The sequence below is a fragment of the Pseudomonas sp. LB3P25 genome, assembly GCF_054897985.1.
On sequence record NZ_CM142711.1, the window covers coordinates 6,195,001 to 6,252,199 of the forward strand.

The following is a 57,199-nucleotide window of genomic DNA, read 5'->3' on the forward strand; positions in this document are numbered from 1 at the left end:
TGATGCTCTTGAAGCCGTATTTCCACGGAACCACCAAACGCAGAGGCGCGCCGTTCTGATTAGGCAACTCCCGTCCATACATACCCACAGCAAGAATCGCCAACGGGTTCATCGCCTCATCCAGACGCAGCCCTTCCACATAAGGCCAGTCGATCAAGGCAAAACCGGAACGTTGCCCGGGCATGCTCTTGGGATCTTCCAGGGTTTCGAAGCGAATGAATTTGGCTTTGGAAGTCGGCTCGACTTCCTTGAGCAAGGCCGAGATGGGAAACCCGATCCATGGAATGACCATCGACCAGGCCTCTACACAGCGAAGACGGTAGATGCGCTCCTCCAACTGATAAGGCTTCATGAAGTCTTCCAGTGCATACCGTCCCGGCTTGCCCACCTCCCCGTCTACTACCACGCTCCAAGGCTCGGTTTTCAGCGCGCCGGCGTTGGCGGCTGGATCACCTTTATCGGTGCCGAACTCGTAGAAGTTGTTGTAATGGGTCGCATCCTTGAATGGCGTGATCGCCTCATCCTTGACGTTGACCGCCCCCCATTTGGTAGAAGGCAGTTTTTCGGCAAACCAGGAAGGCGCCTTGCCAGGCTCGACATCCGCATAACGCGCAGCATCCTCAGCACTGGCCCAACGCGGCAGACTGCTCACAGCCAAACCGGCAACGGCGGCACCGAGAACATTGCGACGTGATAGATAGAAGGACTCAGGCGTGACGTCCGACTCATGGCAGTCAGACGCTTTGGAGACTTTGATCAGCATGACAACTCCGCAGCATTGGAGAACAGATGCACCAATAGACTGCGGAGTATGAGGGAAGTTAAGCGTTTTTGTGCCGACGAAGACGTAACAGATATTGAACCGGGCCAGAGGCTGCATAAGCGAGGAAAACCAGCAGCAGGATGCGCGGCGGATCACTGAAAACCACGGCAAACACCAACACCACGGCGAGAATCGCCACGAAAGGTACACGCCCCTTCAAGTCCAGCTCCTTGAAGCTGTTGTACTTGATGTTGCTGACCATCAGCATGCCGGCGGCAGCGACCATCAGCGCAACCAGGAACGACATCTTCGAGCCCTGAATGCCGTAATCACTGAACGCCCAGACAATGCCTGCGACAACACCAGCAGCAGCCGGACTGGCCAGACCGATGAAGTAGCGCTTGTCCGCAGTGCCGACCTGGGTATTGAAACGTGCCAGACGCAACGCCGCGCCTGCTACATAAATGAAGGCGACCATCCAGCCGACCTTCCCCATGTCACCCAAGGCCCAACCGAACGCCAGCAATGCCGGCGCGACACCAAAGGCGACCATGTCCGACAGCGAGTCGTACTCGGCACCGAAGGCGCTCTGGGTATTGGTCATACGGGCAACGCGACCATCGAGGCCGTCGAGTACCATTGCGACAAAAATCGCGATCGCTGCAAAAGCAAAATACTTGCTCGCACCAATCGAATCACCGGCACTCAAGGCGCTCTGGGCACTCATCGAGTTGATGATGGAATAAAACCCTGCGAACAGATTCGCAGTGGTGAACAGATTCGGCAGAAGATAGATACCACGATGCCGGACTTTACGACCTTCAGCGTCATGCCCTTCCTCGATGTGTTCATCGATGGGCAGCAGGCTTTCGGCGTCAGAAGCCTGGTTTGGCTCTTCGGGACGTTCGCTCATGGACATTACCTTGCAACGGGGTGGAAAGTTTGGACAGGTGTCTGGGACGACGGTTCGACCGCAAACGATGCAGCTTTATACCAGAACCGGTCACCCAAACGAAAAAACGCGGCCTAGGCCGCGTTTTTCGTACAAGTGCGCGACTTAGTTTTTAGCTTTGTCGACGATCTTGTTGGCACCGATCCACGGCATCATGGAGCGCAGTTGCTCGCCGATGATTTCGATACCGTGAGCGGCGTTGTTACGACGCTTGGCGGTCATCGAAGGATAGCCGGTAGCGCCTTCGCTGATGAACATCTTGGCGTATTCGCCGTCCTGAATACGTTTCAGGGCGTTGCGCATAGCCTGACGGGATTCGGCGTTGATCACTTCCGGACCGGTCACGTACTCGCCGTATTCAGCGTTGTTGGAGATCGAGTAGTTCATGTTGGCGATACCGCCTTCGTACATGAGGTCAACGATCAGCTTCAGTTCGTGCAGGCATTCGAAGTAGGCCATTTCTGGCGCGTAGCCAGCTTCAACCAGGGTTTCGAAACCGGCTTTAACCAACTCAACGGTACCGCCACACAGAACGGCTTGTTCGCCGAACAGGTCGGTTTCGGTCTCGTCCTTGAAGGTGGTTTCGATGATGCCGGTACGACCGCCACCAACGCCAGCGGCGTAAGACAGCGCAACGTTTTTGGCGTTGCCGGAAGCATCCTGATAGATAGCGATCAGGTCAGGAATGCCGCCGCCTTTGACAAACTCGGAACGCACGGTGTGGCCCGGCGCTTTCGGCGCGATCATGATCACGTCGAGGTCAGCGCGCGGAACAACCTGGTTGTAGTGGATCGCGAAACCGTGGGAGAAGGCCAGGGTGGCGCCTTTCTTGATGTTCGGCTCGATTTCGTTCTTGTACAGAGCGGACTGGAACTCGTCCGGGGTCAGGATCATGACCAGGTCGGCAGCCGCTACGGCGGAAGCAACGTCGGTCACTTTCAGGCCATGAGCTTCGGCTTTGGCAACAGTGGCCGAACCTTTACGCAGACCAACAGTAACGTCAACGCCGGAGTCTTTCAGGTTGCACGCTTGAGCGTGGCCCTGGGAACCGTAACCGATGATGGCAACTTTCTTGCCCTGGATGATCGACAGGTCGCAGTCTTTTTCGTAATAAACTTTCATGAAATTCCCCTATATATCCAGGCCGTTCAGGCCATTCGCTAATTTGGTTTAGATGCTGAGTACTTTGTCGCCGCGGGCAATACCGGTTACGCCGCTGCGGACGGTTTCCAGAATCGAGGCGGTGCCAATGGACTGAATGAAGCTGTCGAGCTTATCGCTGGTACCGGTCAATTGAACGGTATACACGCTAGCGCTGACGTCAACGATCTGCCCACGATAAATATCGGTAGTGCGTTTGATCTCGGCGCGCTGGGCGCCGGTGGCCTTGACCTTGACCAGCATCAGTTCGCGCTCGATGTGAGCACTCTCCGACAGGTCGACCAGCTTGACCACTTCGATCAGCTTGTTCAGGTTTTTGGTGATTTGCTCGATAACCTCATCGTGGCCAACCGTGGTCAGCGTCAGACGCGACAGGGTCGGGTCTTCGGTAGGTGCCACGGTCAGGCTTTCGATGTTGTAGTTGCGCTGCGAGAACAGGCCGACTACACGAGACAGAGCACCCGGTTCGTTTTCCAGAAGCAAGGAAATAATGTGCCGCATGATTATGTACGCTCCGTCTTGCTCAGCCACATATCGCGCATGGAGCCGTCTTTGATCTGCATCGGATAGACGTGCTCGCCAGCGTCGACTTTGATGTCGATGAACACAAGGCGATCCTTCATGGCGAACGCTTGCTCCATCATCGGCTTCAAATCTTTCAAGTCCGTGATGCGCATACCGACGTGACCGTAGGCTTCAGCCAACTTGACGAAGTCCGGCAACGATTCCATGTAGGAGTGTGAGTGACGCGCGCCATAGCTCATGTCCTGCCACTGACGGACCATGCCGAGCACACCGTTGTTGAGCAGGATGATTTTCACCGGCAAGTCATGCTGCAAGCAGGTCGACAGCTCCTGGATATTCATCTGGATGCTGCCTTCACCGGTCACACACGCCACATCAGCGTCCGGGAAGCTCAGTTTCACGCCCATTGCTGCCGGGAAACCGAAGCCCATCGTGCCCAGACCACCGGAGTTGATCCAGCGATTTGGCTTGTTGAAGCGGTAGTACTGCGCCGCGAACATTTGGTGCTGACCCACGTCGGAAGCCACATAGGCATCGCCCTTGGTCACTTCGTACAGAGTTTCAATCACGGTCTGCGGCTTGATGATACTGCCGTCACCCTTGTTGTAAGGGAACATGTCGCGATCACCGCGCCACTCTTCAACTTGCTTCCACCAGGCAGCGACCGAGTCCTTGTTAGGGGTCTCGCCGATTTCCTTGAAGGTAGCGACCATTTCGGTCAATACACTTTCCACCGGACCTACGATAGGAACATCGGCCTTGATGGTCTTGGAGATCGAAGCCGGGTCGATATCGATGTGGATGATCTTGGCACTTGGGCAGAACTTCGACGCGCCGTTGATAACACGGTCATCGAAACGCGCGCCGACTGCCATGATCACGTCCGCATGGTGCATCGCCAGGTTGGCGGTGTAGCTGCCGTGCATACCCAGCATGCCAAGGAACTGGCGGTCGCTGCCCGGATAGGCGCCAAGGCCCATCAAGGTATTGGTGACCGGCGCGTTCAGCAGTTGCGCCAACTCGGTCAATGGCTCGGAGCCGTTACCCAGAATGACGCCACCGCCGGCATAGATGATCGGCCGCTTGGCCGCCAACAACATTTCCACGGCTTTGCGGATCTGCCCCGAGTGACCACGAACCGCCGGGCTGTAGGAACGCAGCTTGGCTTTTTTCGGGAAGATGTATTCGAATTTCTCGGCCGGGTTGGTCATGTCTTTCGGAATGTCGACAACGACAGGACCAGGACGACCGGACTGCGCCAGGTAGAAGGCCTTTTTCATGACTTCCGGGATTTCCGACGCATGCTTGATCATGAAACTGTGTTTCACGATCGGCCGGGAAATACCGATCATGTCGGTTTCCTGGAACGCGTCAGTACCGACCATGGTGCTAGGCACCTGGGCGGTCAGGATCACCATTGGGATCGAGTCCATGTACGCGGTGGCAATACCGGTAATCACGTTGGTCGCGCCGGGACCTGAAGTCACCAGTACGACGCCAGCCTTGCCGGTTGCGCGCGCATAGCCGTCAGCCATGTGAGTGGCAGCCTGCTCATGACGTACGAGAATATGTTGAACGGCTGGTTCTTTGAACAGCGCGTCATAGATATGCAATGCGGCACCACCCGGGTACCCATAGATATACTTGACGCCTTCGTCACGCAAAAAGCGGACGATCATCTCACCGCCAGATAAAAGCTCCACGTTGTTCACCTCTAAAACGCCAGAATACCGCCCACATAACAGAGGACGGGTCTTAATAGGTTTACTTCTCAGCAGAGCATGAGCGACGGTGGTCGCCGACTACGTCAGCACTGACTGAGCAAGTATTGGGATCGTCCCAAGTGTTGCGGGCCTTTCCCACCCAGCGCGAGGTAACGCGTTGCGGGTGTAACAGGTCGGCGCGGATGTGCGCCTCATGATCTGCTGAGCGGGTCTGCTTCTGGCAGTCCCTCTACAGCGGACTTTGGATTCTTCTGTTTCGTCCTCTCCAAGTCAAGTCGTCTATGTGCTTTATTGAAGTAAGCACATGAGAAAGCAAGAAAAAACCGCTAAACAGCAACTGTGTTAGCTTCAATTGCGCAACCCATGACAAGGAAAAGGCATGCGAACGATCTTCTTCATGGTCACTCTGCTGATCAGCCCTTTATGCATGGCCGCTCAGATCTACAAGTGGGTCGACGCTCAGGGCATTACCCACTTCGACGCCCAACCACCCCAAGACCGGGAAGCCACCACCGTGGTCACACCCTCCGCGCCAGCCAGCAACCAGGCCCCACTGCCACGCAGCGGCGCCATTGGCGATCAACAGGCCATCGACAAAAAAGTGAAAAAGCAGGTCGCCGAACAGCAAGCCCAGCTGAAAGTGTTCTGCGAACAGGCGCGAACGAACCTGGCTCAACTGCAGAACAATCCGCGAATACGGGAGGATGTCGAAGGTGAGACGCGCCGCCTGACCGACCAGCAACGTCAGGAGCGCATTGGTGAAGCACAGAAACAGATTGCGAATAACTGCCAGTAGATACCTGTAGGAGCTGTCGAGTGAAACGAGGCTGCGATCTTTTGATGTTGCTTTAAAAACAAGATCAAAAGATCGCAGCCTCGTTTCACTCGACAGCTCCTACATAGCTCCTACAAAGGATCGGAGTTAGCGGGAGGCTGTGATCAGTAGGTCAAACTCTTTGAGCAGTACCTGCAGCTGCCGGTCCTTGCCCTGGACATTACGGGCGGCGAAGACCATTTCGGCCATCTCCTGAATTCCCGAAGCGTTTGGCAAGGGCAGATTCTGCTCGAGGATCACCTTCATCCGCGGAAGGAAGATCCATTGCAGCCACTGCTCGAAATCCAGCGTGTCGACCGAGAATGGCTCGACGCTGGAAAGCGCTTCGGCGGAGGGCGAGACTTCGTCCCACCATCCCTGAACCCGCAGCTCGCGCTCGATCAACAGCAGCTGTTCGGCAATCTTCGGAAAGCGTGCATCCATCACAGCGAAACCTTGGCCTTCTGACGAGCCAATGCTGCACCCGCGGAATCACCCTGTTTCTCACGCGCCTGAGCGATCAATTCCCACAGGCTGGCCTGAAGTGCCGGGCGACCATTGGCGAAGGTCAGGCCACGACGAGCAAACTGCTCGGCTTGTGGCGCATCGCCTTGAGCCATGCGCACCTGAGCCAGACGGTAAAGCACTTGCGGCTCACGTGGCGCGACACGCTGGGCGCGCTCGAGGCTGGAGGAAGCACCGTTGAGATCACCGCTCGCCTGTTGCTGCTGAGCAGTAGTCAGCAAGGCCAGAACCGGACCGTCCAATTGCTCGTCGGCAGACAAGCCACCAGAATTCGCCGAAGGAATTCCGCTCGGCGTCGACGGCATGCTGTAGCTGCCCTGATTGATCGGTGCCGACTGGACCGGCGCATTATCGATCGGCCCCGGGGTAATCGGGCCTGGCGTGATCGGTGCAGTGCTGATCGGTGCCGACGTCACCGCGCCGCCACCTGGCACCATCACGACTACACCCGTGTCACCTTGTGGAATCGCCTGAGTTTGGGCTTGCGCAGGACGTTTAGTTGTCGTCTGACGGAAACCGCCATTCGCCTGAATCCGCTCACTGTTCGAAACGCCGCTACCAGAATCCACAACCGGAATCGAACCACGTTGTACGGTGGAGCAACCGCTGAGCAAAGCCACGGCGGTAACCGCTGGAATCAACCACTTGTTCACTTGAAACCCTCTTTGCTTAATTCATCCAGCCTTTGACCCAATCCATCACCGTTTCAACGGAAGCAGGAACTCCGCCACCGCAAGCGGCGCCGGGAGGCGGTTCACTGCCGCGAATATACGGCATCTGCACCGCACCTGGACAGTTAGCATCAGAGCCTTGTCCGGTACGCGAATCTACCCAGGCCTGAACAATATTGTCTGGCTGCGGCATGTCCAGCGGCAACGGATCGGCCTTGCGCATGAAACTGGTCCAGACCTGCAGCGCACCGGTGGCACCGGTGAATGGTGTCTTGCCGTTGTCATCGCGACCCAGCCAGACCACTGCCAGCAGGTCCTGACTGAAACCGGCGAACCAGCTGTCCCGCGAATCGTTACTGGTGCCGGTCTTGCCGGCCAGCGTCAGGGTTTTTGGTAACACGTTGTAAACCGAACTGCCGGTACCTTCACGCATGACCCGCTGCATGGCGCTCTGGATCAGGTAAATGGAGGCCGGATCGAAACGTTGCTGAATCTGGAACGGATAACGCTTGAGCGGTTCGCCTTCGGCGGTCAATACGCTACGGATCCCGCGCATCGGCGTATTGAAACCACCATTGGCCAGGGTCTGGTACATGGTCGCCACTTCGATCGGGGTCATTCCACCGGCCCCCAGCAACATCGACGGGAATGCCGGAAACTCTCGAGTTATGCCCAGGCGCCCCAAGGTCTTCAGGACATTCGGCACGCCCACCGCCAACCCGAGACGGGCGGTCGACAGGTTGTAGGAATGTGCCAGGCCCTGGTACAGGAAAACGGTGCCATGGGAACGACGATCATAGTTCTGCGGTTTCCAGACCTGACCGTCCGCGCCTTTGATCGAGAAAGATTCGTCCGACAGCCAACTGGTCAATGTGTACTGACTCGGCTTCTCAAGGGCTGTCAGATACACCGCCGGCTTGATCAACGAACCGATCGGTCGTACGGCATCCAGTGCACGGTTGAATCCGGCAAAACTCGCCTGACGACTGCCGATCATGGCCTGGACTTCGCCGGTTTCCGGATTGGTCACGACCATGGCGGCTTCAACGTCATCGGAGCCTTTGCGTCCGGCCAGACGTTTGAAGGTGTCGTTGACCGACGCTTCGGCTTTCATCTGCAGGATCGGGTCGAAGCTGGTGAAGATCCGCAAGCCTTCCTCGGTCAAATCTTCGTCGCGATAGTCTTCGCGCAACTGACGCTTGACCAGATCGAGGAAGCCGGGGAACGAGCTGTCGGCCAGCTTGCCGCGAGTCGTCACACCCAGTGGCATTTTCTTCGCAGCAGCGACCTGATCGGCGGTGGCAACACCTTGTTGCTCAAGTACATCGAGCACGAGATTGCGCCGTTCAAGCGCCCGTTCAGGGTTGCGACGAGGGTTGTAATAGGACGGCCCCTTGACCATGCCCACCAGCATCGCGACTTGATGCAGCTTCAGTTCAGACAACGGCTGCCCGAAGAAAAACTGGCTTGCCAAGCCGAAACCGTGCACCGCGCGCTGCCCATCCTGACCGACGAACACTTCATTGAGGTAAGCCTCAAGAATTTCTCGTTTGTCGTAATGCAGCTCAAGCAACATCGCCATCATGGCTTCGGTGAGTTTACGGGTCAGGCTGCGTTCGCTGGTCAGGTAGAAGTTCTTGACCAATTGTTGCGTCAGCGTACTGCCGCCCTGGGTCATCTTGCCGCCAGAGGTGTTGACATAGATGGCTCGGGCAATCGACTTGGGCGACACGCCCCAGTGGCTGTAGAAATCCCGGTCTTCCACAGCGACCAGTGTTTCCAGCAAATACGGCGGGACCTGATCAATTTTGATCAAAATGCGATCTTCGAGATTTTTCGGGTAAATCCCGCCAATCAGTAGCGGTTCCAACCGCACCACAGAGAGTTTCGAACCGTTGGTCGCCGAAAGTTCGGCCACGTAGTCGCCAGAGAAACGCACCCGTACTGGTTGCGCTTGCTCCATGCCTTCATAGAACTGGAAGCCACGGGTATTCAAGTCGACGGTATTGCCGCTGACCGCCGCCGCGCCGGGTCCATTGCTCACGCTTTCACGTCGATAGCCCAAGGCATCGAGCTCGGTCAGAAAATCGTCCTTGCTGAGCTTTTGTCCGACGAACAGCTCCAGCGGGCGTGCGTACACCTTGGCCGGAATGGTCCAACGCTTGCCGGAGAACTTCTCCTGGACGATCGCGTCGAGGTAAACCGCGAACCCGGCCAGCACCACAAGGCCGACCAGACTGAGTTTAAGGGCCCAGCCCAGCCAGGGGCGCAGGCCCTTGGAAGGTGGTTTTTTTGGGGTGCGGGGGGATCGAGTACGAGTCATGGCGGCGGATTATACGCACTTTATTCATACTCAACAGGAGCCCTCCGAGGTTTGCGTCAGACGGACTTGCGGCCATAATGACGGCCGTGAATTTTCCCCAGACTCTGAAGGATCGCCTGTGAGCCAGTCCCTGATCGCTGCCCTGCAAAACCCGGCCCTCTACCCGCATCCCGTAGACGGGTTCCAGGTCATCGAAACCCATATTTCCTGGGTAATCCTCACCGGCCCCTTTGCTTATAAAGTGAAAAAGCCAGTGAATTTCGGCTTCCTGGATTTCACCAACCTCGACGCTCGCAAGCATTTTTGCGGGGAAGAGCTGCGTCTTAACCAGCGCCTGACCAATGATTTGTACCTCGAAGTGCTGCCAATCACCGGCAGCGCCGAAGCCCCACAACTGGGCGGCGAGGGTCCGGTCGTCGATTACGCACTGAAAATGCGTCAATTCCCACAGAGCCAGCTGCTCAGCACGCTGCAAGCCAACGGCGAATTGACCCCCTTGCACATCGACGAGATGGCCGCGCAGATCGCCCAATTCCACCTCAGCGCACCGAAAGTGCCTGCCGAACACGAAGCCGGCACGCCGGACAGCGTGATGGCGCCGGTGCGCCAGAACTTCGAACAGATCCGCCCGTTCCTCAGCGACAAGGTCGATCTGCTGCAACTTGATGCGCTGCAAGCCTGGGCCGAAAGCAGCTTCGAACGCCTCAAGCCACTGTTCGCCCAGCGCAAGGCCGACGGTTTCATCCGCGAATGCCACGGTGACATCCACCTGGGCAACGCCACCGTGATCGACGGCAAGGTCGTGATCTTCGACTGCATCGAGTTCAACGAACCGTTCCGCTTCACCGACGTTTACGCCGACACCGGTTTCCTGGCGATGGACCTGGAAGACCGCGGCCTGAAGAGTCTGGCGCGTCGCTTCATCAGCCAATACCTGGAACTGACCGGCGATTACCAGGGCCTTGAGTTGCTGAACTTCTATAAAGCCTACCGCGCACTGGTTCGCGCCAAGGTCAGCCTGTTCAGCATGCCGGCCGAGGCCGACCCGGTGCAGCGAGCCACCACCCTGCGCCAGTACCGCAATTACGCCAACCTGGCGGAAAGCTACAGCACCATTCCTTCGCGCTTCATGGCCATCACCCACGGTGTTTCTGCCGTCGGCAAGAGCCACGTGGCCATGCGTCTGGTGGAAGCGTTGGGCGCCATTCGCCTGCGTTCCGATGTAGAGCGCAAACGTCTGTTCGGCGAACAAACCATGCCAAACGACCCTCAGGCCGGCATCTATAGTGCCGACGCCAGCGCCGCCACTTACACCCGCCTGCATGAAATTGCCACCGTGATCCTGCGCGCTGGTTTCCCGGTGGTAGTCGATGCCACTTACCTCAAGCGCGACCAGCGTGACGGCGCAGCGAAAATTGCCGAAGCCACCGGCGCGCCCTTCCTGATCCTCGATTGCAATGCGCCGCAAGCGGTGATCGAGAGCTGGCTGGCTCTGCGTAAGGCAGAAAAAAAGGACCCGTCCGACGCCAACCTGGCCATTATCGAAGCCCAGCAAGCCACTCGTGAGGCTCTGACGCCAGCAGAGATTCTCTGCAGCAAACGCATTCAGACCAATGAAAGCGGAACCCTCGACACCGTCGTTGCACAGATTCGCCAGCGCCTGCCGGGTCTGTAAGAAACTATTTCAGCCGTGAAGCCTTCGCTGGCTTCACGACTGCCAAATAGTGGCACTATAATGGCGTCACAAAACCAACAGGTGATGTGACATGAGCCAGCCGAAACTTCTCGACACCCCGCTTTATGCGTTGCTGCACAAAGACGACATCACAGGTTTCAACAACGAGCGCCCCAAAGACGGACCTATCGACATGGTCGGTGGCGATTTCCGGGGACTGGATCTGCGTGAACTGAACGCCGACGGCGTCGACTTTACCGATGCCTATTTCCGCTCCGCCGACTTGCGCGGCATCGACTTTCGCAACGCTTCCCTGCAAGGCGCGAGCCTTGCTCACGCACAGATCTCAGGCGCCTACTTCCCGCCAGAACTGAGTGCTGACGAGATCCTGATGTCGATGAATTTCGGTACACGCCTGCGATATCGCACCCGCTGAATGCGACCTTTGACTGACACGTTCGGCGCCCCCGCTTTGCGCTGAACGCCGGGCTTGTTTTGCCTGGAAACCTGATTCCGCCGCCCTCTCTTCCTACCGCGTTCGCGGACTGTCATGCAGCTTCGGGACTTCGTCTCTTAGAAGCTTTTGCGTCGAAACCGACCAAACAATCACGCTTTTCCTACTGATGGCTACACTCCTGAGAGGCTCGCCCACGCACCGTTCGGCCGTCGCAAGGAGGCTTGATGAATGATGAACTGCAGCACCTGAAGAATCTTGGCAAGACGTCGGCGCAGTGGCTGCATGCCGTGGGCATCCACAGCGCCTCGGACTTGCGTCGCCTGGGGGCGGTGGATGCTTATCGGGCCGTGCGCACGCGCGGGTTTCGGGCGTCCAAGGTGTTGTTGTATGCCATCGAAGGTGCCCTGATGGATGTGCACTGGAATGACATTCCCGCCGAGCGCAAGGACGCCTTGAACAAACAGCTGGAAGCTATCTCGTCACGTCACAAGAACTGAACGGACGCAGCAGCCATGTACCTACTTGGGGAACAACCGGCTTACGCCGACGCGCTGATCAACCGACTGCAACATATTCCCGTCCGGCTGCTGGAAGGTTTGATGCCCTGCGGACCGAGCCTGGAATTTTCAGCCGTCGATGATCTGGCCGTCCTGTTACCCGGCAATCAACTGTTTGTGCTGAACAATGGCCTGCTGCATGGATGCATCGACGATCGGGCATTGTTCTATCTGCACGAGGGAGATCTGATCGGCTTGCGCCAGGGAGTGGAATTACCGCGCTGCCGCTTTCGCAGCGACAGCCCTCTGGCACTGACGCCTTACCTGCGATCCGAGGTTTTTCAGCATATCTATGCTGACCCGGAGCGTTCGGAGTTGTTCGTTCAATACATGGCGGGTCAGTCCGCCCTGCTGTCCGACGCCGTCGCCCGCCTGAAACAACCTGAGTTTCAAAGCACCAATGGCTTTCAGCGGGTGGCCAGTGGCAAAGTGTTGATCCGTCAGGGCGATGAGCCGGATCACGTGTTCGTCATCATTGATGGCCACGCCGAAGCCTTTGTCGACGGGCATAAAGTCGGCGATGTACCCAAGGACGAAATTTTCGGTGCCATGGCGGTGTTCACTGGCGAGAAGCGTAACGCCAGCGTGATCACCAGCGAACCCAGCACCGTCATGTTGATCCCCAAGGACCTGTTTCTCAGCCTGACCCAAAGCAATCCGAAGATCGCCCATAGCCTGATCGTGAGCATGGCCCGACGTATCGACCTGCTGAACAAGCAGATCACTCAGCTGAGTTCGCTCAACCGCACAGGCTGAAACCCAATGATTACGGGCGTTTCAAACGAACGGACAACGTATTTCAAATAATTGAGAAATCAGCGGTTGACTTGGTAATGAGAATCGCTATGATTATCACAACTGGTCGCGAGACTGGTCGATATTTGAAAAGCCCTTGGTTCGGACTCTCAGATATCTCCTCATCAGGCTAATCACGGTTATTTGACCCGGCTCTTGCCGGGTCTTTTTTTGCCTGGAGAAAAGTCGTTCGATCACTTGCCAAATTGCTTACGCATTTGCGCGCAGTAATCCTGCGGCGGCGTGGCAGGCGTGTACCAGACGTAATCAGCCATGGCCGGGGTGACCTCGCCACCCTGCTCCGCCAGCATCAACACCGCAGGCGCCTGAGGCGCTCCCAGATCAAGCACATGAATCGGCACGCCGACATCCTTGCGCGCATGATAAGCGCCGGCAAATAGCAGTGAAGGCGTGGGTGCAGCCAGCAGGCGTTCGGCCATCCGTCGGTCACGTTGCTGCTGGACCGCCAGCATCGCCGGCATCTGCGATTTCGGCAGCAGGCCGCAGTGGGAGTCGCTGACTTGCTCCAGTAACTTGTCCTTGACTGCAGCTGCGTTGGAACGCGAACCACTCAATGCCGGAGGATTGGCGTAAACGGCACGGATTTCAGACGTGTCCAGATTGGCTGCCAGCAGCGGGTATGGCTGGGTCAGGGCGAAACGAACGATCGGCCCGTACAGATTCCAGTCCCAACCAGACTGCCAGGCTAATGCACCGGGTAAATCCACCGGTGGTGTCGAGGCGTGACGAACGTCATCGACGCGCAGCTGTTGATCCGGCGTGAGCATTTCCAGCAGCAGACTGCCTTGAGGTCGCCGCTCACTTAGCGACTGCAATAACCACAATTGCAGTTGATGGTGATCGCGATTGTCATGTTGCTCGCCCACGATCAGCCGTGAAGGCGACTCCAACCGCTCAACCAGTTCCTCTGCCGTGAGGGTCTGACCGCTGCGCAAGTCCCGAATCTCGCCGACAACCGGTGGAGGAGCAGAAACATGCTGACAGGCACTCAGCATCAGCAAGACCAGCATCAAAAACCCACGCATGTGTTCATCCCTATAAAAAGCTCAGCGGGCGATGATTAGCGGATGCCCACGCTCCGGGTGTTGCTGCACCAGCACTTCCAGCCCGAACACTGCCTTGAGTGGTTCGGGGCGCAACACCTGCTCCGGTGTATCGAGCGCCACCGGGCGACCGCCTTCGAGCAATAACAGGCGATCACAATAGCGCGCTGCCAGGTTCAGATCATGCAGGATCACCAGCACCGCCGCGCCACGATTGGCGAACTCGCGTACGGCTTGCAACGTGGTGTGCTGATGAAGCGGGTCGAGCATCGACGTTGGCTCATCGAGCAACAACGTTTGCCCCGCTTCGCCCGGCCAGAGCTGCGCCAGAACCCGCGCCAGATGCACCCGCTGACGTTCGCCACCGGACAAGGCCAGATAGCTGCGGCCACTCAAATGCCCGGCATCGGCAGCCTGCAATGCCGCGGCAACGATCTCGTCATCGCGGACCCGACCGCTTTGATGCGGCAAGCGGCCCATGCCGACCACTTCTTCGACACGAAAGGCGAAGTCCAGGGTCGACACCTGCGGCAATACCGCCAAACGCTGTGCTCGCGTCGCTCCGGTCCAGTCGCTCAACTTGCGCTCGTCGAGCCAGACGCTGCCATGATGAGCCTGTAACTCGCCGCACAAGGCGCCGAGCAAGGTGCTCTTGCCGGCACCGTTAGGTCCCAGCACACCGAGGACTTCGCCTGGTTTGAGCTCAAGCGTAATGTCAGTCAGGACAATCTTTCGGCCCCGACGGATTTGCAGATTCTGCGTTCGCAACATCAGGCACGCCCTCTGAGCAATAAATACAGAAAGAACGGCGCCCCGATAAAAGCCGTGACGATCCCGATCGGCAATTCGGCCGGTGCCAAGGCCAGTCGCGCCACCAGATCGGCAAACAACAAAAGACTGGCACCCGCCAATACTGAGGCCGGCAACAGCACCCGATGATCGGGGCCGGCCATCAGTCGCACCAGATGCGGCACCACCAGACCGACAAACCCGATCATCCCCGCCGCAGCCACCGCAGCACCGACACCCAGCGCCGTGCAAAACACCAATTCGCGCTTGAGCCCTTCGACGTCGATGCCCAAGTGACCGGCCTCCGATTCCCCCAGCAACAACGCATTCAAGGCCTTTGCCCGGCGCGGCAGCCACAACGCCACGCCGACACTGATCAGCAGCAATGGCCACAGCCGCGAATAGCTGGCGCCATTGAGACTACCCAGGTTCCAGAACGTCAGGGTGCGCAGCGTCGCGTCATCCGCCAGATAGGTGAACAGCCCCACGGCGGAGCCGGCCAGCGCAGTCAACGCAATACCGGCCAACAACATGGTCGCGACATGGGTCTGCCCGTTGCGCCGGCCCAGTCGATACACCAACGCCGTCACGCCGAGCCCGCCGAGAAACGCGCACAGCGATAACAGATAAGCCCCGAAAGATTCAGGCAGACCGCCAAACACAGAGCCACCGACGATCGCAATTGCCGCGCCCAATGCTGCACCGCTGGAGACGCCGACCAGCCCCGGATCGGCCAGGGGATTACGAAACAACCCCTGCATCGCCACGCCGGACAATGCCAACACACCTCCCACGGCCAAACCCAACAAGGTTCGCGGCAAGCGAATCTGCCCGAGGATCAGCTCGGCCTGTTCGAGTCCGTCGGGCGCGATCGGTACACCCACCAGCCGCAGGGCTGCACGCAAGGTGTCGAACAACGGCAAGCTCACCGGCCCTAGCGCCAACGACAGCCAGATGGCCAGCAAACACAGCAGGATCAGACCAATGAATAAAGCGCGGGGTTTAACCAGGATGGTCATTGGCCGGCCGTACCGGGGTAAAAAGCGTCAGACAGTTTTTTCAACTCATCGGGTAACCGCGGCCCCAAGCCCCCCACCAACAACGTCGGATCAAGCTCCATGACTCGCCCGTCCTTGGCCGCGCGAGTCGAGGACAGGATCGGGTTCTCCTTGAACAACGCCGCACGGGCCGCATCGCCGGTCAGTGCGCGATCGGCAAACACCAGCACCTCAGGATCCAGACTGACCAGGGACTCCACAGAAAACGGTTTGTAGCCGGTATGCGTGGCCAGATTGTGCCCACCGGCCTGTTGCAGCAACCAATCGGCGGCAGTGTCCTTGCCGGCGATGAGTGGTTTGCCGCCCGCGTGGCCAAGCAACAACAACACGCCCGGCGATTTTTCCTTCAACTGTGCCCGAGTGACCCGGATCTTTTGTTGATCGAGTTGCCGTTGATAAGTCTGAAACACCTGCGAAGCCTGATCTTCAGCGCCAAGCAACTTGCCCAGACGCTGCAAATTGCCCTGCAACGTCGGCAGATCCGGCTGGGCCGAGAACAGTTCGACCTGCACGCCTGCACTGCGAACCTGCGAAAGTACCGGTGGCGGTCCCATCTCCTCGGTGCCGACCAGTATCTGCGGGCGTAAGCTCAAGATGCCCTCCGCCGACAACTGCCGCTGATACCCGATGCTCGGCAATGCCTTGAGCGATTCCGGGTGCTGACTGGTGGTGTCGACACCCACCAGTTTCGATTCACCGCCCAGCGCGCTGATCCATTCCGATAAAGCGCCACCGGCACAGACCCAACGTTGTGGCAACTCGGCCGCTGCGGCATGGTGGCTGACGAAGAGTCCGACACAGAGCGCAGCAACGCGGGTACTCAGGCGCATAAACAGCTTCCTTCAAGGGTTTTCCCGGGCATCGAGATGACAGGCCAAGTATCCTCGGCATCTGGCACCTGGACCCAACAGGCAAGGCAGCCATTTGATAATTGTTTGCATTTGAACGTCAAGCTCGGACATATCCAGTCACGAGCCGCAGGACTTGAGGATAGACATGAAGTTTCTTTGTGCAGGCGTTGAGCTGGCCGACGCCAGCAGTCGCGGCTTCGACATCGACGGCCAGAAGCTCTTTGCCGTGCGCCGTGGCGGCCAGGTCTACGTCTACGTCAATCGCTGCCCGCACCGTGGCGTCGGACTGGAATGGAAGCCCGACCAGTTTCTCGACCCCAGCAACAGCCTGATCCAGTGCGCGACCCACGGCGCACTGTTTCTGATCGAAGACGGCGAATGCGTCGCCGGCCCTTGCGCCGGGCAGTCCCTGACCACCGTCGCCTGCCGCGAAGACGAGCAAGGGATCTGGGTCAGTCTTTAGCCATTCAGCAACACATCCAGACGCCGATCGACCACCATTTCTTCGTGGGTCAAGTGCACGCCATAGGCCAGCACCTCGACCCCGCACGACACCGCCTCACGCAAGGCTGCGGCGTAGGCCGAATCGATTTCTTCTGCAGGACGCACGGCGTCGATGCCGGTGAGATTGACGCAATACAACTGCACCGCACGAATTCCATCCCGGGCCAGATGCGCCAATTCGCGCAAATGCTTGGCTCCGCGCTGGGTCACTGCATCGGGAAATGCCGCCACCGGAGAACCATCGAAGCCCAGGGTGACGCTTTTGACTTCTACATAAGCCGGCCCGCTCGGGTAATCGAGACGGAAATCGATGCGGCTGCTTTCCTGACCGTAGGCCACCTCGCGCTTCAGCTCGGTAAAGCCGTTCAGTTCGGTGATGACGCCAGCTCGCAGTGCTTCTTCGATCAAGCCGTTGGCCCGTCCGGTATTCACACAAAACAAGCGTCCCTGCGGGGTTTCGCCGATTTCCCAGGTACCCGGCAACTTGCGCTTGGGGTCGTTGGAACGGCTGAACCAGACCTGCCCGCCTTCGACCTGGCAATTGAGCATCGAGCCGGTGTTCGGGCAGTGAATGGTCAGCAATTCGCCGTTAACGGTTTCGATATCGGCGAGAAAACGCTTGTAACGACGAATCAAACGACCTTCTTCGAGTGGCGGATGAAAACGCATCAGCCTTGCCAGCTCTTCAAGCCGCGCGCAATCCGCTCGACCGCTTCCTGTAGGCGCGGAAGACTTTGCGTGTAGGCAAACCGCACATGGTGGCCGGCCTGATAACGACCGAAGTCCAGACCCGGAGTAATCGCCACGTGTTCGGTTTCGAGAAAATGTCGGCAGAACGCGAAGGCATCGCCGCCGAACTTGCTGATATCGGCATACAAGTAGAACGCGCCTTCAGGTTCAACGGCGATACCAAAGCCCAGCGCTCGAAGGGCTGGCAGCAGGAAATCCCGACGACGGCCGAATTCGGCACGACGTTCTTCCAGAATGCTGATTGTGGCCGGTTCGAAGCAGGCCAGAGCGGCGTGCTGAGCCATGCTCGGGGCGCTGATGTAGAGGTTCTGGGCGAGTTTTTCCAGCTCACCGACCGCCGCTTCCGGCGCCACCAGCCAACCGAGACGCCAACCGGTCATGCCAAAATATTTGGAAAAACTGTTCAGCACAAAGGCACTGTCATCGACTTCCAGCACGCTGGCCGCATCGGTGCCGTAAGTCAGTCCGTGATAGATCTCGTCCACCACCAGATGACCGTGACGCTCTTTGATCGCGGCAGACAGGCCCGCCAGCTCATCGCGGGTCAGGATCGTCCCGGTCGGGTTGGCTGGCGACGCCACCAGGGCACCGACGCTGTCGTGGTCCCAATGGCGCGCAATCAGGTCCGGCGTCAGTTGATAGCGCACGTCCGGACCTACAGGGACAAGCTGCGCCGCGCCTTCCACCAACCGCAGGAAATGCCGGTTGCAGGGATAGCCTGGGTCCGCCAGCAGCCAGTGCTTGCCCGGATCCACCAACAAGGCGCTGGCCAGCAGCAGCGCACCAGAACCGCCAGGCGTGATGAGGATTCGCTGCGGGTCGATGCTCAAACCGTAACGCTGCTGATAAAAGCCGGAAATGGCCTCACGCAACTCGGGAATGCCGCGCGCGGCGGTGTAACGGGTCTTCCCCGCCGTCAGGGCGGCCTGGCCGGCCTGAATGATCGGCTCGGCGGTGGTGAAGTCGGGTTCGCCGATTTCCAGGTGGATCACGTCGTGGCCAGCGGCTTGCAGTTCATTGGCCCGCGCCAGCAGCGCCATGACATGGAAAGGTTCGATCGCGCGACTGCGGGCACTGTAGGACTGAGCCATTAGCCTTCCTTCAACGGGGAAAAAAACCAATTCTACCCAAGCGCAGGAACGAGCGAGAACCTAAAGCGGTCAGACCGTTATAACGCTGGTCTCAAACGACTCAAGCGTGTGCCCCAGGTTTGACTAAAATCAATAATTGATCAGGTCTCCAGCGCCACCAGACAAGGCTTTGCAATCATTTGCAAGCACAGCGGGCCACTACCTCGACATCCGGGAGTAGCGCGGTCCGATTTGATCTGGTAAGTTCGCCCGCTTGCAGCCGCAGGGCCGGCAGGTGTCGGTGATGGAGCAATCCTGCGCAATGGATTACAAGAGTAGAGGCGGTCCATTTCATGCCCACCCAAGCAAAGCAGCAAAACCAGTCGATCAGCGGCTTCGAACCCTACAAAGAAGTAAAGGGCGAGGAATACATGGGCAAGCCCATGCGCGCTCACTTCACCAAGATCCTGAATAAGTGGAAACAGGACTTGATGCAGGAAGTCGACCGTACGGTTGATCACATGAAAGACGAAGCGGCCAACTTCCCGGACCCGGCAGACCGTGCCAGCCAGGAAGAAGAATTCAGCCTCGAGCTGCGTGCCCGCGACCGCGAGCGCAAGTTGATCAAAAAGATCGACAAGACGCTGCAACTGATCGAAGACGAAGAATATGGCTGGTGCGAGTCCTGCGGCGTCGAAATCGGCGTCAAGCGACTGGAAGCCCGCCCTACCGCCGACATGTGCGTTGACTGCAAGACCCTGGCGGAAATCAAGGAAAAGCAAGTCGGCAAGTAATCTCGACTTGAACGAAAAACGGAGCGTGCGAACGCTCCGTTTTTGTTTCTGACATTTACCCCAGCAGAAAACCTGTGGGAGGGAGCCTTTGTGGCGAGGGGATTTATCCCCGTTGGGTCGCGTAGCGGCCCCAAACTCTGTAATCGCGATGCGCCAGATAGAACGCATCCACCGGGTTTACGACTGCTCCGCAGCCGAACGGGGATAAATCCCCTCACCACAAAGGCTCGCTCCCACAGGGACTTGCGCATGACCAGACAAAGTAAACTTTCCCCATGACCGCCATCGCCTCCCCTACCTACATCGGGCGCTTCGCCCCCACGCCCAGTGGACATCTGCATTTCGGTTCGCTGGTCGCAGCGCTGGCCTCGTACCTCGACGCGCGCTCGGTGGGTGGCCGCTGGCTGATGCGCATGGAAGATCTCGATCCGCCACGGGAAGAGCCCGGCGCTCAAGCGGCGATCCTTAAAGCCCTGGAAAGCTACGGTTTCGAGTGGGATGGCGAAATGGTCCGACAGAGTGACCGGCACGATGCCTACGCCGAAGTCCTCAATCGCCTGTTCAACCACGGTCTTGCCTATGCGTGCACCTGTTCGCGCAAAACACTTGCGCCCTATCACGGGATTTATCCGGGGCTGTGCCGCAACGCCGGCCACGGCACCAAAGATGCTGCGATTCGCCTGCGTGTCCCCGAGCTGGAATACCACTTCATCGACCGGGTGCAAGGCGAATACCGCCAACACCTGGGCCGGGAGGTCGGCGATTTCGTGATCCGTCGCCGCGACGGGCTCTACGCCTATCAACTGGCGGTGGTGCTGGACGATGCCTGGCAAGGCATTACCGATATCGTCCGTGGCGCCGACTTGCTCGACTCCACACCGCGCCAGCTCTACCTGCAAGAACTGCTAGGCCTGCCGCAACCGCGGTATCTGCATATCCCGCTGATTACCCAGCCTGATGGCAACAAACTCGGTAAGTCCTACCGTTCTCCGCCGTTGACCGAAGATCAGGCAACCCCCTTGTTGCTGCGTGCGTTACGCGCATTGGGGCAGAACCCCGGTGCCGAGCTGGCTTACGCCACACCACGGGAAGTGCTGAACTGGGGCATTGCCCACTGGGATGCAGTGTTGATCCCGCGCACACTCAACCTGCCCGAAGCGCAACTACAGTGATCACACTTGCAGTGGCGCGCCCATCCGTTACCATCGCCGCACGTTTTCGGGCACGCGCATAAAAAAGAGAGGCCGGGATGTACATCTATCGCTTGGTCCTGCTCCTGGTAGTGGGGATTTATCTGTTCTCCCCGGCCATCATGGATTGGTGGATCGACGCCACTGGCGCCTGGTATCGCCCTTATCTGCTCTGGCTGATTCTGATCGTCGTGACCTTCATCCTGCAGAGCCAAAAAGATGCCGATGAGCTTTAGCCTGACCCAGATGATCCTGATCAGCGCCGCGTACCTGGCGGTGCTGTTCGGCGTAGCCTGGGTCAGCGAACGGGGCATGATCCCCCGGGCGATCATTCGCCACCCGCTGACGTACACCCTGTCGCTGGGCGTTTACGCCAGTGCGTGGGCGTTTTACGGTACGGTGGGCCTGGCCTATCAATATGGCTACGGATTTTTATCCAGCTATCTGGGCGTCTCCGGCGCGTTTCTGCTGGCGCCGGTGCTTTTGTATCCGATTCTGAAGATCACCCGCACTTATCAGCTGTCGTCGCTCGCCGATCTGTTCGCCTTCCGCTTCCGCAGCACCTGGGCCGGCGCACTGACCACGATCTTCATGCTGATCGGTGTGTTGCCGTTGCTGGCGTTGCAGATTCAGGCGGTGGCCGACTCCATCGGCATCCTCACCCGCGAGCCGGTGCAACATCGCGTGGCCCTGAGCTTCTGCGCACTGATTACGCTGTTCACGATTTTCTTTGGCTCGCGCCACATCGCCACCCGCGAGAAACACGAAGGCCTGGTGTTCGCGATTGCTTTCGAGTCGGTGATCAAACTGATCGCCATCGGCGGCGTTGGCCTCTATGCGCTGTACGGCGTATTCGACGGTCCGCAACAACTGGAACTGTGGCTGCTGCAAAACCAGACCGCCCTTGCCGCTTTGCATACGCCATTGCAGGAAGGCCCATGGCGCACGTTGTTGCTGGTGTTCTTCGCCTCGGCGATTGTGATGCCGCACATGTACCACATGACGTTTACCGAAAACCTCAACCCGCGCTCACTGGTCAGTGCGAGCTGGGGCTTGCCACTGTTCCTGCTGTTGATGAGCCTGGCGGTACCGCTGATTCTCTGGGCCGGACTGAAACTCGGCGCCACCACCAACCCGGAATACTTCACGCTGGGCATTGGCATCGCCGCCAACAGCAAGGCCCTGGCGCTATTGGCCTATGTCGGTGGATTGTCGGCGGCCAGCGGGTTGATCATTGTCACCACCCTGGCGCTGTCCGGGATGGCGCTGAACCACTTGGTGCTGCCGCTTTATCAGCCGCCCGCCGAAGGCAATATCTACCGTTGGCTGAAGTGGACCCGCCGGGCGCTGATCGTCGCGATCATCATGGCCGGTTACGGTTTTTACCTGCTGCTGGGCGCGGAACAGGATCTGGCGAATCTGGGCATTGTCGCCTTCGTCGCCACCCTGCAGTTCCTGCCGGGCGTGCTGTCGGTGCTGTACTGGCCGACCGCCAACCGCCGTGGCTTCATCGCCGGTTTGCTCGCGGGGATTCTGGTGTGGCTGGTGACCATGCTGCTGCCGCTGGTCGGCAATCTGCAAGGCTTCTACATACCGCTGCTGAACATGATCTACGTGCTGGACGACACCAGTTGGCACATGGCGGCGATCGCCTCGCTGGCTGCCAACGTGCTGATGTTCACCCTGATCTCGCTGTTCACCAACGCCAGCAGCGAAGAGGCTAGCGCCGCCGAAGCCTGTGCCGTGGACAACGTGCGCCGGCCGCAACGCCGCGAACTGCACGCCGCCTCCCCCCAGGAATTCGCCACGCAGCTTGCAAAACCCTTGGGCGCCAAGGCTGCGCAGAAAGAAGTCGAACAGGCCCTGCGCGACCTCTATCTGCCTTTCGATGAGCGCCGGCCTTACGCCTTGCGCCGTTTGCGCGACCGTATCGAAGCCAACCTCTCCGGCCTGATGGGGCCGAGCGTGGCTCAGGACATGGTCGAGACATTCCTGCCTTATAAGGCCGGTGGCGAAAACTACGTCACCGAAGACATCCACTTCATCGAAAGTCGCCTCGAGGATTACCACTCGCGCCTGACAGGGCTTGCCGCCGAACTTGATGCCCTGCGCCGCTATCACCGCCAGACCCTGCAGGAATTGCCGATGGGCGTCTGCTCGCTGGCCAAGGACCAGGAAATCCTCATGTGGAACAAAGCCATGGAGGAGCTGACCGGGATTGCCGCGCAGCGCGTGGTCGGTTCGCGCCTGAGCACCATTGCCGATCCTTGGAAAGAGCTGCTGCAAGGCTTCATCAATCTGCCGGACGAGCATTTGCACAAACAGCACTTGGCCCTCGACGGCCAGACCCGCTGGCTGAACCTGCACAAAGCCGCGATCGATGAACCGCTCGCACCGGGTAACAGCGGCTTGGTGTTGCTGGTAGAAGACCTGACCGAAACCCAGATGCTCGAAGACAAACTGGTGCACTCCGAGCGTCTGGCCAGTATCGGCCGACTGGCCGCCGGCGTGGCCCATGAAATCGGCAACCCGATCACTGGCATCGCCTGCCTGGCGCAGAACCTGCGCGAAGAGCGCGAAGAAGACAGCGAACTGAAGGAAATCAGCGGGCAGATCCTGGAGCAGACCAAACGCGTGTCGCGCATCGTTCAGTCGCTGATGAGCTTCGCCCACGCCGGCAGTCATCAGCACAGTGACGAGCCCGTCTGTCTGGCGGAAGTGGCTCAGGATGCCATTGGCTTGTTGGCGCTGAACCGACGCAATTTCGAAGTGCAGTTCTACAACCTGTGCGATCCCGATCACTGGGTCGAAGGCGATCCGCAGCGACTCGCCCAAGTACTGATCAACCTGCTCTCAAACGCCCGCGACGCCTCGCCTCCCGGCAGTGCGGTGCGGGTCAAAAGCGAAGCCGGCGAACACACGGTCGATTTGATCGTGGAAGACGAAGGCAGCGGTATTCCGAAGAACATCATGGACAGATTGTTCGAACCTTTCTTCACCACCAAGGATCCTGGCGAAGGCACCGGTCTGGGCCTTGCACTGGTCTATTCCATCGTTGAAGAGCATTATGGACAAATCACCATCGACAGCCCGGCTGATGTTCAAAGCCAACGCGGCACCCGTATCCGGGTGACCTTGCCGCGTCATGTCGAAGCGACGTCCGCTGTGAACTGAGACCGTCGAGAGTATCGAATCAATGCCGCACATTTTGATCGTCGAAGACGAAACAATTATCCGCTCCGCCTTGCGCCGCCTGCTGGAACGTAACCAGTACCAGGTCAGCGAAGCCGGTTCAGTGCAGGAAGCACAAGAACGCTTCACCATTCCCACGTTCGACCTGATCGTCAGCGACCTGCGTCTGCCTGGCGCGCCTGGCACCGAGTTGATCAAACTCGGCCAAGGCACTCCGGTGCTGATCATGACCAGCTACGCCAGCCTGCGTTCGGCCGTCGACTCGATGAAGATGGGCGCGGTCGATTACATCGCCAAGCCTTTCGATCATGACGAAATGCTTCAGGCCGTCGCGCGAATCCTGCGTGACCGGCAATCGGTGCAAGCCAGCGGTGAACCTGCCGTCGGCAAAGCCGGCAACGGCGCCGCGAAACCGGGTGTCAATAACAGCAACGGCGAAATCGGCATCATCGGCTCCTGCCCGCCTATGCAGGATCTGTACAGCAAGATCCGCAAAGTCGCGCCAACCGACTCCAATGTCCTGATCCAGGGCGAATCCGGCACCGGTAAAGAACTGGTGGCGCGCGCCCTGCACAATCTGTCCAAACGCGCCAAGGCGCCGATGATTTCGGTGAACTGCGCCGCCATTCCGGAAAGCCTGATCGAGTCCGAACTGTTCGGCCACGAAAAAGGCGCGTTCACTGGCGCCAGCGCCGGGCGTGCCGGCCTGGTGGAAGCGGCCGACGGCGGCACCTTGTTCCTCGACGAAATCGGCGAACTGCCACTGGAAGCCCAGGCCCGCCTGCTGCGCGTGCTGCAGGAAGGTGAAATTCGTCGCGTGGGTTCGGTGCAGTCACAGAAAGTCGATGTGCGCCTGATCGCCGCGACTCACCGGGACCTCAAGAGCCTGGCGAAAATCGGCCAGTTCCGTGAAGACTTGTATTACCGCCTTCACGTGATCGCTCTGAAACTGCCGGCCCTGCGCGAGCGCGGCGCGGACGTCAACGAAATTGCCACCGCGTTCCTGGCGCGGCAGAGCGCGCGGGTCAACCGCACCGACCTGAAGTTCGCCCCGGATGCCGAGCAGGCCATTCGTCATTACGCCTGGCCGGGTAACGTTCGAGAACTGGAAAATGCAGTAGAACGTGCCGTCATCCTGTGCGAGAGCCCGGAGATTTCCGCCGAGCTGCTGGGTATCGACATCGAGCTGAGCGATCTGGACGATGACGATTTCATCGGCCTGCCCCCACAACAGGGCAGCGCTGCCGGTAACAATAGCCATGAGCCGACCGAAGATCTGTCGTTGGAAGACTACTTCCAGCACTTCGTTCTCGAGCACCAGGACCACATGACCGAAACCGAGTTGGCGCGCAAACTCGGTGTCAGTCGCAAATGCCTGTGGGAACGCCGTCAGCGCCTGGGCATTCCGCGGCGCAAGACCGGGGTGGCCAGCGAGAGCTGAACCTCGCCTGTCTGATGTGCGGGTAACACGTGACAAGGTGAAAAAACTGTTACCTCAGTTTTTCACGTAACAGAAGCCGGGGCTTACGGTAACGAAGCCCCGGTTTTTTTTGGCCTCTGAAAAGCTCATCTGCCGGCCTAACCCCTTGTTTTGCTGGGCCTCACAAAAGTTGGCACGCACCCTGCTATATGTTTGGTACAAGAACAATAACAAGCAATGCACAAGACAATAAAAATAAGACGTATCGACTCACGCACAATAAAAACAAGACGGCGAGAGGCGCAGCTAACTGATTCTTTTGGAGAGGCGTTGTATTTGGGGCTTGCCCCACGACCAGGCCGAGAACAACAAAAACTGTCACAAGACAGAGCCTGCACTGGTTGGATCGCAAGATCACTGCAACACAGCGACCAAAGCAATCCGTTTGCTCTTGGCTCCCGATTGGGAGGGTCATGAAGGAAATCTTCATGGCGAGGGCACTTAACAAAAACAAAAAGCCCGAATCAAAAATAAAAATAGAGCATGCAACTACTTTCTTGGGGAGCTTCGGCTCCCCTTGTAGTTTCTGCCGTTTGGCCCTCATAGCGGCACTGCGTTCGCCTTTGTAGCAGCTGCCGAGCCTGCGAGGCTGCGTTCGATTGCGAAGCAGTCGCCAATACAAGCACCGGGTTTCTTCTGACACACCGCAATCTCTGGTTTGACGACTGCTTCGCAATCGAACGCAGCCTCGCAGGCTCGGCAGCTGCACAGAGCCAATCCGCACCAACAAGCCCCCCTTCAAGCGCTTGCGCAGCTTCCTACACCATCCCCCGACTAAATGCTAGAATCCCCGCCCATCATGCGGTCATTCTTCGTTATGGCCGAACATTCCTTCAAACAGTGCATCCCATGCTGAAGAAGCTGTTCCAGTCATTCCGTTCTCCCAAGCGTCATACGCAACACATTCGCAGTACGCCTGAAGTGCTCAACAGCGGCCAACATTCGCTGCAAAAGGCCCAATTCAGTCGCTACGCGGTGAACATCGTCGAACGCCTGCAGAACGCCGGTTACCAGGCTTATCTGGTCGGCGGCTGTGTGCGTGACATGCTGCTCGGCATCACGCCAAAAGATTTCGACGTCGCCACCAGTGCCACCCCTGAACAAGTTCGGGCCGAATTCCGCAACGCGCGGATCATCGGTCGTCGCTTCAAGCTGGTGCACATCCACTTTGGCCGCGAAATCATTGAAGTCGCGACCTTCCGCGCCAATCACCCGCAAAACGATGAAGAGGAAGACAGCAACCAGTCCTCACGCAACGAAAGCGGGCGCATCCTGCGCGATAACGTCTATGGCACGCTGGAAGAAGACGCGCAACGCCGCGACTTCACCATCAACGCCTTGTATTACGATCCAGTCAGCGAGCGCATCCTCGACTACGCCAACGGCGTACACGACATCCGCAATCACCTGATCCGCCTGATCGGCGACCCGAAGCAACGCTACCAGGAAGATCCGGTACGGATGCTGCGAGCCGTGCGTTTCGCCGCCAAGCTGAATTTCGGCATCGAAAAACACAGCGCCGCACCAATCCGCGAACTGGCGCCGATGCTGCGCGAGATCCCATCGGCCCGTCTGTTCGAAGAGGTGCTCAAGCTGTTCCTCTCCGGCCATGCCGCGGACACCTTCGAGATGCTGGTCGACCTGCAGCTGTTCGATCCGCTGTTCCCGGCCAGTGCCGAGGCGCTGGAATACAATCCGACCTATACCCACACGCTGATCAGCGAAGCGTTGATCAACACTGATCTGCGGATCAAACAGAACAAACCGGTGACCCCGGCGTTCCTGTTTGCGGCGCTGCTTTGGCCTGCCCTGCCGGCCCGCGTGTTGCGTTTGCAAGAACGTGGCATGCCGCCGATTCCGGCCATGCAGGAAGCGGCTCACGAGTTGATCGCCGAACAGTGCCAGCGCATCGCGATTCCGAAACGCTTCACCATGCCAATCCGCGAGATCTGGGACATGCAGGAGCGTCTGCCACGCCGCAGCGGCAAGCGCGCTGACCTGCTGCTGGACAACCCGCGGTTCCGTGCCGGTTACGACTTTCTGTTGCTGCGCGAAAGCGCCGGTGAGCAAACCGATGGCCTGGGCGAATGGTGGACGGATTATCAGGACGCCAACGACAGCGAACGTCGCGACATGATCCGCGACCTCAGCGGCAAGGATGACGGCACTGGCGCGCCACGCAAACGTCGCCGCAGCGGCGGTGCCAAGCGCAAGCGCGCTGCCGGCGCACCGAGCGCAACGGGCGAGTAATCCATGGAACGCATCTACATCGGCATGGGCAGCAATCTGGCTGACCCCGCCGAACAATTGCGCAGCGCCGTCGAGGCGCTGGCGCAGTTGCCGCAGACCGAACTGATCGGGGTTTCCGCGTTTTATCAGAGCGACTCGCTGCTGCCCGGCCAACCGCGCTACACCAACGCGGTTGCCGCGCTCGACAGCACGCTTGCTCCGTTGGAGCTGCTTGATGCATTGCAAGCCATCGAGAACGAACAGGGCCGTGAACGCCTTCAACGCTGGGGGCCACGCACGCTTGATCTCGATATTGTGTTGTTCGGCGACCGGCTGATCGACGAGCCCCGCCTCAGAGTCCCCCACTACCATCTGCAGGAACGCGCCTTCGTTCTGTATCCGCTAGCCGAATTGGCACCTGCGGATTTGCGTCTGGCCGATGGTCGCAGCCTGAAGGAATTACTCGCAGCCTGCCCGTTCGTCGGGCTGGAACGCCTCACTCTGGCTTAACGCAAATCCCCTGTGGGAGCAGCCTGCTCGCGATAGCGATCTTGCAGTCACCATCATCGTTACATGGCAGACCGCCATCGCGAGCAGGCTCGCTCCCACACTGGGTTTTGTGTCGAACACAAGATCCGCATCTGCTGAAACGCATCAGTTACCCCGGTAACACCCCACGCGTAACAATGCGGTAACACACGCAATTGACTTCCCGAGTTCTCCTCACGACTATAGGCGTCCCGCTGCCGCCAACACGGCGCTGAAGGGCGCAATCCAGGCCTTAAAAGCACGACAACAGACCGTGCGCCTGTCGTTAACGAAGAATCACGCGCGTTACTCGCAGTAGTTTCCACAGCGCCTGAATGAGGAACTTTTCATGCCAGCCATCACCCTGACCACTCTGCAAGGTCTCAAGCAAAAAGGTGAAAAAATCACCATGCTGACCTGCTATGACGCGACCTTCGCCCACGCCTGTAATGAGGCTGGTATCGAAGTGCTGCTGGTGGGCGACTCCCTTGGCATGGTTTTGCAAGGTCACGACAGCACCCTGCCGGTCACCACCGCTGAAATGGCTTACCACGTGGCGGCCGTCAAACGTGGCAACACCGATGCATTGATCCTCGCCGACCTGCCCTTCATGGCCTACGCCACCACCGAACAAGCCATGACCAACAGTGCCCTGTTGATGCAGGCGGGTGCGCATATGGTCAAGGTTGAAGGTGCGCTGTGGCTGGCGGACTCGATCCGGTTGCTGGCCGAACGCGGTATCCCGGTGTGCGCGCACATGGGGCTGACACCGCAATCGGTGAATATCCTCGGCGGCTATAAAGTTCAGGGTCGCAACGAAAACCAGGCGCGGCAGATGCGTGCCGATGCGATCTCCCTGGAACAGGCCGGCGCGGCGATGTTGCTGCTCGAATGCGTACCGAGTGAGCTCGCCGAAGAAATCACCCAAGCGGTGAAAATCCCGGTGATCGGCATCGGCGCCGGCAGTGGCACCGACGGCCAGGTACTGGTTCTGCACGATATGCTTGGCCTGTCGATCACTGGCCGTGTGCCTAAGTTCGTGAAGAACTTCATGGCAGGGCAACAAAACATTCAAGCGGCGCTTGGTGCGTACGTCACTGAAGTCAAAGCGGCGACTTTCCCTGGTATCGAACACGGATTCTCTGCATGAACACCGTAAAAACCGTACGCGAATTGCGGGCCGCCGTGGCCCGTGCCCGCAGTGAAGGCAAGCGCATCGGCTTCGTGCCGACCATGGGCAACCTGCACAGCGGTCATGTTGCACTGGTGACCAAAGCCACCCAACGGGTGGATTTCGTGGTCGCGAGCATTTTCGTCAACCCGCTGCAGTTCGGCGCCGGCGAAGACCTCGACAAGTACCCGCGCACCCTCGCAGCCGATCAGGAGAAACTGCTCCAGGCCGGTTGCCACTTGCTGTTCGCGCCAACCGTTGAAGAAATGTATCCCGAAGGCATGGTCGGCCAGACCCGCGTCAGCGTTCCGCAACTCTCCGAAGGCCTTTGCGGCGCCAGCCGTCCCGGGCATTTCGAAGGCGTGGCGACGGTAGTCACCAAGCTGTTCAACATGGTTCAACCGGACCTGGCGATCTTCGGCCAGAAAGACTTCCAGCAACTGGCAGTGATCCGCGCCCTGGTGCATGACCTGAACATGCCGATCCAGATCATCGGTGAACCGACAGTACGTGCAGCCGATGGCCTGGCGCTGTCGTCGCGCAATGGTTTCCTCAGCGAAGAACAACGGGCCGTTGCGCCGATGGTGTATCGCGGTTTGAGCCAGATTGCCGACGCGATCAAACAGGGCGAACGAGATTTCCCGGCATTGATCGGCGCGCAAATCAAGCAGCTTGAAGCGGCTGGATTGCGTCCTGATTATCTGGAAATTCGCCATGCGCTGACCTTGCGCCCGGCAACTGCGCAAGATCGGGATCTGGTGATTCTGGTGGCGGCGTTCCTGGGCACTACGCGGTTGATCGATAACCTGCATCTGAACCTCGACGCCCCAGCCTAAACACCGCAAAACAATTGTGGGAGCGAGCCTGCTCGCGAAAGCGGTGGATCAGTCGGCATCAATGCTGAATGGCACACCGCATTCGCGAGCAGGCTCGCCCCCACATTGGATCTGCGTCTGATCCCAAGCTGTATTGCTGCTCACAATGGCTTCGGGCAAACTGCCCGCCGTTCGATTCCGACCTGGGGAAACACTCATGCACGCCATCATGCTCAAAGCCAAGCTGCATCGCGCCGAAGTCACCCACGCTGTACTCGATTACGAAGGTTCTTGCGCCATCGACGGCGAATGGCTGGACCTGTCCGGCATCCGTGAGTATGAGCAGATCCAGATCTACAACGTCGACAATGGTGAACGCTTCACCACCTACGCGATTCGTGGCGAAGAAGGTTCGCGCATGATTTCGGTCAACGGTGCCGCGGCGCACAAGGCCAAGGTGGGTGATCGCGTGATCATTTGCGCATACGCCCACTACAGCGAAGCCGAGCTGCTCAACTTCAAGCCACGCATGCTCTACATGGCGCCGGGTAATGAACTGAGCCACACCAGCAATGCCATTCCGGTTCAGATCGCCTGATCCAGTCTTAGCCCCTCCCCCTTCCGTTTGTCGGACCGTTCCCTGCTCGATGTATAAAAAAGTACCGGGAACGGGTCAGACAAAGTCAAGACAGATCGCAGCGCGAGGTTTACTGTATTCGCCCTGTGTCATGAAATCGTGTCGACGCAGTTAGCCGGACGCCGACCCACAGCACTCCGGTATTTTTAGTGTTCAAAAGGCCGTTCAAGTAAAAAGGAAACCCGCAGCGATGGCGTATTACCGCACCCCTCAAGACGTTACCGCTCTGCCCGCCTGGCAAGCGTTGAATGATCACCGCCAAGCCATGCAAGATTTCAGCATGCGCGAAGCCTTTAATGCCGATCCGCAGCGCTTTACCCAATTCACCCTCAGCAGCTGCGGCCTGTTTCTCGACTACTCGAAGAACCTGATCAACGCCCAGACCCGCGATCTGCTGGTGGGCCTGGCCAACGAAGTCGATCTCCAGGGCGCGATCAAGGCACTGTTCGAAGGCGAAATCGTCAACTCCTCCGAAGGCCGTCCGGCCTTGCACACCGCGCTCCGCCGTCCGGTTGGCGACAAGCTGTCGGTGAACGGCGTCAACGTGATGCCGGAAGTGCACAAGGTCCTGAACCAGATCACCGACCTCGTGGGCCGTATCCACGACGGTTTGTGGCGCGGCTACTCCGAGAAGCCGATCACTGACGTGGTGAACATCGGCATCGGTGGCTCGTTCCTCGGCCCGGAGCTGGTCTCCGAAGCGCTGCTGTCCTACGCTCAGAAAGGCGTGCGCTGCCATTACCTGGCGAACATCGACGGCAGTGAGTTCCACGAACTGACCATGAAACTGCGTGCCGAAACCACGCTGTTCATCGTTTCGTCGAAATCCTTCAACACCCTCGAAACCCTGAAGAATGCCCAGGCCGCACGTGCCTGGTACCTGGCTCAGGGTGGTTCGGAAGCCGAGCTGTATCGTCACTTCATCGCCGTCTCCAGTAACAATGCAGCGGCTGTGGCATTCGGGATCCGCGAAGAAAACATCTTCCCGATGTGGGACTGGGTTGGCGGCCGTTACTCGCTGTGGTCGGCCATCGGTCTGCCGATCGCCCTGGCCATCGGCATGTCGAACTTCAAGGAGCTGCTGTCCGGTGCCTACACCATGGACCAGCATTTCCAGAGCGCGCCATTCGAACAGAACATGCCGGTGCTGCTGGCGTTGCTCGGCGTCTGGTACGGCAACTTCTGGGGTGCACAGAGCCACGCGATCCTGCCGTACGACCACTACCTGCGTAACATCACCAAGCACTTGCAACAGCTCGACATGGAATCCAACGGCAAGAGCGTGCGCCAGGACGGCACCCCGGTGTCCACCGACACCGGCCCGGTGATCTGGGGTGGCGTCGGCTGCAACGGTCAGCATGCGTATCACCAGTTGCTGCACCAGGGCACTCAACTGATCCCGGCCGACTTCATCGTGCCGATCGTCAGCTTCAACCCGGTGTCCGATCACCACCAGTGGCTGTACGCCAACTGCCTGTCGCAAAGCCAGGCGCTGATGCTGGGCAAGACCCTTGCCGAGGCCGAAGCCGAGTTGCGCGACAAAGGCATGAGCGAAGAGGACGTGCAGAAACTCGCGCCTCACAAGGTGATCCCGGGCAACCGCCCAAGCAATACGTTGGTGGTCGAGCGCATCAGCCCGCGTCGCCTCGGCGCATTGGTGGCGATGTACGAACACAAAGTCTTCGTGCAAAGCGTGATCTGGGGCATCAACGCCTTCGACCAGTGGGGTGTGGAACTGGGTAAAGAACTGGGCAAAGGTGTCTACAACCGCCTGGTCGGCAGCGAAGAAACCCCGGCTGACGATGCTTCGACCCAAGGTTTGATCAACTACTTCCGCGGTCGTCACCGCGGGTGATCTGACGCAGCACTTGCTATTCCCTGTGGGAGCGAGCCTGCTCGCGAATACGGTTTTTCATTCAACATTGATGTTGGCTGATCCATCGTATTCGCGAGCAGGCTCGCTCCCACAGTTGTTTTGGGTCACCTCCCCATTAGGCGTTCGGCTTGAACCCTTTCGCTACTCGGCGCATCTTTATTACTTGTCGCAAAACAAGAATAAGGAACCGTCATGTTCGATATCAGCACGTTCCCCCAAGCCGATGCCGTCCGCCGGGCTGCACAATTAAGTCAAGACGACTACAAGCGCCTGTACCGCCAATCCATCGACCACCCCAGCACCTTCTGGGCCGAACAGGCCACACGCTTTCTCGACTGGAGTACGCCGTGGGATACCGTCCAGCGCTATAACCTGAAAACCGGTGAGGCGAGCTGGTTCGCCGGCGGAAAGTTAAATGTCAGTTACAACTGCATCGACCGTCACCTGGAAAAGCGCGGCGATCAAATCGCGATCATCTGGGAAGGCGACGACCCTGCCGAATCCGTGCAGATCACCTACAAAAAACTTCATCACAACGTCTGTCGCCTGGCCAACGTGCTCAAAAGCCGTGGCGTGAAGAAAGGCGACCGCGTGTGCATCTATATGCCGATGATCCCCGAAGCCGCCTACGCCATGCTCGCCTGCACGCGCATTGGTGCGGTGCATTCAGTGGTGTTCGGTGGTTTCTCTCCAGACTCTGTGCGTGATCGGATTCTCGATGCCGACTGCCGCACCGTGATCACCGCCGATGAAGGCGTGCGCGGCGGTAAAGTCGTGCCGCTCAAGCAGAAGGTCGACAAGGCGTTGCAAAGTTGCCCGAACGTCAGCACCGTCATCGTGGTCGAGCGCACTCAGGGCGAAGTGGACTGGGTCGAGGGCCGGGACATCTGGTATCACCAGGCGCTGCGCGACGTCAGCGACGATTGCCCGCCTGAGCCGATGGACGCCGAAGACCCGCTGTTTATCCTCTACACCTCCGGCAGCACCGGCAAACCCAAAGGCGTGCTGCACACCACCGGCGGCTACCTGCTGCAAGCGGCGATGACCTTCAAGTACGTACTCGACTACCGCGACGACGAAGTCTTTTGGTGCACCGCCGATGTCGGCTGGGTCACCGGCCACAGCTACATCGTCTACGGTCCTCTGGCCAACGGCGCGACCACGCTGATCTTCGAAGGCGTCCCGAGCTACCCGAGCAGCTCGCGCTTCTGGCAGGTGATCGACAAGCACCATGTGAACATTTTCTATACCGCCCCGACCGCCTTGCGCTCCCTGATGCGTGAAGGCCCCGAACCGTTGAAGGAAACCTCCCGCGCGAGCCTCAGATTACTCGGCAGTGTCGGTGAGCCCATCAACCCGGAAGCGTGGGAGTGGTATTTCAATGCCGTCGGCGAACAGCGCTGTCCGATCGTCGATACCTGGTGGCAGACCGAAACCGGCGGCATCATGCTCAGCCCGCTGGTCAGCGCTCAACGGATCAAACCCGGTTGCGCCACGCAACCGATGTTCGGCGTGCAACCGGTGCTGCTCGATGAAACGGGCAAGGAAATCAAAGGCGCCGGCAGCGGCGTGCTGGCGATCAAATCCAGCTGGCCGGCGCAGATCCGCAGCGTCTACGGCGACCCGCAACGAATGGTCGAGACCTACTTCAAGCCCTACCCCGGTTACTACTTCACCGGCGACGGTGCCCGGCGCGATGAGGATGGTGATTACTGGATCACCGGGCGCATCGACGACGTGATCAACGTCTCCGGGCACCGCATCGGCACCGCGGAAGTGGAAAGCGCGCTCGTGCTGCACGACAGCATCGCCGAAGCGGCGGTGGTCGGTTACCCCCACGACATCAAGGGCCAGGGCATCTACGCCTTCGTCACCCCCATGAACGGCACCGAGCCCAATGACGAACTGAAGAAAGCACTGCTGGACCACGTCAGCAAGGAAATCGGCAGTTTCGCCAAACCGGACCTGATCCAGTGGGCGCCGGCCTTGCCGAAAACCCGTTCGGGCAAAATCATGCGACGGATTCTGCGCAAAATCGCCTGTAACGAACTAGACAGCCTGGGCGACACCTCGACCCTGGCTGATCCGAGCGTGGTCCAGGAGTTGGTCGATAAACGCCTGAATCAATAAGCTCATGCTTTAAACTTCCCGGCGCGGCCGTAACAGCCGCGCCTTTTTTTCGCCACTGAGTCGCCATGGAATTCATTCGAACCCGTATCGAAACCCAGGTCATGAGCCTGAGCGGTTTGTCACTCGGCAAGCTCGACCTGGAAAACCCCAAGGGCGATCCCGGCCTGTTCGGCCCCGATTCGGTGAGCTGGCAAGTGCATGGAGACTTCAGCAGCATGCTAATCGGCGGCATCAGCGCCCTGATGCTGCAAGCACTGCATCCACTGGCCCTGGCCGGGGTCTGGGACCATTCGAATTTCCGCGAGGACATGCTCGGCCGACTGCGCCGCACCGGGCAGTTCATTTCCGGCACCACATTCGGTTCGCGAAAAGACGCCGACTGGCTGATCGAGAAAGTCCGTACCATCCACCTGCAAGTGACCGGCACGGCACCGGATGGCCGGCCCTACGCCGCCAGCGATCCCGAGCTGCTGACCTGGGTGCACGTGGCCGAGGTCAGCAACTTCCTCGCTGCCCATTTGCGTTACCGCAATCCGAAGCTGTCCCTGGCTGATCAGGACCGTTACTACGCGGAAATCGCGTTGGTCGCCGAACGGCTCGGCGCCTGTAACGTGCCGCGTTCGCGGCAGGAAATTGCCGATTACCTTGAGCGCATTCGCCCACAGCTGCTGTGCGACGAGCGCAGTCGCGAAGTGTTGCGGCTGCTGCTGAACGCCCCCTCCCCCAGTCGTTTGGCCAGGCCTTTCGGCGGTTTGATGATGCAAGCCGGAATCGACCTGCTGCCGGACTGGGCCAGTGACATGCTGGGTGTCCAACAGAGCCCGCTGCAACGCAAGCTGATCCGCGCCGGCGTCAATCGCAGCGCGCCGATGCTGCGTTGGGCGGTGCGTAACGGCTCGGTGCAGCGGGCTAAACGCCGGATGGGTTTACTGACCTGAGCTCAGGCCATACACAAAAAACGCTGAATGTCGGCCTTCTGTGGCGAGGGAGCTTGCTCCCGCTCGAGTGCGAAGCGCTCGCAAAATCTTCGACAAGGGCTGAGATTATGGGGGCCGCTTCGCAGCCCAGCGGGAGCAAGCTCCCTCGCCACAGGTGCAATGCTGTTAAACTCCCGCGCCAAATTCCCTCCTGCAAGGCGCCGAGCATGTCTTCCTTGAATCAGGCGCTGCGCGCCGCCCTCGATCGTCGCCAAGACCTGCTGGCCGAACTGCATCAGCAAGGCACCGATTGCTATCGCTTGTTCCACGGCAGCCAGGAAGGCGCCGGCGGCCTGACGATCGACCGCTACGGCCCGCAATTGCTGGTGCAAAGCTTTCACCAGTCGCTGGAACGGGATGCGCTGCTGCAACTGCACGACACCATCAATCAGCACCTGGGCCTCGAAACGCTGCTGGTGTACAACGATCGCTCCCGTGGCAACTCGCGTATCGACCGCGAAGACACTGTCTACCGCGCCGACGAAGCCGCCCTGCAAGACTTGATCGGTCACGAATGGGGCTTGAATTACCGGGTTCGCGGCCGCCACGCCGGCCAGGATCCGCTGCTGTTCCTCGACCTGCGCAACACGCGTGGCTGGGTCAAGCAGCACAGCAAAAACAAAAGCGTGCTGAACCTGTTCGCCTACACCTGTGGCGTCGGCCTGAGTGCGGCGGCCGGTGGTGCGAGCGAAGTCTGCAACCTCGACTTCGCCGAGGGCAACCTGGCCGTCGGCCGTGAGAACGGCTTGCTCAATCCCCAGTTGCCGACCATGGACTTCATCCAGTCCGACTACTTCCCGGCAATCCGTCAATTGGCCGGTCTGCCGATCAGCCAGCGCCGCGGGCAGAAACTGCCAAGCTATCAACGTCTGGAACAGCGTCAGTACGACCTGGTGCTGCTGGATCCGCCGGCCTGGGCCAAGAGCGCTTTCGGCACCGTCGACTTGCTGCGCGACTATCAGAGCCTGCTTAAACCCGCGCTGCTGACCACCGCCGACAATGGCGTGCTGATCTGCTGCAACAACCTGGCAAAAGTCAGCATGGACGACTGGCGCGAGCAAGTTTTGCGTTGTGCAGAGAAAGCCGGCCGGCCGGTACGCGAGTGGACAGTGATGAAACCGGGCGGCGATTTTCCGTCAATGGATGAGCAGCCGCCGCTGAAAACGCTGATTCTGCAGCTCTGAGATTCCTCTGGAAAATCAGATAAATCCTATAAAGCATGATCACTTCGGAACCGGAAACGCGTGCCATACTCCAACGCACTCCGATTCAGACAGATGAAGCCACACATGCCCAAAGGATTGATTCGCGCTATTGGCGCTCTGTTGACCGCTCTAGCCCTCTACAGCCTGCTGGGGTTTCTGATTTTGCCGGGCATCGCGTTGCGGGTGGCCAATCAACAATTGGCCAGTTACGCGACGACGCCCGCCACGATCCAGCGGATCGAACTCAACCCGTTCAGCCTTGAAGTCACCCTTTGGGGACTGATCATCGGCGAGCCGGGCAAGGAGCAGGTCGGCTTTGAGCGACTGCATGCCAACTTGCAGATCGACAGCCTCTGGACCAAGGCGCTGCACCTGTCCGATATCGAAATAGACAAATCCAAGACCGAAATCCTCTTCGGCAAGGACGGTAAGCTCAATCTGCTTGGCCTGTTCAAAATCCCCGCCAGTGAACCGACCCCGGCCGACCCGAACGCCAAACCGTTCCCGTTGCGCATCGAGCGGATCAAACTGGCCGGCGGTGTCGTTCACTTCCAGGATCAACGCCCCAGCGAACCCATCGAATTCCTCTACGACAAACTCAACTTCGAACTGAAAAACCTCAGTACCCTGCCTGAAGACAGTGCCGACATGACCTTGGTGGCCATCGGCCCGGCAGGTGGACAGATCGACTGGACAGGCAATTTCAGCCTGATCCCGATCGCCTCCGAAGGTAAGCTGAAGATCACCAATGGCAAGATGAAAGCCTTTTGGCCTTATGTGCGTGACGCGTTACCACTGGTGCTGGAAAACGGTGTCCTGAACCTGAGCACCGACTACAAACTCAACCTGGCCAAGGAAACCGAACTGCTGTTGAGCAACGTCGCCGTCAGCATCGCGCCGTTCGCGATCAAAGCACCAGACGGTCGACCGCTGGCGAAGCTTGAGCGGCTGGACATCAGCGAAACGACCGTAGACCTGGCCAAGCAGCAAGTGGTCGTCGGTAAGATCCGCAGCCAAAAACTGGAAATGTGGGCCGCCCTCGAAGCCGACGGGCAACTCGATTGGCAGAAACTGTTCGCCAGCCAACCGTCCAAACCGGCCGCCAAAGCCAACGCCGAACCGGCCAGCACCCCGGCAGCCGCCGATTCACCGAAACCCGAACCGGCACCACCGAGCAAGCCATGGCAGGTGCTGCTCAAAGACGTGCAACTGCGCGATTACCAGGTGCATCTGGCTGATCGCAAGGCGCAACCCGCCGTGGCGCTGGACGTCGGCCCGCTGAACCTGGACCTGCAGAATTTCGACAGCCTCAATGGCTCGCCTTTTAACCTCAAGCTCGATACGGGCGTGGGCAAGCAAGGCAAGATCACGGCAGACGGTATCGTCAATCTCGCCCCGGTCAGCGCCAAGTTAAAAGTACAAACCAAGGACATCGACCTGCGCGTCGCCCAGTCCTACATCACCCCGTTCATTCGCCTGGAACTGCGCAGCGGCATGCTCGGCAGCGATCTGGCGGTCGATCTGAAAAGCACCGAGCCGCTGGCATTCAGCGTCACCGGCCGTGCTCAGGTCGATCAACTGCATACCCTCGACACCCTCAAAACCCGCGACTTCCTCAAATGGCAGCAGTTGGTGCTCGAAGGCCTGAACTATCAGCATGGCGACAGCCTGTCGATCGACAAGGTCAACCTGTTCCAGCCTTATGCGCGCTTCATGATCAACGATGACCGCACCACTAACATCGATGATCTGCTGATTCCGCAACCGCCCGACTCCGGCGCCAAAACGGCTGAAGCCAAACCTGCCGGCAAGGAAAAACCGCTGGGCATCCACATTGGCGGCATTGCCATCAATGACGGCTCGGCCAACTTCGCCGACTTCAGCCTGACCCCGAATTTCGCCACGGCCATTCAACAGCTCAATGGGCAAATCGGCACCATCGACAGCCGTCAGGCGAAACCGGCCAGCGTCGATATCAAAGGCAAGGTCGACCGCTATGCGCCGGTCACTATCAAGGGCTCGGTCAACCCGTTCGACCCGATGGCCAGCCTCGACATCGCCACCAGTTTCAAACGTGTTGAACTGACCACGCTCACGCCCTACTCCGGCAAGTTCGCCGGTTACCGCATTCGCAAGGGCCGGCTCAATCTCGACCTGCATTACCTGATCACCAAGGGCCAGCTCAAGGCCGAAAACAAAGTGGTGGTCGAGCAGTTGCAACTGGGTGAGAAAGTCGACAGTCCGGACGCCGTGAGCCTGCCGCTGAAACTGGCGATCGCGCTGCTCAAGGACGTCGACGGCAAGATTTCCATTGAGCTGCCGGTGACCGGTGACCTGAACAACCCGCAGTTCAGCGTCATGCCGATCATCTGGCAGACCCTGCGCAATCTGATCGTCAAAGCCGCCGCGGCGCCGTTCAAAATGATTGGTGGGCTGGTCAGTGGTAGTGGTTCGGAAGATTTGGGCACTGTGTCGTTTGCGCCGGGTTCAAGCGACCTGAGCAAGGAAGCCGAGGGTTCGCTGGTCAAACTGTCCCAGGCCCTCAAGGAACGTCCGGCCCTGCGCCTGGAAATCGAAGGCACGGCTGCCGCCAGCAGCGATGGCCCGCTGATCGCCGAGCAACGTCTGGAGCGGGAATACCAGTACAACTACTACAAAATGCTCCAGCGTCGCGGTGACAAGGTGCCGGCTCAGGCCTCGTTGCTGCAGGTACCGGACAACGAGAAAGGTCCGCTGCTGGAAGGGATCTACCGCACGCGCCTGAAGACGCAGCCGCCCGCCGAATGGAAAGACTTGGGCAAGGAAGAACGCACCGCGAAGATGCGCGCAGACGTGATCAAATTCTGGAGTTCCAGCGACGTACTGTTGCGTCAGTTGGGTCAGGAACGCGCGAGCAGCATCAAGGACTATCTGGTCGACAAGGGTCAGTTGGCCGATGACCGCGTCTACTTCGTCGACGCTAACCTCGGCGAAGCACAAAGTGACGGTCGAGTGGTTACGCCGCTGCATCTGGACGCCGAGTGATGGGCGCGAAATGGCTGATGAGCCTGACTCTGGCCGTGGCCGCCAGTCAGGCCTCGGCAGCGGACACCCTGCGCTGCGGCAGTCAATTGGTCAGTGTCGGGGACAGGTCCAGCGAAGTGCTGCAGAAATGCGGTGAACCGGTCAGCCGTGATCTGTTGGGCTACAAGCGCAGCGCCAACCGACGGGAAGAGTTTCAAGTCGAGGAATGGACCTACGGGCCCAACGGCGGGATGTACCAGTACCTGCGTTTTGAAGGTAATCGTTTGAAGCAGATCACCAGCAAGCGCGGTAACTGAGTCACCACAACTCAATGTGGGAGCGAGCCTGCTCGCGATGGCGGATTAACTTTCAACACATCTGTTGGCTGAAAGTCCGCTTTCGCGAGCAGGCTCGCTCCCACAGTTGTTTTAGGTCTCCCAAATAGAACAGGCCCCGACACGAATGCCGGGGCCTGTAATGGCCACATCCTTGTGGCCTTCGCATGAACTCTCCAGAGGCGGCAGACGTATTGCTCGGCCCGCCCGCCGCGCCTTCTCCCAGTCCAGGCGAGAAGTCTTGCCTTACTCGGCTTTCAGGCCGTCAGCGGAGACCGCTTTGACGCCTTTGATTTTCTTGGCGATAGCCACGGCGGTGGCTTTCTGAGCGTCGGTCACCGCAACGGTGGACGACAGAGACACTACGCCTTTGTTGGTTTCGACTTTGATGTCGGTACCAGGAATGCCTTTTTCGGTCACCAGGTCTGCTTTGACTTTGGTAGTGATCCAGGTATCGGAAGTGGATTCTTTAGCCTTAGTCATTTCACCCGCCGCCAGAGTCATCGGGGCTTGGGCGGTGGTGGTCTGTGCAAATGCAGCGTTGGCCATGGTCAGGGTCAGCGCGGTAGCAGTAGCGGCAGCGATAGCGAACTTCTTCATACGAGTAACTCCTGTTTTTCATAAAGTCTGCTGCGTGTCTTGTCAGCAGGGTTACTGGAGATATTGCGAACGCTGTGCCAACTTTGATACAGACAATAAATCGTTATAAATCATTACCTTAGAAAAATGATCAATTTTCGGAATCATGCAAATTGCATGACTTGGAAATTATCTACATGCAAGTTGCGGGTTTTACCACAGGCCTAAGGCCATGAATTGTTGGAAGTTTTCTCAATTACTCCATTTTGTCCCGAACGGCGAACAAAAAAATGCCCCGCGTCGTGAAAGGCGGGGCATGGGACAGACTTGACAATGGATCAGACGCCGGGGCAACCAGTAGGCGAGTACTCTTTGAGTACCGTCGAGGCGCAAGTCCAGCCACCGGCGAGTGTGCGCGAAAGCGTGATGGTCTTGCCGAGCACCTGACCGGGTGCATTGAGGATCGTGCAGCCAATACTGCCAACACCGGTAGAAGCGGTGCCCGATGCCGTAACCGTGCAATTACCTGTGGTCACCTTACCGCCGATCAGAGCGAGGGTAGGGTTGGTGCCTTGATTCATAATGTCTTCGAAGGGGACCTTCAGAGCCGATATTTCAGCAAGACCGGCGGTGACCTTCGCCCGCGCTTGATACTTCGCATACTGCGGCAGCGCAACCGTCGCCAGAATCCCGATGATCGCCACCACGATCAACAGTTCGATCAGGGTAAAACCTTTTTGAGTATTCATAGACAAGCTCCATGCATGAGTCGAAATCTCATGATCTGAACTAGCCACAGCACAGCCCATGCCAAGCCCTTCATCCCCTGTTATAAGCGCACGAGGCCAACAAAACGCCCTTTCCTACCCCCAGGATCCGCACTATCTGACACTTTTTGTCACCTGAGCAGTGCTGGTTTGGTTCCGCCGCTTGACTAGGCTATAAGTCATGAACTGTCTGCGTCCGGTATCCCCATGAATGACATCGCCCTTAGCGGTCTGGCCAAACAATTGGTCCTGGCCGAGCTGCTCACTGACAAAAGCGCGCAACAGGCGTATCAGCAAGCCCTACGCAATCGCATCTCCCTGGTCACTTACCTGGTGCAGAGCAAACTGGTGCAAAGCCGCCAGGTGGCCGAGATTGCCTCGGAACACTTTGGCATGGCCCTGCTGGACCTCAACTGCCTGAACAAGGAGACCCAGCCCAAGGGACTGGTCAGCGAGAAGCTGATTCGTCAGCACCACGCCCTGCCCCTCTGGCGGCGCGGCAACAAGTTGTTCGTGGGCGTTTCCGACCCGACCAATCAGCAAGCCATCAATGACATCCAGTTCAGCACCGGGCTGAACACTGAAGCCATCCTGGTGGAGGAGGACAAACTCAGCGACGCCATCGAAAAATTCTTCGATACCCAAGGCGCCGGCCTGGAAGACATGGCCGACGTTGACCTCGATGGTGTGGACATCGAGTCGATCGATGACAGCAAACTGGAAGCCCTCGCCGGACAAGATGCCGATGACGCGCCGGTGGTGCGCTTCGTCCACAAGATGTTGCTCGATGCAATCAAGAGCGGCTCTTCCGACCTGCATTTCGAACCCTATGAAAAAACCTACCGCGTGCGGGTGCGTACCGACGGTATTTTGCGTGAAGTCGCCAAACCACCGATTCAACTGGCCAATCGGATCGCGGCGCGGCTGAAAGTCATGGCCAGCCTCGACATCTCCGAACGGCGCCGGCCCCAGGACGGACGGATCAAGATGCATCTGTCCAAGAGCAAATCCATCGACTTCCGGGTCAACACCCTGCCGACCCTGTGGGGCGAGAAAGTGGTGATCCGGATCCTCGACCCGTCCAGCGCTCAAATGGGCATCGACGCCCTCGGCTATGAGCCCGATCAGAAAGACCTGTACATGGCCGCCCTCAAGCAGCCACAAGGGATGATTCTGGTGACCGGGCCCACCGGTTCGGGCAAAACCGTGTCGCTCTACACCGGGCTGAACATTCTCAACACCGTGGACATCAACATCTCCACCGCCGAAGACCCGGTGGAAATCAACATGGAAGGCATCAACCAGGTCAGCGTCAACCCCAAACAGGGAATGGACTTCGCCCAGGCGCTGCGCTCATTTCTGCGACAGGACCCGGACGTGATCATGGTCGGCGAGATCCGCGACCTCGAAACCGCCGAAATCGCCATCAAAGCCGCCCAGACCGGCCACATGGTGCTGTCGACCCTGCACACCAACAGCGCCGCCGAAACCCTGATTCGCCTGCACAACATGGGCATCGCGGGTTTCAACATTGCCACCTCGATCAGCCTGATCATTGCCCAGCGCCTGGCACGCAAGCTGTGCAGCCATTGCAAGAAACCCATCGAGATTCCCCGGGAGGCGCTACTCAAGGAAGGCTTCCCCGAGGAACGCATCGGCTCATTCACGATCTATGAACCGATCGGTTGCGATCACTGCAACGGCGGTTACAAAGGGCGAGTCGGGATTTATGAAGTGGTGAAGAACACACAGGACCTGCAACGGCTGATCATGGCCGAAGGCAATTCACTGGAAATTGACAGTCAGATGCGTAAAGACGGCTTCAACGACCTGCGGACATCGGGCCTGCTCAAGGCCATGCAAGGCATCACCAGCCTTGAAGAAATCAACCGGGTCACCAAGGACTGAATATGGCGGTCAAAGCAGCAAAAATCAGCGTCTACGCCTGGGAAGGTACAGACCGCAAAGGCACCAAAGTGACGGGTGAGTTGAGCGGTCAGAACCCGGCGTTGATCAAGGCCCAGTTGCGCAAACAGGGCATCAACCCCGGCAAGGTACGCAAGAAGTCCACCTCGATTTTCAACCTGGGCAAGCGCATCAAGGCCCGGGACATTGCCCTGTTCACCCGGCAGATGGCGACCATGATGAAAGCCGGTGTACCGCTGTTGCAGTCCTTCGACATCATCGGTGAAGGCTTCGATAACCCGGCCATGCGCACACTGATAGACGAGGTAAAACAGGAAGTCGCGGCGGGTAACAGCTTCGCCGCTTCCCTGCGCAAAAAGCCCCAATACTTCGATGAGCTCTACTGCAACCTGGTAGATGCCGGCGAGCAGGCCGGCGCCCTCGATACCCTGCTGGAGAGAGTGGCGACCTATAAGGAAAAGAGTGAAAGCCTCAAGGCCAAGATCAAGAAGGCCATGACCTACCCGCTGGCTGTGGTGTTCATTGCGATCATTGTGTCCGCAATTTTGCTGATCAAAGTGGTGCCGCAGTTCGAATCGGTATTCAAAGGGTTTGGCGCCGAATTGCCGGCTTTCACTGTGATGGTCATTGGCTTGTCGGAGTTCATGCAGGCGTGGTGGTGGATGTTGCTCGGCGTGCTGATCGCGGTGATTTTCGGCGTGCGCCACGCCTTTAAAACGTCGCAGGGCTTTCGGGACTGGATGGACACATGGTTACTGAAACTGCCGTTGATTGGCACGTTGATGTACAAGTCTGCCGTGGCCCGTTACGCCCGCACACTGTCGACCACTTTCGCCGCCGGGGTGCCGCTGGTAGAAGCCCTGGATTCGGTAGCCGGGGCGACGGGCAACATCGTATTCAAGCGTGCGGTGCTGCGCATCAAGCAGGACGTATCCACCGGTATGCAGCTGAACTTTGCCATGCGCACCTCCGGCATCTTTCCCACCATGGCGATCCAGATGACTGCGATTGGCGAAGAGTCCGGCGCACTGGACGATATGCTCGACAAGGTCGCGAGCTTCTATGAGGAGGAAGTGGACAACATGGTCGATAACCTCACCAGCCTGATGGAGCCGTTCATCATGGTGGTGCTGGGTGTTATCGTCGGTGGCCTGGTGGTTGCGATGTACCTGCCCATCTTCCAACTCGGCTCAGCGATCTGACATGCCCTTGAACGACACTCTGACCCTCTACCCGTTGACCTTCGTGATCGCAGCCATGTTGGTCGGCCTGCTGATTGGCAGCTTTCTCAACGTGGTGGTCTGGCGCCTGCCAAAAATGCTCAACCGCGAATGGCTTCAGGAGGCACGTGACGTGTTGGGCTTGCCGAGCGAGACGCCGCTGCCGACCTTCAATCTGATACTGCCCCATTCCCAGTGCCCACATTGCGGCCATCGAATCCGCGCCTGGGAAAACATTCCGCTGCTCAGTTATCTGTTTTTACGGGGTCGATGCTCGAACTGCGCGGCAGCGATCAGCAAACGTTACCCGCTGACCGAACTGGCCTGCGGCCTGCTCTCGGCGTTCATCGCCTGGCATTTCGGTTTCGGCTGGCAGGCCTGCATGGCGCTGGTCCTGAGCTGGGGATTGCTGACGATGAGCCTGATCGACGCCGAGCACCAACTGCTGCCGGATGTGCTGGTGCTGCCGCTGATATGGCTGGGGCTGATCGTCAACAGCTTCGGACTCTTCGTGTCCTTACATGAAGCATTGTGGGGCGCGGTGGCCGGCTATATGGCGTTGTGGTCGGTGTTCTGGCTGTTCAAGCTGATCACCGGCAAGGACGGCATCGGTCATGGCGATTTTAAATTGCTGGCAATGCTCGGGGCGTGGGGCGGCTGGCAGATGTTGCCCCTGACTATCCTGCTGTCATCGCTCGTGGGGGCGATCATCGGGGTGATTTTACTGCGCCTGCGCAACGCGAAAACCTCGACGCCGATCCCCTTCGGACCCTTTCTGGCAATTGCCGGCTGGATTGCCTTGCTCTGGGGTGGTCAAATAACCGACTTCTATTGGCAGTTTGTCGGTTTGAAATGAATACCCCTGTGGAAAAACCCTGGATTCTCGGCCTGACCGGCGGCATCGGCAGCGGCAAAAGCGCGGCTGCCCAGCACTTCATCGACCTGGGCGTACACGTGGTGGACGCCGATCACGCAGCGCGCTGGGTGGTGGAACCAGGTCGCCCGGCGCTGGCCAGGATCGCCGAACACTTCGGTCCGGGCGTATTGCAAGCCGACGGACAGCTGGATCGCGCGGCGTTGCGCAAACTGATCTTCGAAGTGCCAGACGAACGCCGCTGGCTCGAAGCGTTGCTGCATCCGCTGATCGCCAAGGAAATCGCCGATCATCTGGCCAAGGCACAATCGCCTTACGCGATTCTGGTTTCGCCGCTGCTGATCGAGTCCGGGCAGTACGCCATGACCCAGCGGGTTCTGGTGATCGATGCCCCGGAACAACTACAGATCGAGCGCACCCTGCAGCGTGACCAGACCAGCGAGCAACAGGTCCAGGCGATCCTCAAGGCCCAATCCAGCCGACAGGACCGCGTGAGCCATGCCGACGAGGTGGTGGTCAACGACCGCGACCTCGCCTGGCTGCACAGCGAGGTCGAACGCCTGCATCACTTTTACCTTACTTTGCGTGGAGGCCAGTCATGAGCCAACCCCCTGTCGTCGAATGCCCAACCTGTGGCGCCCCTGTTGAATGGAGTGCTGATAGCACATTCCGGCCATTCTGTTCGGACCGTTGCAAGCTGATTGACCTGGGCGCCTGGGCCTCGGAAGAACACAAGATTCCGGTCAGTCCAGATGCCGAAGACGAACTGTTCAGCGAAGACTTCGACCCGCGTCACTGATCTTCAAGGCCGCATAAAACCGTAGTCCTGGCTGTCATCGAGGTTTTCCGCAAGAAAACGCAACTCATCGGCCAGGTCTTCGGCGCTGCGCACCGCCTTGCTCTGTTGCACCACTGCACTGAGCAAGGCACGCAGGCTCAACCCCGGGTCAAACCCCACTTCCTGCGCCCCATCCAGACTCTGACGCAACTCCTGCCTTGCCCATTCGTAGACACTCATTTCGATGCTCCTGAAGGTTTTCCAGAGCATGGATTCGTGAGTGATTTTTGCCTTTGATGTGGATCAAGATTTGGGATCGTCGTCTTTCCAGGGGGCCGAAAGGTAGCGCGTGCGGTTGAACGTCTCCAGCCACTCGGGGCAAAACACCACCAGCGCGCTGACCACCATGCCGTTGATGAACGCTTCCGGGAAAATCAGCAGCCACAGATAACCGACAAAATCTTCCAGCCAATACGGCATGGCGAAACGTTCGTCGAACCACAGCAACCACAGCGCCAGCAGCAGGCACAGCAACGCCGACAGCGCCGCTGCAAAAAACCCGGACACGAAGATATACACAAAGGGATTACGCGGTTGCGCTCGCTCCACCAGGATCGCGCAGCACTCGGTGACCAGCACCGGCAGTAGAATCAGCAGCGCGCCGTTGACCCCCATCGCCGCCAGATCTTGCCGCCCGAGCAGCACTAATCCCGTTTGCGCGACCAACCCGCCGACAATCGCCAGCGGCCAGTCGAGCAACAGGGTCACGGCGGTCATGCCGATAAAGTGGTAGGACACGCCGGTGTCGAAGTCTTGTCGCACCAGCCAGAGCATGAACAGCGCGAACACCGTGCCGAACAACAGATGCTGGCGGCGACTGTCACTGAACAGTTCGACCCACGGTGCTCGCGCAACGGCCCAGATCAGCACAGGCACATAGATAAACCACCCTGCCGTGAGGGTTTCAGGTGACAGTAACTCGGCGCCGATCATGGCTGGGCACACTCCCTTGTCTAGTCGAAAGAGAACAGGCCCTCAGTCTACACCGCCCCTCGTACACCCTCCGACTTCAGGCCCAATGCCGTGGATCGCTCATGACCGCCTCGTGTTCAGCGAATAGCTTGGGCAATTCGGCTTTGAGAAAGTCCACCCAGGTCCGGACCTTGGCATCGAGAAATCGCCGCGACGGGTACAGCGCATACACATTGCGCTCACGGGGGCGCCAGCCCGGCAGCAAGCGCAACAAGGTGCCATCGCTCAAGGGACGCGTCGCGGCATAAAAAGGAATCAGACTGATCCCCATGCCGGCCTCCGACGCCTTGACCATCGACTCGGCGACGTTGCATTGAAAGGTCCTGGCCGGGCTGACGGCATGCTCGCCCTCTTCGTCCCGGAACACCCATTCATCGCTGTACAAAGGGTCGACCATACGCAGGCACCGATGATCGTTCAGCGCCATCGGTGTGTTCGGCACGCCATGCCGTTGCAGGTAGTGCGGGGAGGCGCAGGGCACACTGTAAATCTGCCCGATGGCCTGGGCGACCATTTGCGAATCGGCCAGTTCATGGGCAATCGAAATCACCACATCGTGCCCGTCCTCCAGTGGATCGGGATTGCGCTGCGACAGCGTCAGCTCGAACACCACATCGGGGTAAAGCTCGCTGTAACGGGCGATCAATGGCGTGATCAGTACGCCCAGGCCATTCATGCTGTGAACCCGCAGCCGTCCACTCGGTTTGAGATGGGCGCCGCGGGCCTCGGCTGTGGCCACCTCCATTTCTTCGAGTATTTGCCGACTGCGCACCAGGAAGCGTTCACCGGCCTCGGTCAGGCTCAACCGCCGCGTGGTGCGTTGCAACAAGCGTGCTTGCACATGCTGCTCCAGATCGGCCACCAGCCGCGACACTTGCGCGGTCGACAGGTCCAGCGCATCGGCGGCGGCGGTAAAACTTGCGCAGTCCACCACGCGGACGAACACCCGCAAGTTATTGAGCAGATCCATAAGCCCTCCACGGACGGTGACTGTTACGTTTCATGTAAGGCTGCATCAGGCGCTAGCCCCTTTATCGGTCGCGGGCAAAGACTAGAATTCAGGTATCGGAATCAACACGGAGCACGGAAAAATGAAAACCCTGATCAGCCTGTTTTTGACCGTTGTCGCCACCTCGGCCATCGCCGCCGGCAACGAGCCCGCCGCTACCTCGTACAACCCGGCACAGCCGCTGGACATCGCCAAGGTCGTTTCAGTGTCGAACACCGCGACCGCCTGCGGAGTTGTGCCTGCGACCATGGAGTATGTCGATCATCAAGGCCAGACCCATCGCGTGACGTACGAGGTCATGGGTGATTGCACGAGCGACCTGTAATCACTGGCACACTGCACGACTCACACGATCATTCGTTTCGCCTGCAAGGCCAGATCGTGCAAACCGGCCAGGCGCGCCATGATGCGTTCGACCACCTCGACCCTGGCAACCGCACCGCTTTGCAGTTCGCCCATCGAGTGCAGGGCCACTCCGGCCTTTTCCAGGCCCAGACGGGTAGAGCCGGACAACTGCTGAAGACCTTGGCGTGCCTGTTCAGCGGACTGTTCCAGCCCCGTAGCGATTTGCCGGATCTGCGCACTGGAGTCCGCTGCCTGACGCGAGAGATTGCGCACCTCATCGGCCACCACCGCAAACCCTCGGCCATGGCTGCCCGCCCTCGCCGCCTCAATGGCTGCGTTCAACGCCAACAGGTTGGTCTGACGGGAAATGTCCTGGATGCTGCCGACAATCGCGCCGATGCGCATCGACTGACTGCCGAGCTCATCGAACACTTGATCCAGACGCTGCATGTAGAGGTTCAGATCTTCCAGCACACTGGCCGAAGCCTGCATGCTCAGCGCACTCGCCTTCACCCGTTCACCTGCCGTGCGCGCCAGTTGATTGGCAAAGCGCATGTCTTCCTCGGTTTGCAGCACGGACTCGGTCAATTGCTCCAGCGTGACCTGCACAACGGCCCCCGGCCACTCGCGCTCCGGCACTGTTGGCGGTGGCGCGAGCGGTGCTTCGATCGGTACTTTGATCGGTACAACAACCGGTTCGGCAGCCGGCCACACAGGTGCGGACATCGACGCCAACGTTACCCTTGGCTGACGACGATAAAGCACCGCCGCACACAGCAACGCGAGGTTAATCCCACCGGCCAGCATCAGCCGCTCGCTATCACCCCAGCCCAACATCACGGAGCCTGCGCCAGCCATCATCAACGGCAGATTCGCGCCGATGTTGTAGGGTCGGTGTTCTTTTCCAGTGGTCATAGCAGTGTCCAGGTGTAACTGAGGATCAGACGATTCTCGTCGATATCACTGCGGTAATTGGAGCGAGCCATCGCATTGCGCACACGGATCCCGAGGCCTTTGAGGCTGCCGCTCTGCAGCACATAGCCGATGTCCAGATCGCGTTCGCGGTCCTTGCCTTCAAACCCCTTGCCGGTATCGACATTGTTGCCGGTGATGTAGCGCACAGTGCTGGTCAGCCCCGGCACGCCGAGGGCCGCAAAATCGTAGTCGTAACGCGCCTGCCAGGAGCGCTCATCGGTGTAGGCAAACTCGTAGGTCGGCACTTCATTGCCCAGTGGCGAGATGTTGGCAAACACCCGCGGGAAGGCGTTGTCGCCGAACATGCCCTGATAGCCGACATAGAACGTGTGGCCGCCACGCTTGGCCGACAGCAAGGAGAAGAACGCCTGGTTGTCGATATTGCCCAGCAGCTTTTTGCCGTCTTCGCGCGAATCGTAATAACCAAGGTTGGCGCCCAAGATCCAGTTGCCCATCGGCTGACTGTGTTTGAGGCCGAGAAAACGCTGGTTGTAGATGTCTTCCAGTTGCCCGAACCAGGCGCTGACCGAGCTGCGTTTATCGTTGAAAGCGTAATCGGCGCCGGCAAAGTTGAAGCCATCACTGCTGACCTGACGCTGCGGTACATGACCGAGCATGGCTTGCATCTTTTCGTCGCCGGCCTCGTTGCGCAGGCTGGTCGAACTCAAGTGACCGCCCTGCACAGTCAGGCCATTGATCTCGTTAGAGCTGATGCTCGCGCCCTGGTAGCTGGGCGGCAGCAAACGGATATCGCTGAAAGCCAGCACCGGCAGGTTGGGTTGCAGCTCACCCACCTTCAGTTCGGTTTTGGAGAAACGCACCTTCAATGCGCCCTCCAGGCGGCTGTACTCATTCGCCGCGCGCCCGTCACCCTGCACCGGCAGCAAACCGGTATTGACCCGGTCCGGGCTGCTGTCGAGTTTGAGGCCGAGCAGGCCAATGACATCCACACCAAAACCGACGGGGCCTTGGGTGTAACCGGATTTGACGTTGAGGATGAAGCCCTGCGCCCATTCTTCAGCCTTCGACTGTTGGTTGGCCCCGACGATGTCGGAGAAATCCCGGCTGAAATAGTAGTTGCGTGCTTGCAAGGTGGCGGTGGTGTCTTCGATGAACCCGCCCTCGGCCGCCATCGCACCGGCGGAGAAACTCGAGACGACAGCCATGGACAACACTGAACCGGTTGGAAGAATCTGTTTCATCGTTTTTTCTCTTATTTTTATTGATCGACAGGTTGAAGTGCTTCAGTCGCAGCGGATTCGCTGCGGGGAACGGGACGACGGGCGTTTAACAACACGTGGGTGACCATGCCGAAAATCAGCCCCCAAAAGGCGGCGGACAAACCCAACAACGACATGCCCGACGCGGTGGTCAGAAAAGTCACCAACGCGGCTTCGCGATCACTCGGCACGGCCATTGCGCCAGCCAACGCCCCGGCAATCGCAGTAAACAGCGCCAGCCCGGCCAAGGCTGCGATCAGTTCTTTGGGAAACGCCGAAAACAGTGAAACCAGAGTGGCGCCGAAGATCCCCAGCACCAGGTAACACAGCCCGCCCACAACCCCGGCCACATAGCGTTTGCCGGGATCTTCATGGGCCTCGCGCCCGGTACAAATGGCCGCGGTGATGGCTGCCAGATTCAGCCCATGGCAACCGAACGGCGCCAACAGCGCCGTGCCCACCGCACTGCTGGCGATGATCGGGCCGGCCGGTGTTGCGTAACCGCTGGCGCGCAGCACCGCCATGCCGGGAACAAACTGGCCCGTCAGCGCCACCATCACCAACGGCAAGGCGATATTCAGGGTCGCGCTCAGGCTGAACGCGGGCGTGATCCACACCGGCGTGGCCAACCCGATCACCAACGCATCGCTGTGCAAATCACCGGCAAGAAAAGCCATCGAGCAGCCCACCAGCAGCACCATCAACACCGCATACCGCGGCATCAGCCGTTTGCAGATCAGGTACGTAGCGAACATCGCCAGCACCAGCAGCGGCTTGCCCTGCAACGAGACGAATAACCCGGTGCCGAAGCTGAACAGAATCCCCGCCAGCATCGCTGCCGCAATGGCCGCGGGCAGTTTGCCGATGATCCGGTCAAACGCCCCCGACACCCCGACCAGAAAGATAATCAGGCTGCTGACCAGATAAGCACCCACCGCCTCCGGCAGGGAGATCCCCGGCAACAACGCCACCAGCAACGCCGAACCCGGCGCCGACCACGCGATAATCACCGGGACGCGGTAACGCAGGCTCAGACCGATGCCGAGCACGGCGCTGCCGATGGAAATCGCCCAGACCCACGACGACAGCACCTCCCGCGAGAGGTGCGCGGTCTCGGCGGCCTGAAAGATGATCACCAATGGGCCTGCGTAGGAAATCACCGTGGCGATAAATCCGGCGACTGCCGCAGACAGGGAAAAGTCCCGGACTAACGCTCTCATGAAGCGTCGCCAACAGCCCCGTCGGGCGAACCGTGGCGCAGGCCCGACAGCGCTTGTTTAGCACTGCGCCGACTGCTAACGGCGAACACGGTCATGGCCATTGCGGCCACCGCACCGGGCAAGGCAAATGCCATGAAGTTCAGTTGCAGCGGCAGGCTAATCCCGAGCAACGCACCGCCCAGCAGCGGTCCGACGATGGCACCGTTGCGCCCGATGCCCGACGCCCAACCCAAACCGGTGGAGCGAATGGTCATGGAGTAGAACTGCGCGGCGCAGGCGTACAACAGGATCTGCGAGCCGATGGTGGTGGCGCCGGCGATGGCGATCAGCAAATACAACAGCGGCATCGGGCTGTTGAAACCCAGCAAGGTGATCGACACCGCAGCCACGGCGAAGAACACCGCCAACACCCGCGGCAGATTGAGTTTGTCTCCCAGCACACCGCCGCCGACCGCGCCGAATATGGCACCGAAGTTGAGCACCAGCAGGAACGATAGACTCGAGCCCAGGCTGTAACCGGCGTTGGCCATCAGTTTCGGCAGCCAGGAACTCAAGGCGTAGACCATCAGCAAGCAGCAGAAAAACGCCAGCCACAACATCAGCGTGCGTAGCGCACGACCTTCGCGAAACAGTTGCAACACCCGGGTGCCAGTGCCCTTCACTTCGCTCATGTGCAGCTGATCGCTGGATTGCGCGACGTACGCCGGATCAACCCGCTGCAGGATGTTGCGTGCCTCTTCATTGCGCCCCTGACGCAGCATGAAACCCACCGACTCGGGCAGGAAGTACATGATCAATGGCAACAACAGCAACGGCAGCACCGCCACGTAAAACACCGACTGCCAGCCAAAACTCGGGATCAGCACGATACCGAGCCCCGCCGAGAGCATGCCGCCTACCGAATAGCCGCTGAACATGATCGCCACCAGCGTGCTGCGGATTTTCTTCGGCGCGTACTCGTTCATCAGCGCCACGACGTTGGGCATCACCCCGCCGATGCCCAGGCCAGCAATGAACCGGCACAGGCCAAACTCGGTGGGGTTGCGGGCAAAACCATTGAGCACGGTAAAACCGCTGAAGAGCATCACGCAGATCGTGATGGCTTTTTTGCGGCCGATCTTGTCCGACAGCGGGCCGAAAAACAGCGCACCGAACATCATTCCGAACAGTGCATAACTGCCCAGTGCGCCCGCTTGCAGGGGACTGAGCCCCCACTCTTTCATCAGCATCGGCAGCACCACGCCGTAGATCACCAAATCGTAACCGTCGAAAATGATGATCAGGGCACACCAGAACAGCACCATCCAGTGAAAGCGGTTGAATCGTGCGTTGTCGATAACCTCATGTACGTCGATCTTGCGCATGGCATTTATCTCTTGTTGTTGTTTTTTTAAGAGCGTCGGTAACGCGGCTAACGTCCGTACAGCCGAGGGTAGAGGCGCCAGGCACGGGGCAATATCCGCTTTGCGCAGATCGCTATCCGTTTTGTGCAATGCCCTGAACCGGGCGCGGGATGAGGAGTGTTGCGGGCATGGTGGGCCGCAAATCCGGCAGATATGACCCTCTCCGATAAACTGTCTTCTTTGCGATCGCATTTGAACGCTAAGCTTGGGCCTATGGATGACTCAGATTATTTACGCCTGCTGACCATCGCGGCCGAGCAAGCCAACGCGTTCCTGTCCAATGCCCGCAAATGGGAGCGTGAGCGTTGGGTCTGTCAGCGCCTGCTGCAAGGCCTGAACATTCCCTATCGCGCCGACGAATTCGCCCCGGCCGGGGAGCCGCCGGACGTGCTGTTTCGTGACGCCAGTTTCGAAGTGTTTTTTGTGCTCGATGAAGGCCGACGCCTCAACGACGAATGGCGCGATGAGCTGCAACGCCGGCGCAGCGCGTTTTCCCTGAGTCAGCTGGTACGGCGCGAGGCCAAGCCCCGGCGCATCCCGGCCAATGAGTTTCTGCTGAGACTGGCGCCGACCTTGCGCAAAAAAGCCCACAACTACAAAGAACGCGGCATGGATCTGGGCGAACTGGACATCATCGCCTTCGCCAGCCTCAAGCGCGAAGTGCTGGACCTCAACAGCCATTTCCCACCGCCCACCGAATACCTGCGCCAGGGCTGGCGCTCGTTGTCGCTGGTCGGTCCGACCTTCGCCCGTGTGCTGTTCGCGCACCCGGATGCGCCGGATTTTCTGCGCAGCAACCTGGGTCGCAGCATTGTTTTCGACGTCGGGATCAGCCTGTGAGTCCATTGCAGGAGCTGATTGCCAAAGTGCCGAAACGGATCGCGTTTGCAGACGATCTTCCAGGCGCGGGATGCCTTTACTGACTGCCGAAGCTGTTAAGTGAAATGCAGGGCGACTTTTCAGGCACCCACTGCTTCGACGCGCGTATGCCCTCGGGCAAAGCGGGTCGCCGATGTCTGCAACAACAGAGCGGCGGTCAATGTGACCAGCAGGAACGGAAGTAGCCAAGCGTTCTCGATCATTGCCAATTGCAGGCTGAGGATCAACAGCAGCACCGGCGTGGCCAGGGCATTCGCCCGGCTGACATACAAGCCCACAGCGGCCTCGCTGTAGCGGCAGGCGATGGCGACACGGATATGCACCCGCGCGCCGCCGAAAGCCATACCGAGAATCAACAGGCTCAGTGCTTTCAGTATCAGAGTGTCTGGCATCAGCAACCACATTGACGTGGAAATCACCGCCAGCGCAATCAGGGCTGACAGATAAGCCAACAGGTTACGACCGGTATTGGCAATGATGACCAGCACCCCGATCAGCGCCATGCCCATGCCGAACACCGCATCGAGCACACCCAGTTCAAACAGCGCCCAGCCGTGGCTCGACACATAGACGGGCAGCATAAAGTTGAACGCCCCGAGGATTGGCCAGATAAGTACCATCGGCACAAACAGCGCTAGCGGAAGTTTGGCTGGAGCCGCTACTTCGCCAGCCTCCTGCGCCGCCACCGGTAGACTGTCACGCGTGTAGCAAATGGCTGCGACCAACAAGAAGCCGGCGCACAGCAAAATGGAGAACCCAACACCGGTCAGAATCGGCATCAAGCCCGCCGCCAGCAAAGGGCCGATCATCAGGGCCGCCTGGCTGGTGGCAGTGGTTGCCCCGCTGATCCGGCGTACCATCGTTTCGTCCATGCCACGTTGAATCTGGGTGAACCACATATCCAGGCTGGCTTCGAGCAGCATGATCATCAGCCAGACAAACAGATTGATGATCAGCAGGCCGATGGTAAAGTCTCTGGATACTCCCGAAACCAGGCTGAGGCCGGTCAGACACATCAGAAACCAGCTGCTCATCTGGCGGCCGTTCATTCGGCTCGACAGGCGCTTGATCATCACTGGCGTGACAAAGGCCGGTATAAACGAGCAGAAAATCGCCAGCGCCAGCGGCAGGTAATCGCCTTCGTTCTGATTGAGTATGGTCCACGTCAACGAGACCAGCAGCGCGCCGGAAAACAGTCGATAAACCGTCGAGCAGACCAGGAACATAGTCAGCTCTTTTGAAGTGCTTTTCATGACGACTTGTTTTTCATTCATGTAATCGATCCTTGCCCTTGAGTACGCGGCCATTCTTCAATTGAATTCTTGACGCCAGCGACTGCGCCACAGTTCTGCAAGTGCATGAGGCTGGCGTCGATCCGGGCTGGGTGTCAGGCTAGAGTGCGCATCACTCTGAGGGTCTTGTCGATGTCTTCCGGCGTGTTGATGATCCCGGCGGAGAACCGTACTGTCGAATGGCGGTAGGGTGTGGCACTGGCGATGATCTTCTGCGCCTTTAGTCTGGCCACCACATCTTTGGGAGCCCAGCCTTTTACATCACAGCAGACGATTCCAGCGGAGAACTGCGCAGACTGGGGCGTATGCAGATGCACATTGGGCAGCTTCGACAATCCTTCCTTCAGCTGTCCATTGAGTTCAGCGACGCGGTCAGCAATGCGCTTGCGGCCGATCTGCTTGACGAACTCGAACGCTTCGATCACGCCCCATTGGTTTTCGAACGCCAGAAAGCCTCCGGGACTGACCCATGCACCCTGTGTATCTCCCTGAGGGGCGCGCTGTTGGCGCCAGGCATTGGCGGGCTCGGCTGCCATGATGGTGGGAATGGTTGGCGTGATCTGTGCCCACTGACCTTCACGGGCCCAGACCAGGCCCGTACCGTGCGGGCCAAGGATCCACTTGTGCGTCCCTGCGCTGAAAAAGTCGCAACCCAGGCTGGCGACTTGGGCCTCGGAACAGCCGAAGCCGTGCACACCGTCGATCACATAGATGATTCTGTCTGCCTCGGAGCGATCCTGATTGACTCGCGCCACGAGTGCACCTATCTCCTGCACCGGTAAACGCACCCCGCTGCCCGAATGCACCCAGGTCATTGCCAGGATCCGGGTCGAGGGCCTGATGGCTGCTTCAATGCGGGCGACGATTGCGTCAACACTGACATCCTCGGGCTGTTCGTAGAGGTCAATTCGTCTCACGCTCCCGCCCCATTTGACGACAGCCAGGCGCATGGCCTCGTCGTGGGTGTACCACTCGTGGTTGGTCGTCAGGATTTCCTGGTCGGGTGTCAGTTTGAGACCGTTGTAGACCATCGCCAGGCCCTGCGTGGTACTGGTCGTCAGTGCGATGTCCTCGGCCCGTCCGCCGGTAT

53 protein-coding genes and 1 pseudogene (2 of these 54 running past the window's edge) are annotated in these 57,199 nt (G+C 59.0%); 29 read left to right on the top strand and 25 right to left on the bottom strand.

Annotated features, from left to right (window positions below; genetic code table 11):
- From msrP to ACYZTW_RS28550, 5 genes are all read right to left on the bottom strand, one after another.
- Window positions 1-763 carry the 5' portion of a protein-methionine-sulfoxide reductase catalytic subunit MsrP gene (gene msrP, locus ACYZTW_RS28530; protein ID WP_462002712.1) on the bottom strand. Its footprint begins 251 nt before the window's first position, so the window shows 763 of its 1,014 coding nt (coding positions 1-763); it begins with the start codon at window positions 761-763; its stop codon lies beyond the left edge, outside the window.
- 58 nt (window positions 764-821) lie between these two features.
- A complete protein-coding gene (pssA, locus tag ACYZTW_RS28535) occupies window positions 822-1,676 on the bottom strand; it encodes a CDP-diacylglycerol--serine O-phosphatidyltransferase (protein ID WP_008156794.1) in 855 nt (284 codons plus the stop codon).
- Window positions 1,677-1,820: 144 nt separating this feature from the next.
- Window positions 1,821-2,837: a ketol-acid reductoisomerase gene (gene ilvC / locus ACYZTW_RS28540; RefSeq protein ID WP_007948647.1), complete on the bottom strand. Its 1,017-nt coding sequence runs from the start codon at window positions 2,835-2,837 to the stop codon at window positions 1,821-1,823.
- Between the two features lie 48 nt (window positions 2,838-2,885).
- Window positions 2,886-3,377: an acetolactate synthase small subunit gene (ilvN, locus tag ACYZTW_RS28545; RefSeq protein WP_003176102.1), complete on the bottom strand. Its 492-nt coding sequence runs from the start codon at window positions 3,375-3,377 to the stop codon at window positions 2,886-2,888.
- Between the two features lie 2 nt (window positions 3,378-3,379).
- Complete coding sequence (locus ACYZTW_RS28550) at window positions 3,380-5,104, bottom strand: acetolactate synthase 3 large subunit (RefSeq protein ID WP_140893792.1); 1,725 nt, start codon at window positions 5,102-5,104, stop codon at window positions 3,380-3,382.
- 400 nt (window positions 5,105-5,504) lie between these two features.
- Between ACYZTW_RS28550 and ACYZTW_RS28555 the strand changes: the two genes are divergently transcribed.
- The gene (locus tag ACYZTW_RS28555) at window positions 5,505-5,921 is read left to right on the top strand and encodes a DUF4124 domain-containing protein (protein WP_462002713.1); all 417 of its coding nucleotides are present in this window, start codon (window positions 5,505-5,507) and stop codon (window positions 5,919-5,921) included.
- Between the two features lie 126 nt (window positions 5,922-6,047).
- Here ACYZTW_RS28555 and ACYZTW_RS28560 read toward each other — a convergent pair whose 3' ends face one another.
- The 3 genes from ACYZTW_RS28560 to mrcB are packed head-to-tail and all read right to left on the bottom strand — an operon-like array spanning window position 6,048 to window position 9,458.
- Window positions 6,048-6,383 carry a YqcC family protein gene (locus ACYZTW_RS28560; RefSeq protein WP_462005856.1) on the bottom strand — a complete coding sequence of 112 codons (336 nt, stop codon included), beginning with the start codon at window positions 6,381-6,383 and terminating at the stop codon, window positions 6,048-6,050.
- Complete coding sequence (locus ACYZTW_RS28565) at window positions 6,383-7,117, bottom strand: tetratricopeptide repeat protein (protein ID WP_462002714.1); 735 nt, start codon at window positions 7,115-7,117, stop codon at window positions 6,383-6,385. The genes ACYZTW_RS28560 and ACYZTW_RS28565 overlap by 1 nt, the downstream gene beginning before the upstream one ends.
- A gap of 16 nt (window positions 7,118-7,133) precedes the next feature.
- Entirely contained in the window at window positions 7,134-9,458 is a 2,325-nt protein-coding gene (gene mrcB, locus ACYZTW_RS28570; RefSeq protein WP_462002715.1) for a penicillin-binding protein 1B, read from the bottom strand.
- Between the two features lie 118 nt (window positions 9,459-9,576).
- On the opposite strand from mrcB, the gene ACYZTW_RS28575 reads away from it, so the two are divergent.
- The 4 genes from ACYZTW_RS28575 (at window position 9,577) to ACYZTW_RS28590 (ending at window position 12,903) form a co-directional block, all read left to right on the top strand.
- Window positions 9,577-11,133 carry a bifunctional aminoglycoside phosphotransferase/ATP-binding protein gene (locus ACYZTW_RS28575; RefSeq protein ID WP_462002716.1) on the top strand — a complete coding sequence of 519 codons (1,557 nt, stop codon included), beginning with the start codon at window positions 9,577-9,579 and terminating at the stop codon, window positions 11,131-11,133.
- Between the two features lie 91 nt (window positions 11,134-11,224).
- Window positions 11,225-11,569: a pentapeptide repeat-containing protein gene (locus ACYZTW_RS28580; protein ID WP_462002717.1), complete on the top strand. Its 345-nt coding sequence runs from the start codon at window positions 11,225-11,227 to the stop codon at window positions 11,567-11,569.
- A 245-nt stretch (window positions 11,570-11,814) separates the two neighbouring features.
- A complete protein-coding gene (locus ACYZTW_RS28585) occupies window positions 11,815-12,087 on the top strand; it encodes a TfoX/Sxy family protein (protein ID WP_003228231.1) in 273 nt (90 codons plus the stop codon).
- A 15-nt stretch (window positions 12,088-12,102) separates the two neighbouring features.
- Window positions 12,103-12,903: a Crp/Fnr family transcriptional regulator gene (locus tag ACYZTW_RS28590; RefSeq protein WP_462002718.1), complete on the top strand. Its 801-nt coding sequence runs from the start codon at window positions 12,103-12,105 to the stop codon at window positions 12,901-12,903.
- Between the two features lie 233 nt (window positions 12,904-13,136).
- Here ACYZTW_RS28590 and ACYZTW_RS28595 read toward each other — a convergent pair whose 3' ends face one another.
- The 4 genes from ACYZTW_RS28595 to ACYZTW_RS28610 are packed head-to-tail and all read right to left on the bottom strand — an operon-like array spanning window position 13,137 to window position 16,683.
- Entirely contained in the window at window positions 13,137-13,988 is an 852-nt protein-coding gene (locus ACYZTW_RS28595) for a ChaN family lipoprotein (protein ID WP_462002719.1), read from the bottom strand.
- Window positions 13,989-14,009: 21 nt separating this feature from the next.
- Entirely contained in the window at window positions 14,010-14,777 is a 768-nt protein-coding gene (locus ACYZTW_RS28600; RefSeq protein ID WP_462002720.1) for a heme ABC transporter ATP-binding protein, read from the bottom strand.
- A complete protein-coding gene (locus ACYZTW_RS28605; protein WP_462005857.1) occupies window positions 14,777-15,760 on the bottom strand; it encodes a FecCD family ABC transporter permease in 984 nt (327 codons plus the stop codon). Before ACYZTW_RS28605 ends, ACYZTW_RS28600 begins: the two co-directional genes overlap by 1 nt.
- A 50-nt stretch (window positions 15,761-15,810) precedes the next feature.
- On the bottom strand, window positions 15,811-16,683 hold the full coding sequence (locus tag ACYZTW_RS28610; RefSeq protein ID WP_462002721.1) for a heme/hemin ABC transporter substrate-binding protein: 873 nt from the start codon (window positions 16,681-16,683) through the stop codon (window positions 15,811-15,813).
- Between the two features lie 166 nt (window positions 16,684-16,849).
- Here ACYZTW_RS28610 and ACYZTW_RS28615 point away from each other — a divergent pair, with 166 nt between their 5' ends.
- Window positions 16,850-17,167 (top strand): Rieske (2Fe-2S) protein, encoded by a 318-nt coding sequence (locus tag ACYZTW_RS28615; RefSeq protein ID WP_462002722.1) that lies wholly within the window; start codon window positions 16,850-16,852, stop codon window positions 17,165-17,167.
- Here ACYZTW_RS28615 and sfsA read toward each other — a convergent pair.
- On the bottom strand, window positions 17,164-17,877 hold the full coding sequence (gene sfsA / locus ACYZTW_RS28620) for a DNA/RNA nuclease SfsA (protein WP_462002723.1): 714 nt from the start codon (window positions 17,875-17,877) through the stop codon (window positions 17,164-17,166). The genes ACYZTW_RS28615 and sfsA overlap by 4 nt on opposite strands.
- A complete protein-coding gene (locus ACYZTW_RS28625; RefSeq protein WP_462002724.1) occupies window positions 17,877-19,049 on the bottom strand; it encodes a pyridoxal phosphate-dependent aminotransferase in 1,173 nt (390 codons plus the stop codon). Before ACYZTW_RS28625 ends, sfsA begins: the two co-directional genes overlap by 1 nt.
- A gap of 332 nt (window positions 19,050-19,381) precedes the next feature.
- Here ACYZTW_RS28625 and dksA point away from each other — a divergent pair, with 332 nt between their 5' ends.
- From dksA to ACYZTW_RS28705, 16 genes are all read left to right on the top strand, one after another.
- Complete coding sequence (dksA, locus tag ACYZTW_RS28630) at window positions 19,382-19,822, top strand: RNA polymerase-binding protein DksA (RefSeq protein ID WP_007902025.1); 441 nt, start codon at window positions 19,382-19,384, stop codon at window positions 19,820-19,822.
- A 275-nt stretch (window positions 19,823-20,097) separates the two neighbouring features.
- Complete coding sequence (gluQRS, locus tag ACYZTW_RS28635) at window positions 20,098-20,994, top strand: tRNA glutamyl-Q(34) synthetase GluQRS (protein ID WP_462002725.1); 897 nt, start codon at window positions 20,098-20,100, stop codon at window positions 20,992-20,994.
- Window positions 20,995-21,071: 77 nt separating this feature from the next.
- The gene (locus ACYZTW_RS28640; protein ID WP_003176118.1) at window positions 21,072-21,248 is read left to right on the top strand and encodes a hypothetical protein; all 177 of its coding nucleotides are present in this window, start codon (window positions 21,072-21,074) and stop codon (window positions 21,246-21,248) included.
- Window positions 21,232-24,186 (top strand): sensor histidine kinase, encoded by a 2,955-nt coding sequence (locus ACYZTW_RS28645; protein ID WP_462002726.1) that lies wholly within the window; start codon window positions 21,232-21,234, stop codon window positions 24,184-24,186. Before ACYZTW_RS28640 ends, ACYZTW_RS28645 begins: the two co-directional genes overlap by 17 nt.
- A 22-nt stretch (window positions 24,187-24,208) precedes the next feature.
- Window positions 24,209-25,645 carry a sigma-54-dependent transcriptional regulator gene (locus ACYZTW_RS28650; RefSeq protein ID WP_462002727.1) on the top strand — a complete coding sequence of 479 codons (1,437 nt, stop codon included), beginning with the start codon at window positions 24,209-24,211 and terminating at the stop codon, window positions 25,643-25,645.
- Window positions 25,646-26,533: 888 nt separating this feature from the next.
- The gene (locus ACYZTW_RS28655; protein ID WP_462002728.1) at window positions 26,534-27,934 is read left to right on the top strand and encodes a polynucleotide adenylyltransferase PcnB; all 1,401 of its coding nucleotides are present in this window, start codon (window positions 26,534-26,536) and stop codon (window positions 27,932-27,934) included.
- 3 nt (window positions 27,935-27,937) lie between these two features.
- A complete protein-coding gene (gene folK / locus ACYZTW_RS28660; protein WP_462002729.1) occupies window positions 27,938-28,423 on the top strand; it encodes a 2-amino-4-hydroxy-6-hydroxymethyldihydropteridine diphosphokinase in 486 nt (161 codons plus the stop codon).
- Between the two features lie 367 nt (window positions 28,424-28,790).
- On the top strand, window positions 28,791-29,591 hold the full coding sequence (gene panB, locus ACYZTW_RS28665) for a 3-methyl-2-oxobutanoate hydroxymethyltransferase (RefSeq protein ID WP_462002730.1): 801 nt from the start codon (window positions 28,791-28,793) through the stop codon (window positions 29,589-29,591).
- Complete coding sequence (panC, locus tag ACYZTW_RS28670) at window positions 29,588-30,448, top strand: pantoate--beta-alanine ligase (RefSeq protein WP_462002731.1); 861 nt, start codon at window positions 29,588-29,590, stop codon at window positions 30,446-30,448. The genes panB and panC overlap by 4 nt, the downstream gene beginning before the upstream one ends.
- 196 nt (window positions 30,449-30,644) lie before the next feature.
- Window positions 30,645-31,025 (top strand): aspartate 1-decarboxylase, encoded by a 381-nt coding sequence (panD, locus tag ACYZTW_RS28675; protein ID WP_137804249.1) that lies wholly within the window; start codon window positions 30,645-30,647, stop codon window positions 31,023-31,025.
- A 229-nt stretch (window positions 31,026-31,254) separates the two neighbouring features.
- Window positions 31,255-32,919 carry a glucose-6-phosphate isomerase gene (pgi, locus tag ACYZTW_RS28680; protein ID WP_462002732.1) on the top strand — a complete coding sequence of 555 codons (1,665 nt, stop codon included), beginning with the start codon at window positions 31,255-31,257 and terminating at the stop codon, window positions 32,917-32,919.
- 213 nt (window positions 32,920-33,132) lie between these two features.
- The gene (gene acs, locus ACYZTW_RS28685) at window positions 33,133-35,070 is read left to right on the top strand and encodes an acetate--CoA ligase (protein ID WP_462002733.1); all 1,938 of its coding nucleotides are present in this window, start codon (window positions 33,133-33,135) and stop codon (window positions 35,068-35,070) included.
- 65 nt (window positions 35,071-35,135) lie between these two features.
- Window positions 35,136-36,008, top strand: a complete 873-nt coding sequence (locus ACYZTW_RS28690; RefSeq protein WP_462002734.1) for an oxygenase MpaB family protein — start codon at window positions 35,136-35,138, stop codon at window positions 36,006-36,008.
- Between the two features lie 206 nt (window positions 36,009-36,214).
- Window positions 36,215-37,231, top strand: a complete 1,017-nt coding sequence (locus tag ACYZTW_RS28695) for a class I SAM-dependent rRNA methyltransferase (protein WP_008153314.1) — start codon at window positions 36,215-36,217, stop codon at window positions 37,229-37,231.
- 105 nt (window positions 37,232-37,336) lie between these two features.
- Window positions 37,337-40,276: a DUF748 domain-containing protein gene (locus ACYZTW_RS28700; protein WP_462002735.1), complete on the top strand. Its 2,940-nt coding sequence runs from the start codon at window positions 37,337-37,339 to the stop codon at window positions 40,274-40,276.
- Window positions 40,276-40,572: a DUF2845 domain-containing protein gene (locus ACYZTW_RS28705; RefSeq protein ID WP_462002736.1), complete on the top strand. Its 297-nt coding sequence runs from the start codon at window positions 40,276-40,278 to the stop codon at window positions 40,570-40,572. Before ACYZTW_RS28700 ends, ACYZTW_RS28705 begins: the two co-directional genes overlap by 1 nt.
- A gap of 264 nt (window positions 40,573-40,836) precedes the next feature.
- On the opposite strand, the gene ACYZTW_RS28710 is transcribed toward ACYZTW_RS28705, so the two are convergent.
- Together ACYZTW_RS28710 and ACYZTW_RS28715 are read right to left on the bottom strand one after the other, a co-directional pair.
- Window positions 40,837-41,190 (bottom strand): BON domain-containing protein, encoded by a 354-nt coding sequence (locus tag ACYZTW_RS28710; RefSeq protein ID WP_462002737.1) that lies wholly within the window; start codon window positions 41,188-41,190, stop codon window positions 40,837-40,839.
- Window positions 41,191-41,507: 317 nt separating this feature from the next.
- On the bottom strand, window positions 41,508-41,918 hold the full coding sequence (locus ACYZTW_RS28715; protein ID WP_462002738.1) for a pilin: 411 nt from the start codon (window positions 41,916-41,918) through the stop codon (window positions 41,508-41,510).
- A gap of 225 nt (window positions 41,919-42,143) precedes the next feature.
- Here ACYZTW_RS28715 and pilB point away from each other — a divergent pair, with 225 nt between their 5' ends.
- Genes pilB through yacG form a run of 5 tightly spaced genes read left to right on the top strand, consistent with a single transcriptional unit; the run spans window position 42,144 to window position 46,755 of the window.
- Complete coding sequence (gene pilB / locus ACYZTW_RS28720) at window positions 42,144-43,844, top strand: type IV-A pilus assembly ATPase PilB (RefSeq protein ID WP_462002739.1); 1,701 nt, start codon at window positions 42,144-42,146, stop codon at window positions 43,842-43,844.
- A 2-nt stretch (window positions 43,845-43,846) separates the two neighbouring features.
- Window positions 43,847-45,064, top strand: coding sequence for a type II secretion system F family protein (locus ACYZTW_RS28725; protein ID WP_462002740.1), 1,218 nt, complete (start codon window positions 43,847-43,849; stop codon window positions 45,062-45,064).
- Between the two features lies 1 nt (window position 45,065).
- Window positions 45,066-45,938 (top strand): prepilin peptidase, encoded by an 873-nt coding sequence (locus tag ACYZTW_RS28730; RefSeq protein ID WP_462002741.1) that lies wholly within the window; start codon window positions 45,066-45,068, stop codon window positions 45,936-45,938.
- Window positions 45,935-46,558 (top strand): dephospho-CoA kinase, encoded by a 624-nt coding sequence (gene coaE, locus ACYZTW_RS28735; RefSeq protein ID WP_462002742.1) that lies wholly within the window; start codon window positions 45,935-45,937, stop codon window positions 46,556-46,558. The genes ACYZTW_RS28730 and coaE overlap by 4 nt, the downstream gene beginning before the upstream one ends.
- Entirely contained in the window at window positions 46,555-46,755 is a 201-nt protein-coding gene (yacG, locus tag ACYZTW_RS28740; protein ID WP_462002743.1) for a DNA gyrase inhibitor YacG, read from the top strand. Before coaE ends, yacG begins: the two co-directional genes overlap by 4 nt.
- 3 nt (window positions 46,756-46,758) lie before the next feature.
- Here the strand turns inward: yacG and ACYZTW_RS28745 are convergent, their stop codons facing one another.
- From ACYZTW_RS28745 to ACYZTW_RS28755, 3 genes are all read right to left on the bottom strand, one after another.
- Window positions 46,759-46,974, bottom strand: a complete 216-nt coding sequence (locus ACYZTW_RS28745) for a hypothetical protein (protein WP_033054332.1) — start codon at window positions 46,972-46,974, stop codon at window positions 46,759-46,761.
- Window positions 46,975-47,037: 63 nt separating this feature from the next.
- On the bottom strand, window positions 47,038-47,727 hold the full coding sequence (locus tag ACYZTW_RS28750) for an energy-coupling factor ABC transporter permease (RefSeq protein WP_462002744.1): 690 nt from the start codon (window positions 47,725-47,727) through the stop codon (window positions 47,038-47,040).
- Window positions 47,728-47,803: 76 nt separating this feature from the next.
- Window positions 47,804-48,736: a LysR family transcriptional regulator gene (locus ACYZTW_RS28755; protein WP_462002745.1), complete on the bottom strand. Its 933-nt coding sequence runs from the start codon at window positions 48,734-48,736 to the stop codon at window positions 47,804-47,806.
- A 121-nt stretch (window positions 48,737-48,857) separates the two neighbouring features.
- Here ACYZTW_RS28755 and ACYZTW_RS28760 point away from each other — a divergent pair, with 121 nt between their 5' ends.
- Window positions 48,858-49,100 carry a DUF2790 domain-containing protein gene (locus ACYZTW_RS28760; RefSeq protein WP_462002746.1) on the top strand — a complete coding sequence of 81 codons (243 nt, stop codon included), beginning with the start codon at window positions 48,858-48,860 and terminating at the stop codon, window positions 49,098-49,100.
- Window positions 49,101-49,120: 20 nt separating this feature from the next.
- Here ACYZTW_RS28760 and ACYZTW_RS28765 read toward each other — a convergent pair.
- The 4 genes and pseudogenes from ACYZTW_RS28765 to ACYZTW_RS28780 form a co-directional block, all read right to left on the bottom strand.
- A pseudogene (locus tag ACYZTW_RS28765) lies at window positions 49,121-49,513 on the bottom strand (methyl-accepting chemotaxis protein); the annotation flags it as partial.
- A 518-nt stretch (window positions 49,514-50,031) separates the two neighbouring features.
- Complete coding sequence (locus ACYZTW_RS28770) at window positions 50,032-51,297, bottom strand: OprD family porin (RefSeq protein ID WP_462002747.1); 1,266 nt, start codon at window positions 51,295-51,297, stop codon at window positions 50,032-50,034.
- Window positions 51,298-51,314: 17 nt separating this feature from the next.
- Window positions 51,315-52,535 (bottom strand): benzoate/H(+) symporter BenE family transporter, encoded by a 1,221-nt coding sequence (locus ACYZTW_RS28775; RefSeq protein ID WP_462002748.1) that lies wholly within the window; start codon window positions 52,533-52,535, stop codon window positions 51,315-51,317.
- Window positions 52,532-53,899 (bottom strand): aromatic acid/H+ symport family MFS transporter, encoded by a 1,368-nt coding sequence (locus ACYZTW_RS28780; protein ID WP_462002749.1) that lies wholly within the window; start codon window positions 53,897-53,899, stop codon window positions 52,532-52,534. The genes ACYZTW_RS28775 and ACYZTW_RS28780 overlap by 4 nt, the downstream gene beginning before the upstream one ends.
- 252 nt (window positions 53,900-54,151) lie before the next feature.
- On the opposite strand from ACYZTW_RS28780, the gene ACYZTW_RS28785 reads away from it, so the two are divergent.
- Entirely contained in the window at window positions 54,152-54,778 is a 627-nt protein-coding gene (locus ACYZTW_RS28785) for a DUF1780 domain-containing protein (protein WP_007970534.1), read from the top strand.
- A gap of 119 nt (window positions 54,779-54,897) precedes the next feature.
- Here the strand turns inward: ACYZTW_RS28785 and ACYZTW_RS28790 are convergent, their stop codons facing one another.
- Complete coding sequence (locus tag ACYZTW_RS28790; protein ID WP_462002750.1) at window positions 54,898-56,091, bottom strand: MFS transporter; 1,194 nt, start codon at window positions 56,089-56,091, stop codon at window positions 54,898-54,900.
- A 113-nt stretch (window positions 56,092-56,204) separates the two neighbouring features.
- A protein-coding gene (locus ACYZTW_RS28795; protein ID WP_462002751.1) for an aminotransferase class V-fold PLP-dependent enzyme crosses the window boundary here: on the bottom strand, window positions 56,205-57,199 show its 3' portion. The gene runs 355 nt beyond the window's last position; 995 of the gene's 1,350 nt are visible here — the last part of the coding sequence; its start codon lies off the right edge, out of view; it ends in the stop codon at window positions 56,205-56,207.

Coding starts and splice junctions, on each gene's coding strand:
- ACYZTW_RS28790 (WP_462002750.1), bottom strand. CDS start 56,091: ATGAATGAAAAACAAGTCGTCATGAAAAGCACTTCAAAAGAGCTGACT.
- ACYZTW_RS28710 (WP_462002737.1), bottom strand. CDS start 41,190: ATGAAGAAGTTCGCTATCGCTGCCGCTACTGCTACCGCGCTGACCCTG.
- folK (WP_462002729.1), top strand. CDS start 27,938: ATGGAACGCATCTACATCGGCATGGGCAGCAATCTGGCTGACCCCGCC.
- pgi (WP_462002732.1), top strand. CDS start 31,255: ATGGCGTATTACCGCACCCCTCAAGACGTTACCGCTCTGCCCGCCTGG.
- ACYZTW_RS28640 (WP_003176118.1), top strand. CDS start 21,072: ATGTACATCTATCGCTTGGTCCTGCTCCTGGTAGTGGGGATTTATCTG.
- ACYZTW_RS28705 (WP_462002736.1), top strand. CDS start 40,276: ATGGGCGCGAAATGGCTGATGAGCCTGACTCTGGCCGTGGCCGCCAGT.
- ACYZTW_RS28585 (WP_003228231.1), top strand. CDS start 11,815: ATGAATGATGAACTGCAGCACCTGAAGAATCTTGGCAAGACGTCGGCG.
- ACYZTW_RS28785 (WP_007970534.1), top strand. CDS start 54,152: ATGGATGACTCAGATTATTTACGCCTGCTGACCATCGCGGCCGAGCAA.
- ACYZTW_RS28775 (WP_462002748.1), bottom strand. CDS start 52,535: ATGAGAGCGTTAGTCCGGGACTTTTCCCTGTCTGCGGCAGTCGCCGGA.
- yacG (WP_462002743.1), top strand. CDS start 46,555: ATGAGCCAACCCCCTGTCGTCGAATGCCCAACCTGTGGCGCCCCTGTT.
- ACYZTW_RS28600 (WP_462002720.1), bottom strand. CDS start 14,777: ATGTTGCGAACGCAGAATCTGCAAATCCGTCGGGGCCGAAAGATTGTC.
- ACYZTW_RS28595 (WP_462002719.1), bottom strand. CDS start 13,988: ATGCGTGGGTTTTTGATGCTGGTCTTGCTGATGCTGAGTGCCTGTCAG.
- ACYZTW_RS28695 (WP_008153314.1), top strand. CDS start 36,215: ATGTCTTCCTTGAATCAGGCGCTGCGCGCCGCCCTCGATCGTCGCCAA.
- acs (WP_462002733.1), top strand. CDS start 33,133: ATGTTCGATATCAGCACGTTCCCCCAAGCCGATGCCGTCCGCCGGGCT.
- ACYZTW_RS28700 (WP_462002735.1), top strand. CDS start 37,337: ATGCCCAAAGGATTGATTCGCGCTATTGGCGCTCTGTTGACCGCTCTA.
- ilvC (WP_007948647.1), bottom strand. CDS start 2,837: ATGAAAGTTTATTACGAAAAAGACTGCGACCTGTCGATCATCCAGGGC.
- dksA (WP_007902025.1), top strand. CDS start 19,382: ATGCCCACCCAAGCAAAGCAGCAAAACCAGTCGATCAGCGGCTTCGAA.
- panC (WP_462002731.1), top strand. CDS start 29,588: ATGAACACCGTAAAAACCGTACGCGAATTGCGGGCCGCCGTGGCCCGT.
- ACYZTW_RS28655 (WP_462002728.1), top strand. CDS start 26,534: ATGCTGAAGAAGCTGTTCCAGTCATTCCGTTCTCCCAAGCGTCATACG.
- ACYZTW_RS28645 (WP_462002726.1), top strand. CDS start 21,232: ATGCCGATGAGCTTTAGCCTGACCCAGATGATCCTGATCAGCGCCGCG.
- ACYZTW_RS28745 (WP_033054332.1), bottom strand. CDS start 46,974: ATGAGTGTCTACGAATGGGCAAGGCAGGAGTTGCGTCAGAGTCTGGAT.
- ACYZTW_RS28755 (WP_462002745.1), bottom strand. CDS start 48,736: ATGGATCTGCTCAATAACTTGCGGGTGTTCGTCCGCGTGGTGGACTGC.
- ilvN (WP_003176102.1), bottom strand. CDS start 3,377: ATGCGGCACATTATTTCCTTGCTTCTGGAAAACGAACCGGGTGCTCTG.
- ACYZTW_RS28730 (WP_462002741.1), top strand. CDS start 45,066: ATGCCCTTGAACGACACTCTGACCCTCTACCCGTTGACCTTCGTGATC.
- panB (WP_462002730.1), top strand. CDS start 28,791: ATGCCAGCCATCACCCTGACCACTCTGCAAGGTCTCAAGCAAAAAGGT.
- ACYZTW_RS28615 (WP_462002722.1), top strand. CDS start 16,850: ATGAAGTTTCTTTGTGCAGGCGTTGAGCTGGCCGACGCCAGCAGTCGC.
- sfsA (WP_462002723.1), bottom strand. CDS start 17,877: ATGCGTTTTCATCCGCCACTCGAAGAAGGTCGTTTGATTCGTCGTTAC.
- ACYZTW_RS28650 (WP_462002727.1), top strand. CDS start 24,209: ATGCCGCACATTTTGATCGTCGAAGACGAAACAATTATCCGCTCCGCC.
- ACYZTW_RS28770 (WP_462002747.1), bottom strand. CDS start 51,297: ATGAAACAGATTCTTCCAACCGGTTCAGTGTTGTCCATGGCTGTCGTC.
- ACYZTW_RS28725 (WP_462002740.1), top strand. CDS start 43,847: ATGGCGGTCAAAGCAGCAAAAATCAGCGTCTACGCCTGGGAAGGTACA.
- gluQRS (WP_462002725.1), top strand. CDS start 20,098: ATGACCGCCATCGCCTCCCCTACCTACATCGGGCGCTTCGCCCCCACG.
- ACYZTW_RS28690 (WP_462002734.1), top strand. CDS start 35,136: ATGGAATTCATTCGAACCCGTATCGAAACCCAGGTCATGAGCCTGAGC.
- panD (WP_137804249.1), top strand. CDS start 30,645: ATGCACGCCATCATGCTCAAAGCCAAGCTGCATCGCGCCGAAGTCACC.
- mrcB (WP_462002715.1), bottom strand. CDS start 9,458: ATGACTCGTACTCGATCCCCCCGCACCCCAAAAAAACCACCTTCCAAG.
- ACYZTW_RS28625 (WP_462002724.1), bottom strand. CDS start 19,049: ATGGCTCAGTCCTACAGTGCCCGCAGTCGCGCGATCGAACCTTTCCAT.
- ACYZTW_RS28590 (WP_462002718.1), top strand. CDS start 12,103: ATGTACCTACTTGGGGAACAACCGGCTTACGCCGACGCGCTGATCAAC.
- ACYZTW_RS28760 (WP_462002746.1), top strand. CDS start 48,858: ATGAAAACCCTGATCAGCCTGTTTTTGACCGTTGTCGCCACCTCGGCC.
- ACYZTW_RS28610 (WP_462002721.1), bottom strand. CDS start 16,683: ATGCGCCTGAGTACCCGCGTTGCTGCGCTCTGTGTCGGACTCTTCGTC.
- ACYZTW_RS28780 (WP_462002749.1), bottom strand. CDS start 53,899: ATGCGCAAGATCGACGTACATGAGGTTATCGACAACGCACGATTCAAC.
- ACYZTW_RS28715 (WP_462002738.1), bottom strand. CDS start 41,918: ATGAATACTCAAAAAGGTTTTACCCTGATCGAACTGTTGATCGTGGTG.
- ACYZTW_RS28555 (WP_462002713.1), top strand. CDS start 5,505: ATGCGAACGATCTTCTTCATGGTCACTCTGCTGATCAGCCCTTTATGC.
- coaE (WP_462002742.1), top strand. CDS start 45,935: ATGAATACCCCTGTGGAAAAACCCTGGATTCTCGGCCTGACCGGCGGC.
- ACYZTW_RS28560 (WP_462005856.1), bottom strand. CDS start 6,383: ATGGATGCACGCTTTCCGAAGATTGCCGAACAGCTGCTGTTGATCGAG.
- pilB (WP_462002739.1), top strand. CDS start 42,144: ATGAATGACATCGCCCTTAGCGGTCTGGCCAAACAATTGGTCCTGGCC.
- pssA (WP_008156794.1), bottom strand. CDS start 1,676: ATGAGCGAACGTCCCGAAGAGCCAAACCAGGCTTCTGACGCCGAAAGC.
- ACYZTW_RS28580 (WP_462002717.1), top strand. CDS start 11,225: ATGAGCCAGCCGAAACTTCTCGACACCCCGCTTTATGCGTTGCTGCAC.
- ACYZTW_RS28750 (WP_462002744.1), bottom strand. CDS start 47,727: ATGATCGGCGCCGAGTTACTGTCACCTGAAACCCTCACGGCAGGGTGG.